This window comes from Sphingobium herbicidovorans, assembly GCF_002080435.1.
Taxonomy (GTDB): Bacteria; Pseudomonadota; Alphaproteobacteria; order Sphingomonadales; family Sphingomonadaceae; genus Sphingobium; species Sphingobium herbicidovorans.
Window position 1 is genome coordinate 1027205 of record NZ_CP020538.1, and the last position, 57159, is coordinate 1084363.

Sequence of the window (57159 nt, forward strand, 5' to 3'; positions counted from 1 at the left end):
CGGGGCGGCACATGCGCCGCACCACCCCGCCCTTGCGGTCAGGCGTCCCGCCGGCCCAGCAGCCGCAACCGCAGCGCGTTCAGCTTGATGAACCCGGCCGCATCGCGCTGGTCATAGGCGCCCGCATCATCCTCGAACGTCACGACCTTTTCGCTGTAGAGCGAATAAGGCGACTTGCGGCCAACGACATAAACGCCGCCCTTGTACAGCTTCAGCCGGACAGTGCCCGTCACCTTTTCCTGGCTATGGTCGATCGCCGCCTGCAACATCTCGCGCTCAGGGCTGAACCAGAAGCCGTTATAGATCAGCTCGGCATATTTGGGGGCAAGTTCATCCTTCAGATGCGCCGCGCCGCGATCCAGCGTCAGTTGCTCAATCCCGCGATGCGCCAGATGATAGATGGCGCCGCCCGGCGTTTCATACATGCCGCGCGACTTCATGCCGACGAAGCGGTTTTCGACCAGGTCGAGGCGGCCGATGCCATGCTTGCGGCCATATTCGTTCAGCGTTTCCAGCAGCGTCGCCGGGCTCATGCCCACGCCGTTGATCGCGACGCCGTCGCCACGCTCGAAATCGACCGTGATATATTCGGGCGCGTCCGGCGCATCCTCCGGGTTGACGGTGCGCGAATAGACATAGTCGGGCACTTCTTCCCACGGATCTTCCAGCACCTTGCCCTCGGAAGAGGTGTGCAGCATGTTCGCGTCGGTCGAAAACGGGCTTTCGCCGCGCTTGTCCCGCGGGATCGGGATCTGGTGCTGCTCGGCAAATTCGATCAGGCGGGTGCGGCTGGTCAAGTCCCACTCACGCCACGGCGCGATCACCTTGATGTCGGGCGACAGGGCGTAATAGCCCAGTTCGAAACGCACCTGGTCATTGCCCTTGCCCGTCGCGCCATGGCTGACGGCGTCCGCGCCCACCTGCCGCGCGATTTCGATCTGCCGCTTGGCGATCAACGGCCGCGCAATCGACGTGCCCAGCAGATACAGCCCCTCATACAGCGCATTGCTGCGCATCATCGGGAACACATAATCCTTGACGAATTCCTCGCGCAGATCGTCGATGAAGATATGCTCGTCGCGCACGCCCATCAGCTTGGCCTTCTGCCGCGCCGGCTCCAGCTCTTCGCCCTGCCCCAGATCGGCAGTAAAGGTCACCACCTCGCAATTATAGGTCTGCTGCAACCATTTCAGGATCACGCTGGTGTCCAGCCCTCCCGAGAAGGCAAGGACAATGCGATTGATCTTATCGGACATGGATGGAGCGACCTTCCTTAAACTGGCCTTCAAACTGGCGCAAAAATCACCCGCGCGCCGGTATCAGGCGTGGCGCTCAAGTGCAACCGAGTCGGCACGATGGGCATGCAAAAGGGGAGTGACGGCAACTGCCGCCACTCCCTCTATGCGGGTAGCTGAAAAACTCCCGGCCAAAGGCCCGCCTCTTTTAGGCGATGGGCTTACCGCGTCTGCGGTTTGAATCCCATGTTCCGGCCACGATCCGCGCCCAGCCGATAGACCGTCTGCATCTCCGGTTCGGCGCGGGTCATCTGCGGCGGAACGGGGGCAGAAACCGGCGCATGCACCGGGGCATTCTGCCTCTCGCGCTGGGCCAGCAGGTAACGCGCCCGACGCAACCGCTTGCTATGCGTGCGGAACGGATTTTCCGCGCTGGGCGGAGCGGCGACCATTGCCGCCAGACTGCCATGCACGGGCGCGGTGGCATCGACCGGCGACGCTGCGCTGCGGGTCGGGGCCGCAACAGACGCCACCGGCACGGGCTTGGTCGCCATCGGTTCATCGCGAACAGGCGTTTGGGCATAGGGCGCCACCGCGACCTCATCTACCCTGCGACGACGCAAGGCCGCAGCTCCGCCCAGACCCAGCAACAGCAAAGCGCCGCCACCCAGCGCCCAGTAAAGCGATTCGTCAGGGACGCTGCCCGCCGCTGCTGGCTGCTCCTGCACCACTGGATCGGCAGCCGTCGTTTCAGGCGCACTCATATTCGGGGCCACCGGGGCTACTGGCGCGGACGCGGCCTCCTGCGGCTGCGCGGTATCTGCCACCGGCTCGCGCGGCGCTGGCGTCGCAGTGGGCGGTGTCGCAGTGGCGGCACGCGACGGCTGTGGCCGTTGGGCGGCAACCCTGCGTTCTGTGCTTTCTGCTGGAGCGGCGGTCGGCGCGGCTGTGGCTGCCTGATCGGCTTCCGACGCCGCGACCGCAGCGGCAATGCGCTCATCGACCGACTGGGTCGGCTGCACCATGGGCGTCGAAGGGGCCATGACCGGCGCTGGCGCCGCCGGCGGGACAACCTCCGTGGGCACCGGGGCAGATACCGGTGGAGCGACCTCTTCCTGCGCAAAAGCATAGGTGGGACCAAAGGCCAGAACAGCGGCAATCGCGGCGCCGGCCGAACGAACGAACAGGCTATATCCTCTCATAGTCCCAACTCAACGGACAGGGCGACGAAATGACGGCAACCACGTCACAAGATTCAGGACGAATCGATGCAGATCATCGACGGACGGATACAGATAACAGGAATATTAATGGATGTTCATCCAGACTTATAGCCTGTGGCGGATTTTCTTTGCTTCAATGCCTCACGATTATTGAGGATCATCTTCCGGCAGTTCACGACGATTGCCCTCTATCCGCTGGGTCTGCCGCACCTCTTCCTGAAGGCTGGCCTGCCGCTCCGCCTTCGTGCGCCCGAACTTGGCGCGATTGGCCGCAGCCACCCGCTCCTTCTCGCCCCGCGCCTTGGCCTTGCGCGCCTGTCTCAGATTGATGATGTCGCCCATGGCTGCTCCCCTGGCAGCGGTCCGATGAAAGGACGGTGAAGCCGGTAGCGGCGATTGAACCCGCATCACGAGCTTTCGTCAACATCCCAACGTCATCGACACGAAGATGGCGCTTAACCCGGCGCGACAATTGCACTATCACCGCTGCATGGCCACGCCTTCCCTGCGCCAACTGGACATTTTCGCGCAGATGGTGGCCGCCGGCGGCATCACCCGATGCGCCCGCGACACCGGCCTTTCAGCCGACGATATCGCGCGCGACATCGCATCGCTGGAAATGCGCCTCGGCTACAAGCTGTTCGAGGATCTTCCCGATCGCCAGCGGCTGACCCCCGCCGGGCGCAAGACGGCCGAAGCCATGACGCTGCTGTCGCACGACCGCTCTGCCAACTGGACCATGGATGAACCCGAAGCAGCGCCGCCAGTAATCGACGCCGCGCCGCCCGCTTCGGAACCGGTCCGGCAATCCATCATCCTCGCCGCGCCCGCGCCGGTGTTCGGCCATTTCCAGGACGCGCTGGCTGCGTTCGAAGCGGCGAATGAAGATGTCGCGATCACGCTCGACCTGTCCATCCATCTGGCTGACGAAGCGCGCCGCGCGCTGGAACAGGGCCGCGTCGACATCGCCTATTTCTACGCCCTGGGCGAATCGGCGGGCCTTCCTTCCCGCTATGGCTGGTCGGAACAGATCAACATCTATGCGGGCGCCGATCATCCCCTCGCCCGCCGCGACAGCGTGTCGCCCGAGGAACTGCGGATCAGCCCGACGCTGGCCATGGAACCGCACAACGCGCTCCGTCGCATCATCGACGAAGCGCTGGATCGGGACGGGATCATCCTGGGAGATCCCGTGCTGGAAACCGACAATATGTTCGACATCATGACCATATTGCGGGAAGGGGCGGGCTGCTTCGCCGCCTTCGGCCCGCTGGCCCGCGACCTTGGCCGGATGACCGGCATCCGTCGCCTCGCGCTCGAAAGACCGCTGCCCGCCATCGAAGTGCGACAGGCCCTGCGCGCCCAACCGGAAACGAACCCGGCGGCGGTTGCACTCGCGGAATTTCTATTCCTCTGACGCCAATCGGCTGCGCCCCACAAAGCTGCCAACGCCCCACGCCATGGGCGGCGGAGCTTCTCGCAGCGTACCCGTCACACTGCTTTACCCGGTCAATGCGAGCCGCTGCCACGCCGCACATTCTCAAGGCGGACCTTATCAAGGGCTGACCTGATCTAAGGCTGACCTGATCTAAGGCTGACCTGATCGAAGGCGGACCTTAATCCGAGGCTTAGGCTTCTCACGGCACGCCCATGAAATAGCTGATAATGGCAGTTGATATGTTATATCGTTTTAGCTAGACCGCGCGCCAAGATCATTTCGATTAAGGGTTTAACTCATGCATTTGCCGCTGCTCCGCGCCGGTTCCGCCATTTCCGCCCTTTGCCTCGCGTTCCCCGCAGCATCGCAGACCGATACTACACCCACCCCGCCAAACGCCTATCATGACGATCGGGCCGACATCATCGTCACCGCCCTCATCCCACGCAGGCAGGGCGACATCCTTTCAGGCACATCGGTCATCTCGGGCGCGGAACTGACCCGCTCCCTGCGCCCCACCATCGGCGAAACGCTGGCGCATCTGCCGGGCGTCTCGGCCACTTCCTTTGGCCCCAATGCCTCGCGCCCGGTGCTGCGCGGCTTTCAGGGTGAACGAGTGCGCATCCTGACCGACGGCATCGGCAGCTTCGACGTATCCAACACCTCGGTCGATCACGCCGTCGCCATCAACCCGCTGACCGCCGACCGCATCGAAATACTGCGCGGACCGTCGGCGCTTCTATACGGCTCCTCCGCGATCGGCGGCGTCGTCAATGTCATCGACAGCCGCATTCCGCGACGGATCCCGGACGAGCCAATCCATGTGGACGGCATCGCCACCTATGGCAGCGCGGCGGATGAACGGACTGTCGCTGGAGAGATTGAGGTGCCGCTGGGCGGCGGGCTGGTCGCTCATGCCGACGGCAGCTACACCAGGACCGGCAACCTGCGGACCGGCGGCTATATCCTGGCAGCGCCGCTTCGCGCCATAGCGGCCAATTCCGACGAAGAGGAAATTCGCGAAGACGGGCGCCTGCGCGGCAAGCTGCCCAATACCGCGGCCGAAACATGGGAAGTGGCGGGCGGCCTGGCCTATGTCGGCGATCGCGGGAACCTGGGCTTTTCCGTTTCGCACAGCGAAAACCGTTACGGCGTACCATCGCGCATCGATGTGACGGAGGCCGACCATGACCATGACGACGATCACGATCACGATCACGAAGAAGAACATGGTCATTCACACGAAGACGTGACCCTGGCCATGCGGCAGACGCGCGCGGACCTGCGCGGCGAAGTTGCGGTGAATGGCGGATTTATCGACAGTATCCGGCTGCGCGCCGGTTGGGCGAGCTACCGGCATGACGAAATCGAGCCTGACGGCGAAATCGGCACCACATTCCGCAATCAGTCGATGGAAAGTCGGCTGGAGCTGATCCAGTCCCGCCGTGGCAATTGGGATGGCGCATCCGGCGTGCAATATTTCACCCGCCGCTTTTCCGCCAATGGCGAAGAGAAATTCCTGCCCAAGAATGACACGGAGCAGTTGGGCTTCTTCACCCTGCAATCGGTCGATCTGGGCGATACGCGGCTGGAAGCAGGCGCGCGCTATGAAAAGACCAAGCTGCGTTCGGCCCCCGATGCCGACCTGTTCATCGCGGCCCAGCGGCGCAACTTTGACGCTTTTTCAGCATCGGTCGGGGCGAGCCAGCAGATCGTTCCGGGCTGGCGGCTGGGGCTGAACCTTGCCCGCACGGAACGCGCGCCATCCGCCGAAGAATTGTTCGCGCGCGGTAATCACGCGGGCACCCAGGCGTTTGAACTGGGCGATCCGAGCTTTGGCCTGGAAAAAAGCTGGGGGGTGGAAGGCACGCTGCGCGGTCGGGGTGACGGCTACAACCTGTCGCTGTCCGCCTATCACAACTGGTTCAATGGTTATATCTACGACGCCATCGTGGACGACAGCGTGTGCATGGCCGCCAATGGGGGCGCGGAACTGGAATTTCCATGCTTCCAATATGCGCAGGCGGATGCCCGCTATTGGGGCTTTGAGGCGGAGGCTTCGGTCAAGCTGGGGCAGATCGGCCGTTACGCCGTCAATCTGGATGGCGTAGCCGACTATGTGCGCGCCACCATCACCGGGTCCGGCCCGGCTCCCCGCATCCCGCCGCTTCGCTTGCTGGGCGGGCTGGAGTTGCAGGACGATCGGCTGACGCTGCGCGGCGAAGTGGAGCACAGCTTCGCGCAAGACCGGATCGCAGCGACCGAAACGCGCACCGGCGGCTTTACGCTGGTCAACGCGTCGCTGTCCTTCAAACCGTTCAGCGGCAACGACCGTACCAGCATCACCGTCAGCGCCAATAATATCTTCGACGTGGAGACGCGGCGTCATGCCAGCGTGCTGAAGGATTATGCGCCGCTCGCCGGACGGGACATTCGCGTGACGGCGCGGCTGTCGATCTAATCTAGTTGATTGCGCTATGTGACGTTTTCGTTACATGGCGCTTCCATGGATGAAGGGCGACCAGACATTGGCGCGGCCAGCCGCGCTGCGCTGGAGCTATGGTGATGCGCCAGATCGCCGCGTTGCCCTATGCCACGGACGCAGACGGGTCGATGCGCATATTGCTGATAACGTCGCGCGAGACGCGGCGTTGGGTGATACCCAAGGGCAATCGTATCAAGGGCATGGCCGGTCACCGCGCCGCCGAGGTCGAAGCCTATGAGGAAGCGGGCATCCACGGCATCGCCTGCCCGTCGCCCCTGGGCCGCTATTGCTATGACAAGCGCCGCCGCAAGGGCGGCTCCCGCGAAGCCACGGTCGAAGTGTTTCCCCTCGCAGTAACCGGCCAGCTATCGCACTGGCCCGAGCGTGGGCAAAGGGAACTGCGCTGGTTTCCGGTATCGGAGGCCGCAAAAGCAGTCGATGAACCCGATCTTCAAACCATCATCGCGGCCTTTCGCGAACCGCCGCGAGATCCGGGCTGGTTCATCCGAATGCTGCTTCGGGTCAAGGAATGGCAAAGCGAAAGGACTGGAATGCTGCGGTGGTTTCACGCGCTGATGCCCAAACAGGGGCGTTTCTTCGAACAGTTTGAGGATCATGCCGCAATGCTGGTCGCGGGTGCGGATGCGCTCGCCAAGCTGCTGAAGGGCGGCCCGGACATGGACGCGCATATCCAGGAGATTTCCGCGCGCGAGCATGAGGCGGACGACATCATCCGCGAGGTGCTGCAGGATGTGCGGCGGATCTTCGTGACGCCATTCGACCGCAGCGCCATCACCGGCCTGATCGGGGTCATGGACGACGCCATCGACCAGATGAACCAGACGGCCAAGGCAATCGCGCTGTTCGAGGTCAAGGACTTCGCGCCGCAGATGCAGGACATGAGCGCGCTCATCGTCGAATGCGCGCGCATCACTGCCGAAGCGATGCCGCTGCTGCGCTCGCTCAATCTCCATTCCGTCCGCCTCCACGACCTGACCGAGCGATTGGTCAAGCTGGAGGGCCATGCCGACATCCTGCATGAAGCGGGCCTGAAGGCGCTCTACAACCAGGCGCGGCAGGGCAATCCCATGGACTTCGTCGTCGGCAACGAGATTTACGCGCATCTGGAAAAGGTGACCGACCGTTTCGAGGACGTCGCCAATGAAATTTCCGGGCTGGTCATCGACCACGCCTGACGCCCAATCCCACCCCCGTTTGGACTGATGCTGTCGAAGCCCGCGCGTCTTCGACAATGTCAGGGCGGGCGGATGAATGAACCCCGGACACAAGCCAGGTCACCATGGAAGCCCAACTCGCCTTCCCGCTGCTCGTCGCCCTGATCGGCGTCGCGCTCGCCTTCGACTTTCTGAACGGCCTGCACGACGCTGCGAACTCGATCGCCACGATCGTTTCGACCCGCGTTTTGAAGCCGCAATATGCGGTTGCCTGGGCCGCGTTCTTCAATTTCATCGCCTTCCTCTTCTTCGGCCTGCATGTCGCCGAAACCGTCGGGAAAGGCATTGTCGATGCCAATATCATCGACCCGCCGGTGATCTTCGGCGCGCTGATGGGGGCCATCGCCTGGAACCTCATCACCTGGGGCCTCGGCATCCCGTCCTCCTCCAGCCATGCTCTGATCGGCGGCCTGCTCGGCGCGGGCACGGCCAAGGCGGGGCTGGGCGCAGTCGTCTGGAGCGGCGTGTTCAAGACCAGCGCGGCCATCGTCATGTCGCCGGCGATCGGCCTCATTCTGGCGCTTTTCCTCGTGCTGCTCATCAGCTGGATTTTCCGCCGATTTACGCCCCAGAGCGCGGACCGGGTTTTCCGCAAGCTCCAGCTTGTCTCAGCCTCGCTCTACTCGCTGGGCCATGGCGGCAATGACGCGCAGAAGACGATGGGCATCATCGCGGTGCTGCTTTATTCGCAGGGCATGCTGACGGGCGGCTTTCATGTCCCCTTCTGGGTGGTGATTTCCTGCCAGGCGGCGATGGGCCTTGGCACGTTGCTGGGCGGCTGGAAGATCGTCCACACCATGGGGTCGAAAATCACGCGGCTCACCCCGTCACAGGGTTTCTGCGCCGAAACGGGGGGAGCGATAACCCTGTTCATGGCCACGCATCTGGGCGTGCCGGTTTCCACCACGCACACGATCACCGGCGCCATCGTCGGCGTGGGCGCGTCGCGGCGGCTGTCGGCCGTCCGCTGGAACGTGGCGTCCAGCATCGTCGTCGCCTGGGTCGTGACCCTGCCAGCCGCTGGTTTGATAGGCGCAGGCTTCTATCACCTGACGCGCCTGTTCTGACCAGACGGAAGAATGGACTGCCCGCCCCCTTCACAAAGCGATGTGGCGGCTCTATATGCAGTCTTGGAAATCCGGCCCCTGTCATGCTTCGGTTTGATGAGGGCCGGCCCCCGGATCGCCCGGGGATCGGTTTTGGTTAGCGCGCGAAACCGGCGGGATTGGGCGGAAAACGGCGGGTCAAAAAGTGCTGACAGTGCGGATCGGACAGTCCCGGCCCGCACTTTTTTGCGTGGCAGGCAAAGGGCGAATCACCCCCTTTTCCGCCGCGTCAGGCTGAAAATTTCGCTGTGATGCGAAAAAACGCGACGACTTACAGGCAGGAAACGCAATGGCGACCAAAGCTCTCCCCACGATCAGCAATACCGGCGCTAAGAAGCGCATAAGGAAGGTATTCGGCGACATCCACGAAGTCGTCCAGATGCCGAACCTGATCGAGGTTCAGCGGGAGAGCTACGAACAGTTCCTCCGCTCGGACCCGTCGATCGGCTATGTCTCGGGCCTCGAAAAGACCTTGCGCTCGGTCTTCCCGATCCGCGACTTTGCTGGCACCGCCGAAATGGACTTCGTCCATTACGAGCTGGAAGAGCCCAAGTATGACGTCGAGGAATGCCGTCAGCGCGGCATCACCTACGCCGCGCCGATGCGCGTCACGCTGCGCCTGATCGTGTTCGAAGTCGATCAGGACACCGAAACCCGTTCCGTGCTCGATATCAAGGAGCAGGACGTCTACATGGGCGACATGCCGCTCATGACCGGCAACGGCACCTTCATCGTCAACGGAACCGAGCGCGTCATCGTGTCGCAGATGCACCGCTCGCCGGGCGTGCTGTTCGACCACGACCGTGGCAAGACCCACTCGTCGGGCAAATATCTCTTCGCCGCCCGCGTAATTCCTTACCGTGGCTCATGGCTCGATTTCGAATTCGACGCCAAGGACATCGTCAACGTCCGCATCGACCGCAAGCGCAAGCTGCCGGTCACCGCGCTGCTCTATGCGCTGGGCCTGACGCCCGAGGACATGCTCGGCTATTTCTACAACAAGGTCACCTTCGTCCGTGGCGAAGGCGGCTGGCAGATCCCCTACACCGCCGAAGCATGGCGCGGTCAGAAGCCCGCCTTCGACATCGTCGATGCCAAGTCGGGTGAAGTCGTGTTCGCCGCGGGCCAGAAGATTTCGCCCCGCGCCGCCAACAAGGCGGAGAAGGACGGGCTTGAAACCCTGCTGATCCCGACCGAGGAAGTCTATGGCCGCTACAGCGCCTATGACCTCATCAACGAGAGCACCGGCGAAATCTACATCGAAGCCGGTGACGAAGTGTCGCCCGAAAACCTTGAAAAGCTGGACAAGGCGGGCATCGACCGCCTTGAACTGCTCGACATCGATCATGTCACCACCGGTCCCTGGATCCGCAACACGCTGAAGGCCGACAAGGCCGAGGAACGCGACCAGGCGCTGGCCGACATCTATCGTGTGATGCGCCCCGGCGAACCGCCGACGAAGGAAACCGCCGAAGCGCTGTTCGCCGGCCTGTTCTTCGATCCCGAGCGCTATGACCTCTCGGCCGTGGGCCGCGTGAAGCTCAACATGCGCCTCGACCTTGATGCCGAGGACACCGTCACCACCCTGCGCACCGAGGACATCCTCGCGGTCGTCAAGGAACTGGTGAACCTGAAGGACGGCAAGGGCGAGATCGACGACATCGACAATCTCGGCAACCGCCGCGTCCGCTCGGTGGGCGAGCTGCTGGAAAACCAGTATCGCGTCGGCCTGCTGCGCATGGAACGTGCGGTCAAGGAGCGCATGTCGTCCGTCGATGTGTCGACCGTGATGCCCAACGACCTCATCAACGCCAAGCCCGCCGTGGCTGCAGTTCGTGAGTTCTTCGGCTCCTCGCAGCTGTCGCAGTTCATGGATCAGACCAACCCGCTGTCGGAAGTCACCCACAAGCGTCGCGTGTCGGCGCTTGGGCCGGGCGGTCTGACCCGCGAGCGCGCGGGCTTTGAAGTCCGCGACGTTCACCCGACCCATTATGGCCGTATCTGCCCGATCGAAACGCCCGAAGGCCCGAACATCGGTCTGATCAACAGCCTCGCCACCTTCAGCCGCGTCAACAAATATGGCTTCATCGAAACGCCTTATCGCAAGGTGATCGACGGCAAGGTGACCAACGAGGTCGTCTATCTGTCGGCCATGGAAGAAGCCAAGCACACGATCGCGCAGGCGAACGCCGAACTGACCGCGGAAGGGACGCTCGCCGAAGACCTGATCTCGGCGCGTGAAGCGGGCGAATTCCTGATGGCGCCCAAGGACCACATCACCCTGATGGACGTCAGCCCCAAGCAGCTGGTGTCGGTCGCGGCCTCGCTCATTCCGTTCCTGGAAAACGATGACGCCAACCGCGCGCTCATGGGATCGAACATGCAGCGTCAGGCCGTGCCGCTCGTCCGTGCGGAGGCGCCCTTCGTCGGCACCGGCATGGAAGGCACGGTTGCCCGCGACTCCGGCGCTGCGATCACTTCGCGCCGTGCTGGCATCATCGACCAGGTGGACGCGACCCGTATCGTTATCCGCGCCACCGGCGATATCGAACCGGGTCAATCGGGCGTCGATATCTACACGCTCCAGAAGTTCCAGCGTTCCAACCAGGACACCTGCATCAACCAGCGTCCGCTGGTGAAGGTGGGTGACCTGATCGAAGCTGGCGACGTCATCGCCGACGGTCCTTCGACCGAGTTCGGCGAGCTGGCGCTGGGCCGCAACACGCTCGTCGCGTTCATGCCGTGGAATGGCTACAACTACGAAGACTCCATCCTGATCTCCGAACGGATCGTGAAGGATGACGTCTTCACCTCGATCCATATCGAGGAGTTCGAGGTCATGGCCCGCGACACCAAGCTGGGGCCGGAAGACATCACCCGCGACATCCCCAACGTCGGCGAGGAAGCGCTGCGCAACCTTGACGAAGCGGGCATCGTCTATATCGGCGCCGAAGTGGAGCCAGGCGACATTCTGGTCGGCAAGATCACCCCCAAGGGTGAATCGCCGATGACCCCGGAAGAAAAGCTGCTCCGCGCGATCTTCGGTGAAAAGGCATCCGATGTGCGCGACACCTCGCTGCGTCTGCCGCCGGGCGTTGCCGGGACGGTCGTGGAAGTCCGCGTGTTCAACCGCCACGGCATCGACAAGGACGAACGCGCCATGGCGATCGAGCGGGAGGAAATCGACCGCCTCGCCAAGGACCGTGAGGACGAACGCGGCATCCTCAACCGCGCGACCTTCAACCGCCTCCAGGAAATGCTGCTCGGCCAGACCGCCACGGCTGCTCCCAAGGGCGTCAAGAAGGGTGTCGAGATCGACGAGGCCCTGCTGGCCGAAGTTGAGCGGCATGAATGGTGGAAGTTCGCGGTTGCCGACGACGCCCGTCAGGCTGGCATCGAAGCCGTCAAGGCGCAGTATGACGAAGCGGTGAAACTGATCGTCGAGAAGTTCGAGGATCGCGTCGACAAGCTGCAGCGCGGCGACGAGCTGCCCCCGGGCGTGCTCAAGATGGTCAAGGTGTTCGTCGCGGTGAAGCGCAAGCTGCAGCCGGGCGACAAGATGGCCGGTCGTCACGGGAACAAGGGTGTGATTTCGCGCATCCTGCCGATCGAGGACATGCCGTTCCTGGAAGACGGCACCCATGTCGACATCGTGCTGAACCCGCTGGGCGTGCCGTCGCGCATGAACGTCGGTCAGATCTTCGAAACGCATCTTGGCTGGGCCGCGCGCGGTCTGGGCCAGCAGCTCAAGCATGCGCTGGAGGAATGGCGTGAGGCCAATCCGAACGCGCAGGGCGGCGAGATGCCGGACGCGGTGAAGACCCGTCTGCTCGAAACCTATGGCCCGCAATATGCCGACCAGATCGAAGGCCGCACGGCCGAACAGATCATCGACCTTGCAGAGCATCTTGAACGCGGCGTGCCCATGGCTACCCCGGTGTTCGACGGCGCCCGCGAAGCCGACGTGTCGGAAATGCTGTCGCTTGCCGGACTGCACACTTCGGGTCAGTCGGATCTCTATGACGGCCGCACCGGCGACCGTTTCGACCGCAAGGTGACTGTCGGCATCATCTACATGCTGAAACTGCACCACTTGGTCGATGACAAGATCCACGCGCGTTCCATCGGCCCCTACAGCCTCGTTACCCAGCAGCCGCTGGGTGGTAAGGCGCAGTTCGGTGGCCAGCGCTTCGGTGAAATGGAGGTGTGGGCGCTCCAGGCCTATGGCGCCGCCTACACGCTGCAGGAAATGCTGACGGTGAAGTCGGACGACGTTGTCGGCCGTACCAAGGTCTACGAAGCGATCGTCAAGGGCGACGACACCTTCGAAGCCGGCATCCCCGAAAGCTTCAACGTGCTGGTCAAGGAAATGCGCTCGCTGGGCCTCAACGTCGAACTCGCCGCGATGGACGAGATCGCCGAGGATGACGACGGCTTCGCGCAGGCGGCGGAATAAGGGAAACTGCGGGCACTGCCTTACAACGGCAGTGCTCCTCCCCTCCTTCGCTCCAAAGATTTGCCCTCATGAGGGAATGAAAAAATGAACGAACTGACCAACTTCGCCAATCCGGTCCAGAAGCCGGAAACCTTCGACCAGATCCAGATCGGCCTTGCCTCGCCAGAGCGCATCCGCAGCTGGTCCTTCGGTGAGATCAAGAAGCCGGAAACCATCAACTATCGCACGTTCAAGCCCGAGCGTGACGGCCTGTTCTGCGCGCGCATCTTCGGTCCGATCAAGGACTATGAGTGCCTATGCGGCAAGTACAAGCGCATGAAGTATAAGGGCATCGTCTGCGAAAAGTGCGGTGTCGAAGTCACGGTGTCGAAGGTCCGCCGCGAGCGGATGGGCCATATCGAACTGGCCGCTCCTGTCGCGCACATCTGGTTCCTGAAGTCGCTGCCCTCGCGCATCGGCCTGCTGCTCGACATGCAGTTGAAGCAGCTTGAGCGCGTCCTTTACTTCGAATCCTACATCGTCACCGAGCCGGGCCTGACCCCGCTCGAAAAGTTCCAGCTTCTCAACGAAGACGAACTGCTCGACGCGCAGGACGAATATGGCGAAGACGCCTTCTCCGCCGGGATCGGCGCGGAAGCGGTCAAGCAGATGCTGATGGACCTCGACCTTGAAGGCGAGAAGCAGGCGCTGCTGGACGAACTGGCCGTCACCAAGTCGGAACTGAAGCCCAAGAAGATCATCAAGCGCCTGAAGGTCGTTGAGAGCTTCCTGGAATCGGGCAACCGCCCCGAATGGATGATCCTGGACGTCGTGCCGGTCATCCCGCCCGAACTGCGCCCGCTGGTGCCGCTGGACGGCGGCCGTTTCGCGACCTCGGACCTCAACGACCTCTACCGCCGCGTCATCAACCGCAACAACCGTTTGAAGCGCCTGATGGAACTGCGCGCGCCGGACATCATCGTCCGCAACGAAAAGCGCATGTTGCAGGAAGCCGTTGACGCCCTGTTCGACAATGGCCGTCGCGGTCGTGTCATCACCGGGGCTAACAAGCGTCCGCTGAAGTCCTTGTCCGACATGCTCAAGGGCAAGCAGGGCCGCTTCCGTCAGAACCTGCTCGGCAAGCGCGTCGACTATTCGGGTCGTTCGGTCATCGTGACCGGCCCGGAACTCAAGCTGCACCAGTGCGGCCTGCCCAAGAAGATGGCGCTCGAACTGTTCAAGCCCTTCATCTACGCCCGCCTCGACGCCAAGGGTCTGTCCATGACCCTGAAGCAGGCGAAGAAGTGGGTCGAAAAGGAGCGCAAGGAAGTCTGGGACATCCTGGACGAAGTGATCCGCGAGCATCCGGTCATGCTGAACCGCGCGCCGACGCTTCACCGCCTCGGCATCCAGGCGTTCGAACCCGTGCTGATCGAAGGTAAGGCGATCCAGCTGCATCCGCTGGTCTGCTCGGCCTTCAACGCCGACTTCGACGGTGACCAGATGGCCGTCCACGTTCCGCTGAGCCTTGAGGCCCAGCTGGAAGCGCGCGTGCTGATGATGTCGACCAACAACATCCTCAGCCCCGCGAACGGCAAGCCGATCATCGTTCCGTCGCAGGACATGGTTCTGGGTATCTATTACCTGTCCATGGAACGCGAAGGCGAGCCGGGCGAAGGCATGCTGCTTTCGGACATGCAGGAGGTCCACCAGGCCCTTTATGCCAAGGCCGTCACGCTGCACTCGAAGATCATCAGCCGCGTGCCGCAGACCGACGAAGCCGGCAATCAGTATATGAAGCGCTTCGAAACGACGCCGGGCCGCATGCTGCTGGGCGAATGTCTGCCCAAGTCGCACAAGGTGCCCTTCGACGTCGTCAACCGCCTTCTCACCAAGAAGGAAATCGGTGACGTCATCGATCAGGTCTATCGTCACACGGGTCAGAAGGACACGGTGCTGTTCGCCGACGCCATCATGGCGCTGGGCTTCCGCCACGCGTTCCAGGCCGGCATTTCGTTCGGCAAGGACGACATGGTGATCCCGGACTCGAAGGAAGGGACCGTCGCCGAAACCAAGGCGCTGGTCGCCGACTATGAGCAGCAGTATCAGGACGGCCTGATTACCCAGCAGGAAAAGTACAATAAGGTCATCGACGCCTGGAGCCGTTGCGGCGACGTGGTGGCGAACGCCATGATGGACGAAATCCGCGCCCAGCCCAAGGATCCGCAGACCGGCCGCCTCGCGCAGATCAACTCGATCTACATGATGGCGCACTCCGGCGCCCGTGGTAGCCAGGCCCAGATGAAGCAGCTTGCCGGTATGCGCGGCCTGATGGCCAAGCCGAGCGGCGAGATCATCGAAACGCCGATCATCTCGAACTTCAAGGAAGGCCTGACCGTCCTTGAATATTTCAACTCCACCCACGGCGCTCGTAAGGGTCTGGCCGATACCGCGCTCAAGACGGCGAACTCGGGTTACCTGACCCGCCGTCTGGTCGATGTCAGCCAGGACTGCACCATCGTCGAGGAAGATTGCGGCACCGACAAGGCGCTGGAGATGAAGGCCATCGTCCAGGGTGGTTCCGTCATCGCCTCGCTCGGCGAGCGTATCCTGGGCCGCACCACGGCGCAGGACATCGTCGACAGCAAGGATGGCGCCATCATCGTGCCGATCGGCACGCTGCTGGATGAAGCGCTGGTGGCGCAGATCGAAGCCATCGGCACGCAGTCCGTGAAAATCCGCTCGCCTCTCATCTGCGAAAGCAGGATGGGCGTCTGCGGCAAGTGCTACGGCCGCGACCTCGCTCGTGGTACGCCGGTCAATATCGGCGAAGCGGTCGGCGTCATTGCGGCGCAGTCCATCGGTGAACCGGGAACGCAGCTTACCATGCGTACCTTCCACATCGGCGGCGCGGCGAACTTCAACGAAACGTCGAACCTGGAAGCCCTGTCGGACGGCACGATCGAACTGCGGGACATGCCGACCATCATGGACAAGAATGGCCGTCGCCTGTCGCTCGCCCGCAACGGCGAGATCGCGATCATCGACAATGAGGGCCGCGAACGCGAAACGCACCGCCTGCCTTACGGCGCCACCATCCTGTTCGCAGATGGCGACGCGGTGAAGAAGGGTGAGCGCTTCGCCGAGTGGGATCCCTTCACCATGCCGGTGATTACCGAAAAGCCGGGCATCGTGAAGTATCAGGACCTGATCGACGGCAAGACGCTGACCGAACAGACCGACGAAGCGACGGGTATCGCCCAGCGCGTCGTCACCGAACATCGCGGTTCCGCCCGTACCAAGGAGGATCTACGTCCCCGCCTCACCCTGCTCGACGACGAGTCGGGCGAAGCTGCCCGCTACATGCTGGCGGTGGGTGCGACCCTGTCGGTCGATGATGGTGCGCAGGTTCAGGCTGGCGACGTGCTGGCGCGTGTCAGCCGTGAAGCGGCCAAGACCCGCGACATCACCGGTGGTCTGCCGCGCGTCGCTGAACTGTTCGAAGCCCGCAAGCCCAAGGACAATGCGATCATTGCCAAGGTGTCGGGCCGCGTCCAGTTCCTCAAGGATTACAAGGCGAAGCGCAAGATCGCCATCAATCCCGAGGATGGCGGCGAGCCGGTCGAATATCTGATCCCCAAGAGCAAGGTGATCGACGTTCAGGAAGGCGACTATGTGAAGCGCGGCGACAACCTGATCGGTGGTTCGCCCGACCCGCATGACATTCTGGAAGTTCTCGGCATCGAGCCGCTGGCCGAATATCTGGTCGCGGAAATCCAGGAAGTCTATCGCTTGCAGGGCGTGAAGATCAACGACAAGCACATCGAAACGATCGTTCGTCAGATGCTGCAAAAGGTCGAGATCATCGAGTCCGGCGACACCACGCTGCTGGTGGGCGAACAGGTCGATCGCGAGGAAATGGACGAAATCAACGCGAAACTTCCGGCGGGTTACCAGCCCGCCGCAGGCAAGCCGGTGCTGCTCGGCATCACCAAGGCTTCGCTGCAGACGCGCTCGTTCATCTCGGCCGCATCCTTCCAGGAAACGACCCGCGTTCTCACGGAAGCGGCCGTTCAGGGCAAGAAGGACACGCTTGTTGGCTTGAAGGAAAACGTCATCGTCGGCCGTCTCATCCCGGCAGGCACCGGCGCTGGCATGAACCGCATGCGCGTTGCCGCCTCGTCGCGTGATGCGGCGATGCGGGCCGCGCTGCGGGCCTCCAGCCAGGTTGACCTGATCGCGCCCAAGACCGCTGCCGCCGAGCATGCCGCCGAACTGGCGCAGGGCCCGGAAGCAGCGATCGGTGACGATCCGCTGGCCGCGGTCCAGGGTGAGGACTTCACCACCCAGGACCTCGACTGAGACCTTTGAAATAAGGGACGCCGCTTCCTACATCAGGAACGGCTCCCAAGCCCATCGATCCCGCAAGGGAAGATGAAAAGAGCCCGCCGGACGCGTCATCGTGTTCGGCGGGTTTTTCAATGAATGGACATCGCAAGACCCTTGACCAATCCCGGCGAGCGGCCTATCTGCGGCCTCCCGAGCGGGGCATGCCCCGCTTCGATGCCCGATCGTCTAAAGGTAAGACTACGGACTCTGACTCCGTCAATTGAGGTTCGAATCCTCATCGGGCATCCAAATCTTCTTCAATAAAATCAGCAGCTTACGCGAGCAAAGATGTCGGAACTGCCGCAGTTTCATGTTGCATGTGATTTCCGCCGATTTCCGCCATTTTCCTAGGATTTCTGAGCGTTCCCGGCGGCTCCATGCAACATGGATGCAACATGAGAATGAGCTCGAAACCGCCCTCTTCACGACGTTCGACGGTCGGCTGCTGCTCTCAGCAGTCATTCATTGTCCCACTCGTTTGGTAAGCTGAGCAGGCTGTCCCAAGGGTTGGGGGCCGGTCTGGTTGCCACATCCTCGCCAATTATGATCTCGATGGTGCGCGCATTCAGGTCCATCACAATACGGACGTTTGAAATGCCGGCTGCCTTAACAGCCTTCAGCGCGCGGTCCATGTCGGCTTGGGTAATTCGTGCGGGATGAGTCACCGGCGAGCGTCGATCATTGTTGGGATTGGCTTCTCATGGCTAGCAGATATGCATGCTTCCTGCGGTGAGCCCGCAGATAGGACGCGAGGGAAGGATTGTATCATCATGCACCACGGCGATGTCGGCTTTCAAGATCGACCAATCGAGCGTCAGAATGATGACGCCTTGGATAGGGGCGCACTCGTTGAAAGCTTGATCCGCTCACTCGTCCGCGATGAAGTTGATCCCAATGGCCGCGTAACGGCTAGGCGAGCGCGCGGCTACGTGGTCGGCCTTACCGGTAGCTGGGGACTTGGCAAATCCAGCATTCTGAACCTTCTGAAGCTCAAACTCAGCTCTATGGATCGCGTTATCGTCTGCCTCTTCAATCCATGGCTCTTCAACGGTCGGGACGAACTGCTCCGCGGCTTCTTCAGCGAGCTCCGTGACGCAATGGGTAGGAGCAGCACCGAGAGCGCTCGAGGCATGGTTGCAGCGCTCGACCAGTACTGGGGCGCAATCGACCTCGCTGCGCATGCCAGCGCAGCATTCATCGATCTGCATGGCGGTGGTGGCGCCGCGACAACCGGATGGACCAAATGGAAGGACAGACTGCGGGCGGCAATCAAAAAGCCTGCGGACCGCTCACCCCAGCAGGAGAGGCGGTCTCTTGAGAAGAAGCTCAAGGAGAGTAACTCAGCGATCGTAGTGTTAGTTGATGAGCTCGACCGGGTCGAAGACGAAGAAGTTCGTGCCGTTGCTCAGCTGATCAAAGCGATCGGGGATATCAAGGGAGTGTCATACCTCGTCGCGTACGATCCAAAGAGAGTCACAGAGGCTCTTGGGCGCGGCGACCACAAGCGCGGAGAAGCCTACTTGGAGAAAATCGTTCAGTATCCAATTCCTTTGCGGCCGCTGTTTGCGAACGATGTCCAGCTGTTGGTCGATTCTGCCCTCCGGAGCCACGGGTTACAGTTGAGTAAGGCTGAGGAAAAGCACGAGCAGGATATCCTGGCGATGCTAATCAAGCTTATAGAGACCCCGCGAGACGTGAAGCGGCTCATCGGCGCCTATGCCATTTTAGAAGCCGCTGTTCGAGGCGAAGTATGCCCTTTCGATGTTTTGGGTTACTCGTGGATTGCCACCAAAGCGCCAGGCCTCCGGGCGAGGATAGCTGCGGACATTAACGCCGTCGTCGACGATCCAAGTGAAGCTGAAATGGTAGACCGGGTCGTGAGACGAATGAACAAAGAGGCTTCGCAAACGGTATCTGAGGTACTCGGGCCCGAAGCGACAAGCTTAGAGCCATTGCTGAGACTTCTGTTTCCTCGATTTTCAGAGTCACATGCGGAGCAGCCAAACAGAATTGGGCATCGAAGGAACCTTGTCCGCCTGCTTTACCTCGGAAATCCACCAGACATGTTACCTCGCACCGAGGTTGAACGAGTCTGGAACCTCACTGATCCCGCATCACTCGAGCGGGCCTTAACTGAGCTATTAAAGGAAGGGCGCCTTCGAGCCTTCCTCGATCGAGCCGACGACCTTTATCGCTCACTTGACCCAACGCGAGACAGCCTGTTTTGGCCGACGCTAGCATCTTTACTCCGCCGGCCTTCGGATTGGGCAACTGGAGCAGACGAGCGGCGCGCTATCGCGGAGGACGCAACCAGCAGTGTTATACAGTTAGCTATGCGGGATGATTCGCAGGGGCACAGAGTGGAAACCATCATGGAAGCTCTGATGGATTCGGGAGACCTGGTTTTAGGGCCAGCAATCCTGCGGAAGCAGATGTTTGCTCACGGCCTCACCAAACATTCCAGGGGCGAACGGTACAAGGCTGCTTTAGGCCGGAAAGAGACTGAATCTTTCATTTCTCGCGAAATACCGCGCTATAGGGATGCGGTGATGGAAGGCACGGCTCTTCGGCGGCTACCAAATTCAGAGGCGATATTTGCGATCTCAAACCTTGATCTCTGGGATGATGAGCTCAAAGCCAATTTCTTAGCTCAGCTGGATGGCGCCGAAGCATTGTCGACCTTTGCCTCATTGATGGTGCCCCCAGGCTATACTGTAGACGTATCGACCCTGAACGAACTGGCTGACGCGGAGGTGATATCCCGCCGCATCGCGAACATAGCGCCGGATGACTGGCCCAAAGATCCATATCTGCTGTCGTGCCTCCGCCGTCTCGAGGCTGCTGCAAAAGGCAGCGAGCTGATGTTTGAAGGCCTCGACCGAACTGAGGACCGAAAGGAGTGATGGCCGTTAAGCATTCTCGCGAGCGCCGAGTTGGGCACAGAGTCGAAGTTCTATCAATGCCCGTGCTGCCATCCACACACAGGTGCCTCAAATGCGGTCCACCACCGCTTTAAGTTCGCGGATCCGCTGGGTAGGACCCGCGATTTTCAGCCCGCCACCGCCGGTTCGACTGACTCGGTCCGGCAGCGACAGGAAGGCTGGCTCCGCTCCTTTGACACATGGCTGCCGTCTCCTTCGCTGTCCTCAATGACCTTTCGCAGCCGACCGTCGTAAGGTGCTTGTCGATGCTGAACGACATAGTTGCGCCATTTCCCCTTGCCGTGCCCTTGGTCAAACAGGGCGAGTTCGATCTCTTCGCCGTCTTCCGCATTCGACCGCGTGACGAGATCCTCGATCACAGCGTTGAAGGCGCGGTAGTTATCTGCGCTGTTCTGGTCGCTAACGGTGTAGCCCTCGACCAGCCGCCCGCTTCGGTTCCAACTCTTGTGGACGTCCGTCAGCACTACGTCCTGCCCGCACAGCAGGTTAACCGAGCATGCCGTCCACTGGTCCATGATGTAGCCAGGTTGGTTGTCCCGACAGAGGAAGAAGATCAGCTTGGTGAAGTAGGCTGGACCCATGCCTGGTAGCCCCTTGCGTGCACCAACGGGCGCCCTGCGAAGGCTGCTGAACTCGGCATAGGCGGCGGTCGCATCTAGGTCTCCGTTCCACATACGATCGATCAAGGTGAGCCATTGGCTCGACCGATCGTTGAGCAGCAGCCCGGCATTGCGGGTGCGCATTCCTCCCCAAGACAAGACGAGCATCGCGCGCGCCAAGGGGGAGGTCTCCGCCTCCAGCGCAGATCGCAGGCAGCCACGGCACATCGCCTCTGACCAGCGCTCCAGTCCTCCGCCAATAGCCGTCGCTGCCCAAGCCGATGGGACAGCGCCCACCCAACCTTTTGCCTCATGCACCTTGCGCTTTGCGAGGAGTGAGAGGAAATGATTTAGGCGCTCCTCGTCATACTGGATTGTCATCGTGGATGTAGGCCCTTCGATGTTGGGCGGATGGGCATAGCCGAGGAAGCCTAAGAGATTGTTCCCTCACCCGATTGCCGTGGTGGCAACGCGCCAGGGTGGCCATGGCTTCGGTCTGTTCGCAGTGGCGCTGGACAATCACGTCAGCAACCGTCACTTTCTCAGCTCGAGTTGACACACATTCCAATGGTCGCCATTGGCCCGCGCAAGAGGGTGTGCATGGACGAGATCGACATCAAGGTGGAAGCGCTATCGTGGGTGCGCCGTGCCTGCCGGGGTCGCCCCCTCCCCGTTGTCACCAGCGAGTTTTCGCTAAACGGCACGGGCATCCGGGCCGACTTGGCGATCCTTGGCGAAACGTTCTGCGGGATTGAAATTAAGAGTGCCGCAGATACGCTAAAGCGCCTACCCAGCCAAATGGAAGGGTACGCACGGTACTTCGATCAGACGATGCTGATCATTGCTCCTAAGCATGAGAGGGGCCTGAGCAAACTCGACCTCAAGCAGACAGAGGTATGGGTGCAGGAAGCGCGCGGCACTCATCGTCAGATACGCTCTGGAGCGATGACTAGAGCACCAGGCCACACCTTACTCGGACTGCTGACCATTCAGGAAGAGCGCCGTGCCTATCGTGCTGCGCAGGGGCGGAAGGAGACGAGTGCCGAATATGACCCCTATCGCAGCGAGTTTGAAGCCGCATTCCGGTGCCGCTACCAAGGCACAAGCGAAGCGTTTTGGAATGCAGTCAAAGGGCGGATCATACGCAGAGAAGATCTCAGGCTGCTGAGCCGCTTCTACCCCGAGCGGCAACGCGCACAAGAAGCCTCAGCGGCCGAGGGTAAAAAGTGGCTTCAATGGACGCAGCAAATGAACGCTCTCGCTCCAGCACTTTAGCCCGCCCAATCGTCTTCAGTATCGTAAAGGCCGATCGGGTCGTTGAAGAAAGTTTGTCGCTGCAAATGTAGGTTGATGCGCACAGCAGTGGAGCGTGCTGGCGTTTTAATGGCCGCACTATCGCCGCTCGCAGTCCGCTCTATCATTTGAGTTCCCCAAACGCGGAGCAGCGTGTCAAAAATTGGGGGGTTGAGCTTCAGCAGCGCTTGGGCCTGCTCCTGATAACCAGCAAAACCTTCTTCTTCGCTCCGGAAAAAGCGCCATTCGCCCGGCTGCGGGTAGTCGATGCGCGGCGCAGGGATGCCACCACCTCCCCGCTGCCGCTCTGCCCTAGCACTTCCCCGATCACTGTAGATCATTCGATCTCGGCCGACTTGCGCTATCAGCAGATCGAATATCGTTCTCTCAAAGATCTCTTGTCTGGTGATCGTGGTAAATGTGTCCGGGAACGATGATGCGGATACGGAAATGCAAGCGTGAGGGCACGCGCTCTTGATAGCATTGACATGTTCAACGAGAAAAACAGCGCGCTGAAGCGGCTCTTTTGAAGAGATGCCCTCATCAAGGACGAAGCAGGTATCGACCCCGCCTTCTGTTCGAGCCGATATGCTTGCTGCCAGTGCGGGGAGCGCCAAATAGCCTTGCTTGGGGACTATTACGACCAGGCCGCGCCCTAATTCATAGAAGCACTCTACCTGCTCCCCGATTTCAGCCGCATCATCGATTTGAACGGCAGGAATGAAGTGACCGTTATCCACGGATTTGATGAAATCGCACCAATTGGAGTAGCCATTGGCTGGAAGTCGCAGGGCCGCGAGTTCACCGTGCACCGGGCGCGCCTTTGATGTTGGCTCTTCTGCTCCTACCGCCAGGATAGTTGGCCGATCCCCGTAAGCCTCATTCAACCGATCCAGAGCATTCTGAAGCTGGTAAGAGGTTGTCCAAGGCCGCAACGGCACGATCGGAAGCAACCGATCCTTCGTCTTGTTCGGCAGTTCTTGGAGCGCCCGCATCTCAGCCGGTCGCATGGAGAGAAACGGAAGATATGGCACCTCCGCAAACCGCCTAAGCGCCATCTTCTACTAACCCCCTATCTTAATCTTCATCGCAGCAGGTGAGACTTGAAAGCTTTCAGCCAGTTGCGCGTTGAGGTCCTGCACCCCTACCCTCTGCGCAACTTGCGCTGCGTTCGCTACTAATGCTGACGGCATAACAATATCTGATGCCAGCCGGTTTGCCTCGGCTTCAACGGCGCTCGATTGGTTCGAGCGGTATAGGGCATCGTCAGAGATGCCAGTCCCAATCAGATCCCCGTGGAGAAGATAATGCGCGATTTCGTGTGCAACCGTGAACCGTTGCCTCCCGATGCTGTCATGGCGATTTACTCGGATGACAAAGCCCCCGGCCCCATCCGGCCTGATCTCGCCAGACTTTCCCGGAGGCAGAGTAGCCGCTTTGACCGCCAACCCGAGTGCGCGAGCAATGCCTTGGAGGTCGACAGGCGCGCTCCGCTGAAAGCCTTCAATCAACGCCCGAACACTCGGGCTAAGCTGACGCCACTGCGGGCTTTCTGGAATGACCTGTATCATTGAATCTCAGGGCCTTCCTTACGTTCATCTTCCTCCGCCGCATCTCGATCGAGCTGTTCGAGTTCGTCATCCTCGCGTCCGGCCGCGTCGAGCGCGGCTGCGGCGTCGAATTTCTCATCTCGCAAACTGCCAAGGGCCACGACGCCAATCTGCTCTATAATGCGCTCCCGAAGGTATTCAGGAGTGATAACCCTCGTGGCAATCGTTTGAGCCCGCCGCGTCAAATCCCTATCGAGATGCAGATTTAAGTATGCTTCATGACCTGCCCCCCGCTGGTCCCGCGGTCATAACGAGAGTCCACCGGTTTGATATTCGTGCTGTCCCACCGGCACAAGCGCGCCGGGTGGGACGCTTCCATTTTGCAGGAACGCCCGGCGCGCTTGTGCCGGTGTTCGGTTCCCCAGGGATGAGTGCGGTCTGACGTTGTTATAGTCATAGCGCCAGACAGCCAGCTTGCGGCGGGCGTCGGCAAGGCTGTCGAACAGTTCCTCATTCAAGAGCTCGTCGCGCAGCGACCCATTGAACGATTCAATGAACGCATTCTGCTGCGGCTTGCCGGGATCGATGTAGTGCCACTCGACCCGGTTCTCGCTCGCCCATTTCAGGATCGCCCGGCTGGTGAACTCGGTCCCGTTGTCGCTGACGATGCAAGTCGGTTTGCCATATAGCCGCACCAGCGTGTCCAGCTCGCGCGCCACCCGCACGCCGGAGATGCTGGTGTCACCTACGAGGCAGAGGTTTTCGCGACAGAAGTCATCGTTGATCGCCAAGATGCGCAGCCGGCGGGAGGCGCCGAACGTATCGGCCACGAAGTCCATCGACCAGCGGGCGTTCGGCCGCAGCGGGACCGGCATCGGCGTTCGACTGCCGCGAGCCCGCTTGCGCCCGCGCCGGCGGCGGACCGACAGACCCTCCTCCCGGTACAGCCGGTAGAGCTTCTTGTGGTTCATGATGTGCCCCTTGCGTTCGAGCATCACGCCGACGCGCCGGTAACCGAACCGGCGACGCGCAGCGGCGATCTCGCGCATCTCCTCGCGGATCTCGGCGTGGTCGGGCGGACGTTCTCGCCGGACCGTCTTGGGATCGACGCCAACCAGCCCGCAAGCCCGGCGCTGCGAGACCTCGTAGTCCCGCATCACGCCGAGCGCTGCGTCCCGTCGCTGGCCTGGCGTCGTCAGACTTTTCCCAACAGGTCCTTCAGGATCGCGTTGTCCAGCACGCTCTCGGCGAGCAACCGCTTGAGCTTCGCGTTCTCGTCCTCCAGCTGGCGCAGCCGCCGTGCATCGGACACCTCCAGGCCGCCGTACTTGGCCTTCAGCTTGTAGAATGTCGCCGGGCTCAGCCCATGCTTGCGGCAAACCTCCGCCGTGGGGAGCCCGGCCTCCTGCTCCTTGATCATGCCGATGATCTGCTCCTCGGTGAAACGGCTCTTCCTCATTCGTCTGCTCCTTCGTTGGGGCAGACTCTACATCAAATCGAGGGAGCCAGCGGGGGCAGGTCATTCAACAGTAGCTTCAACAGCCTCCTCCGTCTTCTTTTCCGCGACAGATGCAGCGACTGCAGCTGACCGCTTCATGAATTCACGGTAGCCGTAGAGCGCCGCAAAGGCGCAGGCCAAAGCAAACACCGCAAGCAGCACAGTTACTGCCGTGAGCGCAATCGCGGCTAGATCCCCGTAGGATACGCCAAGAGGCACGACGTGGAGCTCTCTGCCGCCAATCATCCAAACCATGAAGCCACCTATTATGGCTCCCAAGAAGGCAAAGAGTGTGCGGTAGAGAGGAGGTTCGTTGTCCCAGTTCACGTGCCTCTCCTATCCTACATTTACGTCGAAAGACAATATGATGGGAATAGAGAAGCAGAGCCCGAAACTCGAAATGTAGATCGTAATAATGCAACTCGGGACGCCTCTTTTCCCGTTTCCGTTTTCCCAGCATTTTGGCCATTGTTCTTGCTTTCCGTCCCCACATAGCGCATCCATCATCCCGTCATGGCGCCGCATTTTTGCGGAGCGATTGCCATGTTCAAGCCGACGATCACCGGCCCTTCACAGTCTCAGTTCCGCGAACTTGAGCGCCGGATTCGCGTAAAAGCGGAAGCCGCCCTGTTGCAGGCTAGTCATCGCGCAGGCCGGATCGCGACGTCGAGGATCCGCCAAGCTATGTCAGGCGCTGGCCTCGGCCGGCTGGGCAACGCCGTCGACGCCACGTCCGACCTCGACAAAGGCGGACGGCTTCACCGCTCGCCCGGCAACGTCTCCGCCTCCAGCGCCGTTCACTTGAAGAGCCGCAGCCCGCGAACGGTTGGCGCGATCGAAGCGTACACCGAAGGGGCAACCATCCGGCCGCGAAACGGCGGATGGCTTTGGATCCCCTCCGCCGAACTTCAGCGGCGGGTAAAGGGCGGGCGCAGGGTCACACCTGGCAACTGGAAATCATCCGGGCTGGAGCAGCGCATAGGCCCGCTCGTAAAGATCCCGGGCAAGCACGCAGGGGAAGTACTCCTGATCGTGCCTGCTGTGACGGTCAGGCAGGAAGGTCGCCCCTCCCCTCGCCGCCTGCCGAAGCGAGGCGGTGTCCGCACCGGGCGCGTGCTCCGCGAAAACTTCATCGCTTTCACCGGCATTCGCTCGACGACGCGCCAGGCGCGTGTCGATCCTCACCAAATCATTGATGGCGTGAGGGCTGAACTGCCCGCGCTCATCGCAGCAGAACTGGAGAAATAATATGGCTGGAGAAGCCGTCTTTCCTGCGTTTATCCGGGCTACCTATCAGGAAACCTCTGACGGGGTGCCCGCCTTCGAGCGCGCTATGCAAACATCCGTCAACCAGGCTCGCAAACAAGCCGAGGTGTCATTCCGTGAACTCGAGAATGTCCTAAACGGTGCAATGCGTGGCGGCAAAGCCGATCTTGGCCTTGGTGACATGCGCGCTGCAGCTGCTGCGGCCGACCTTCGCGCCCAGTCCGCGCGGAAACTGGCAGCCGCCATGGCAGCAGCCTCGGCCGCTGAGGCCGACTACAGCATGGCGACGCAGGTCTCGATCGCCGCAGCCCGGAAACTGGCAGACGAGGAAGAGAATGGCGCCCGTGCCGCTCATCTCAATGTCGCCGCGCTGGAGCGGATGGCTCAGGCGGCGCAACGCAATAACATCGCCTTCGATGCACTGGCAGCGGGCAACATCGGCGCTACTCGGTCGGTCAGTGCCCATCGCAACGCTCAGATGATGCTGGGCCAGCAGCTGCAGGACACAGCCATCCAGATGCAATTGGGCATCAACCCGCTCATGATCCTTACGCAGCAGGGCAGCCAGGCGGCATTCTCGCTTTCTCAGATGGGCGGCAAGGCTGCCGTTGTCGGCCGCTTCCTCTCTAGCCCTTGGGTGGCTGCATTGGCGATTGCCGGGACGGCCCTATCAACACTCATGACGGAAGCCGATGATGCTGCAAGCTCGCTGGAGAAGATCAAATTCTCCAGTGATGCTGTGGGCGATGCGCAAGGCATCATGGGCACCGCCATGGACATCGCTACCGGAAAGATCAGCACGCAGCGGAAGGAACTGATCGCGCTAGCCATAGCCCAAACAAAAGTCGCTGCCATTCAAGCCCAGGCACGCGCCACCACATTGCGAGGCGAGGTGCAAGCGTTGCAGGAGCCTGGAGACTTCAAGTTCTCTGGCGGGATCGGCGGTGGCTTGAAGGTCACCTACCGCGATGCCGGGGCGCGCGGCGTGATTTCCCAGCAGGTGCTCTCGGGCCAACTTGACAGCAAAACAGCCATTCAACGTCTGGATAACCTACGCAAGGCTGGCGACCTGACAGACGAAGCATTTGCCTCAGCTGCTAAATCCATCGCCAGTTTGGGCGTGGAGTTGGCGAATGTGAAAACTTTCGAGGCGGCCGAACGCCTGATCAACGGAGCAGGATCAGTTAGAGATCGCGGCCTCTTGCTGAAGCCCGCGAAGCCGACGAAAGCCAGAGCGTCCAACGACAACGGCGAAAAGCGGCTCTATGAGGACCTGCTGGGCGCGCGGATGGGAGCCCAAGGCAACGTCGGCAAGCTGGCGGCTGAGATGATGGAGCGCCAGCTGAAATGGGGTGAGGATCAGGTCACCGTTGGCGATCAGATGATCCAGCAGGCGAAAGACCTCGAGGCGCTAGAAGATGCCCGCGCGCAAGGTGCGCAGGAGATGTTGGACCTCTATCTACGCCAGCTCGACGCTCTGCAGCAGATGGGCGGCTTGGCAGGTGACGCCGCTGCAATGGTGAGCGGGATCGTCAACGGCGGTAATTTCGCCGGTGTGAATGGCAAGCTCGGCAGCATGCTGCGCGCCGTCTCACCCATGGTGGGTGAACAGGGCTGGAAGGATGTCACCTCCAAACTGGACGAGATTTTCGGCGGCGATGGCGAATTCAAGAAGGACATGACGAAGCTGCTTCAAGGCGCTGGCGTGGGTCAGATGGGTGCGGGCCTTATCCTCGGCGCTGCCAACAACCAGCTGGGAAGCTCCATTGGCGGCGCGATCGGCAACAAGATCGGCGAGAAGGTGCTGGGCAAGGGCCTCGAAAGCATTGCCAAGGGCTTGGGTGACTTTGCTGGTCCGCTTGGGTCGATCGTCGGTGGTCTTCTCGGCGGCGCGCTTGGCGGCCTGTTCAAGACGCCCAAATGGGGCACGGCGGTGGTTACCGGCCAGAGCAAGGAAGACATCAGCGTCGGCGGTAACAAGTCGGCGTACCGGAGCAATGCGAACCTTGCGGGCACGTCGATCCAGAGCGGGCTGGGCGCGATCGCTGAACAGCTGGGCGCGGACATCGGCGACTATGCGGTCAGCATCGGCCAGTACAAGGGCAAATGGCGCGTCTCCACCACCGGCTATAACGGGAAACTGAACTTCAAGGGCGACACCAGCGAGTCCGGCAAGGGGCTGAAGGATTTCGGCAAGAACGGCGCGGAAGACGCCATCAAATATGCCATCGCCGATGCCGTGAAGGATGGCGCGCTTCTCGGCCTGCGCGCCTCGACCCAGAAGCTGCTTCAGAACAGCGACGACATCGAATCCCAGCTGCAAAAGGCTCTGGATTTCGAAGGCGTCTTCACGCGGCTGAAGGAATATCGCGACCCTGTTGGCGCGGCCCTGGACACGCTGGATAAGGAATTTGAGCGCCTGAAGAAGATCTTCGGCGAAGCGGGCGCGTCGGCGGAGGAATATGCCCAGTTGGAAGAACTGTACGGCATCGAGCGCGCCGAGGCAGTCAAGGAAGCTGGGGAGCGGATCACCGCATCGCTGAAGTCCCTGTTCGAAGAACTGACCGTGGGCAACGACGCGCGGTCCTTGCGGGAGCGGCTGGTGGAAGCGCAGGCAGCGTACAATCCGCTGGCCCAGCGCGTCGCGGCGGGGGACACGTCCGCCTACGATGATTATTCGGACGCCGCCCGCACGCTGCTGGACCTCCAGCGCCAGATCTACGGGTCGAGCGAGGATTATTTCAACCTGCTCGACCAGGTCACGGCGCTGACCAAGACGCGGATCGATTCTGAAACCAATGTCGCGTCAATTGCCGCTGCGCGCGACAGCATCTTTTCGGAAAGCCAGGCGTCGGTCACCCCGATTGTGTCAGCCACAGAGCAACAGACAGCCGTCTTGGCGAAGGCGCTGAGCGAAGGGTTCAACGGCTGGGGTATCAAACTCGATGTGCTGAACCAGAACCTCGTCCGGGCATTCCAGAGCAGCCCGACGGCCGGGAATACGGCCCTTGCCCGAGCGCGGGCAAACTTCTGATGCCATTCACCGGTGCTGCACTGTTGCTCCTGCCTTCAGCGACCGGCAGCGGCGGGCCTCGGAACATACTGCCCACGATGGACGATTCTTGCCCGGATAGGAGGACGACATGTACAACGATCGACAAGATGGAGCCCCGCACCTGAACAAGGTTGAAGCGCGCGCGGGCTCGCGATCCAAACTCAATCGCAACGTTTTGGTAGTGAGCCTGCTGCTCGTGATTTTGGGCTTCATCGCAGTTGTCGGATTTGGCTTCTTCGATACCGACAGGACAGGCGCCGATCAGGTGAACACGGAGAATGCAGCGGTGGGGACAGATGGCCGGATGTGAAGAACGACTAAAAGGGAGCCCGGCGCGCGTTGTCATGGCGCCAGCGCCGGGCCCTAGGTTCGATGGGCAGAAGGATGAACACCCCATCAGTCGTTATCGGCTCCCGCGCGGACACCGCTCCGCGCGAGAACCAGTTACGCTACGCCGCAGCCGCCGAAAGCTCGCAGCCTAGCGAAAGTTGATCAGTATCGGCGCATGTCAACGGTCGTGGGCCGTCTAACTGATTGCGCAAGCCGGAGCTTTGTATCTTCAAGCCCAGGCACCTGATTGAGGGTCAGCAAAGCAGGCTCGACAGGAATCTCTCCCTTTAATGCGAAGGTACGAGGAAGTTCGTGACCTTCGGACAAGAGAGTGCCGCTCAATCTCCAGATCTGATCGACCTTGCCAGACGAAACGAGTCGGCGAAGGGCCGCCGACGCCGCATAAAGTGCTTCCAGCTCTTCAAGTAGACCCTGTGCCCTACCCGCAAGATCATCAATCACCGGCTCGAGGGCTTCTTCAATTTCCTTCTTCAGGTCGTCCCAAGGCCCACGCAGCGGAATATATCCATCGTTGATCTGCCGAACCAGCACCTTTGTGCCTGCTAGAATCTGTTCCTTTTCTCGCTCGAGCTCATCGGTGGCAGGAGGCAGAGCACCATCGCTCAACAAAGCGTGGGCTACAGCCTCCCCGTCGGGCTCACGCTGCTCACGGATCAGCGTGCGCAGTTCGTCGAGCCTGGCATTCGCGCGATTGAGAGCAGCCTCTTTGGATGCGATCCCCAGTTTTAGACTGTCCCGCCGATCGATGTGCTTGCCAAAATCGATGGCCTCCAGCGCTTCTCGCGCTTGATCCACCGGGCTCGGCATGGTCGCCTCTCCAAACGAAGCTTTTTCGAAGATGCCCATTACTTCCCCCCTTCATGATCAAGATGCGCCACGAGGGCATCCCGCTTTGCATTTACTCGGTCCCAAACCGCATCAGCAGCCGCTCGGGCATTGCCTCCCGCCTGCGCCTGTCTGGGTCCACCTTCGGCATTTGCAGCGCGATAGGCACGATCCCACACACCATCGACCTTCGCTCGCGCGTCAGTCGTAGAAGTCCTAAACGAGCCGTGGCCCTGCGGCGGTTTTGGTGCTCCAAGGCCATAGGCTTTCGACCAGGCTGCATCCGCCGCCGCCCTTGATCGGTGCTGCTGGTCAGTCAGTTGTTCCGGGAGGCGGGCGAAGATCGCATCATCGTCCAACCCCTGGGTTACAAGGTCCATCACGGCTAAATTCCGATGGCGTGCGGTCGGATGAGCCAAAAGGCGAAGCGCCCTGTTGTTGGCCGCCCGAAAACTGGAGCGATATGCGTCAGTCGGTGCACTGCCGAGAGCGGCTATCTCCGCCGGGACTGGCATTGGCTTTGGCGGCGGTGCGGGGCTGGCTGCTGCTGGCGCTGGCTGCGCTTTGACCGGTTGCGCGATGGGGGCGCAATCGGCCACGGTTGGTGCAAGCGCTCTCGTAGCTTGAGGCAGAGTAGCCACCTGCCCCTTGGCGGGAGCAGCTCCGCCATGCAGAGCCAGCCACGCCTCCTCAAAACCTGCCCCATACCGCTTGGCCTCGGCAGCATCACCGCAGACTGACAGCCGGTGGGCCATCAACCGGGAAGATCGTCCTGTTCCTACACCGCTTCTGGCTGCGACGGCGGCCAGCGGATTCTGACCAGTCATCATGCTACTCCTCCGTGCGACAATGCGCGATCGGCATCAACCCTAGCCCATGCTCTGCCAGCCTTGTCCGCGGCGCTCTCCCGCTCCCCGCCCCGGCTGGCAGCACGGGCCTTCGCCCACACCTGGACACTTGACGGCTTTGAAGCGGACCGGTCAGCGTCAACGCCCTCCCACACCCGGTCGAGGCGATCGACTGCAGCCTGATGACGCTGGGATAGCGAAAGCTGTTCGTTCGCTGCCCGGGCTTTGGCCCAGACTGAAGCCGACGCCTGCCGCTCAGCTCCATTGCGCTGGACGTTCAGGCCCGGCTGTCCCTGCCGTTCGCTCATCGCGCGGTCCCACTTCGCCGCAGCCGCAGCCTGCCGTGCGGCCTGATCGGGATGGGTCACGGACGTCGGAGCAGTCGACTGGCGCCCGTCGCGACCGGCGTGGGATCCGGCTCGTGGCGTGACTGCCAACGTCGCAATTATCTCCTCCGCGCTCATGCTGCTGAGCATCAGCTTATCGCCAACTGCCTCCCTACCGACATACTCATCCGAACCCATGATGGTGACGATGCGGGTCCGCTCAGAAGCTATCGAGGCGGGGTTGGGCTTGGCCGCCGCTGGAGCGCAGGCTGCCGGGCGGTTGGCCTTCGGCTGGGTTGCCACAGGCGCGACCGGTGCTTCTGTCGCCGCCCGCGTGCCGCCGGTGGGCTGCATCAGCGAGGCGAAGCGCGATGTGGTTGGTAGAGCGGCCAGTTGCTTCGCGCGCCTGTCCTCGAAAATCTGATCGGTCATATTCATTGGGATCTCCAAAGTGGTTGTGGCGCCACAGTCAGTTCGGCTTCGAGCCCCGCGTGGTACGATCGGGCCGTTTGGTGATTTTGTCGGCGGGTGTTGGTTCACCCGGGGCAATGCTTGTGGCACCGGGCAGCCCCATCATCTGCCCTCGCAGATGAGCCTCCAGCGCCATGCGCCGCGCCAGACGATTGCTCATGGCGAGGCCAATGACCGCCGCGCCATCGGGCTCAGCAGCGGCTGGCAAGCGGGCCAAGATGATGCCGGTCATATCGACGAGCGCCGTGGCCGCGATTTCGATCGCCTGGTCGCCACCAGCGTCGATATCGACAACCTCGCCGACGGCTGCGCGCAGCTTTGTCATAAGGCGATCGTGATTGAGTTGGGTTTGAGTCATGGCAGTTCCCTCAGGCTGGTCGATGGCTGGGCTCGTCCCAGCTTGGATTGGTGTCGGGAGCATCCGGGTGGTCCTGATCTAAAAGGGAGGGCGCGGAGGCCTCGAGGGCCGCGCCCATTCCCCCCTTTAGGGGGGAGTGTGTGTGCGGGGTCGTCCGGGAGCCGTGCGGGAATGGTTCGGGGAACGTTCGGGAACCCGTCCGGGACACGTCCGGGGACCCGTCCGGGGTGATGCGGGAAGACCGCCGAATTGCTTTTACCGACCGCCCCTTGCCTCGATTTTCATGGTCATAAATTTCGATCTCACCAACAGCCAGCAGCCGCTCCATCGCTTTGCGCAGGCGATCTCTGCCGATGCCCTTGGCTGCTGGCATGGCTTCAAACTGGGAGGGCGCATAATTCGGGGAAACATTGGGAGAAACTACCAGACCATCCCTTGCGCGGGCGTCCAGGCACGCCATGAATATACCATTATCATTGGACGCTGCCGCTGTGGTGGCAAGTTCGGCTCGCTTGTCGTCGGATAGATCCTCATCGAGAACAAGCGAGAATTCGTGCCAGCGGAACCGCAGTTCAGCTCCCTGTCGGGCGTAATTGGCCTTGCCAAGTGTCAGCAGGCGTTCGTCCGGGTCGATGCTATCTTCGGGCCGTTGCAGCACGATTTGGGAACGCACGGCATTCAGCCATGCAGTGGATCCGGAATAACTGTCGCCCGCCTTATTGGAATGGGCGATGAGCAGGATGGTCGCGTCCAGTTCCCGGCACAGCGAGTAAAGCAGATTGACGAATGCCGTGACCTGCCCGCGATCGTTCTCGTTACCGGCGAAGAAATGCGCTGCATTGTCGAGCACGACCAGCCGCGCGTTGGTGGAGATGATAGTGGCCCGAAGCGATGCGAACGATGGCGACGGTTTGAGCTTTCCTTCCATATCGAAGCTCGCCAACTCATTCCCGAGCTGACCGCGAAGGCTGGACAGATGGAGCCGCCCAACCAAATCCGCCATTTTCAAACCCAAGGTGTTGCAGATATGCTGGGCCATCCAATGTAACCGGTCGTCGTCATCTTCGCATGTCAGGTAAAGGGAGGATACTGGCTCGACGTCGATCCCGAGCATGGGGACAGCGGCCGCGCAACATGTTGCCAGCTGTTGGCCGAACGTCGATTTGTTGGCGCCGCCCGCACCGGTGATCAGCGTCATCTCGCGGTCAGGCACAAAGCCTTTCATCACGAACCGCTTGGCCTCTGCCTGGCGTAGGCTCCATTGGTTGAGATCGGCCAAGGGGAAGAGCTTCGGCCCACCTCCCGATGGCTCAACGCTTTGCAAGCGGCTGGCGCGATCAAGCGACATGGCGACGGCGCTCCCGGTTGACTATGTTCGGCACCGGCTGCGGTCGGCTGAACTCGAGGCGGATCAACCGCGCAGTTACGCGATCGGTGACGATCGTCTCGCAGAGCTTGAGCTGCTCTACGACTTCACGATTATCATAATCGAGAATCACCACACCCTCTCCCCCGGCTCTGAGCCAGTCGAGCGGAGTTGCCCAGACTTCCACTGTGCCTGCATCCCATCGTGGCGCGGCGATATCGTCCGCGTTCAGCAGCACGGCGTTGCCTGTGCGACGTAGCCAGCGGTCCGGCCATCGCGGGTCAAACGCGACCATATCGATGATGTCGCCGCCTTCATGTACAGGGAGGATCAGGTGCGGCTCGCCGTCGTCGTTCGGCTGATACATGAGGTTGGAAAGCCGCTCGACTTTGGCCAGCCCGATCGGCGCATAGGCGCCAAGGCTGGCAATGGTCTCCTTTGCGATACCCCAAGCCATCAGCCGGTCGAGATGCTTGCCCGCGCTCGCTGCGGCGTGCATCATCTCCTCGCCTAGATCGATCTGGCGATCACGCATCAGCCAAGCCCGTCCTATCGCGGATGCGCCATCCATGGTTGATGCGGAGGCCAGTCGCCCACCTGCGAGCCTTGCGGTAATCCTTGAATTCCGCGTCCAGGTTTTCGCCCGATACGGGTGGAAGAACCCGCACGTCGAAGCCGGCACCGAACGGCTCAAGGACGATTTCGATCATACGATCTGAATTCGAATGGCTCATTGTGCTCTTCCCAGTGCTTGAAGCGATAGGATGGACTCTCAGATTTGGCCGTCCAGTCGCCACGCGGCCAATCTCGGCCAAGACGAGCAAGCTATTGATAAATATAGAAAGATCGTCGTTTTTGGGCCGTTTTGCGCTTGGCGGCGGCCAAACCATTGCAATCGGCAGAAATCAGCCATTTTGGGCGATCTTCGCTTCAGCCCACGCTGCTCTGAAGGCCTCCCTGGCCACGTCATCGAAGCGTGGATCGGCCGCGAACTGAGCATATGCAGACGCGCTGTTTCGTCCACGACCACTTGTCAGCCAATCAGCGCACCATCGGACAACATCAGCCTGGCTCACTGGTGAACGATCGGTGTTTTGGCTGCAGTGAAACTGTTCCAGGAGACGGTCATAGTCAGACTTTGCGATTGACACTCCAGATGCCCGTTTGCACATCCGTAGGCCACGCTCTGGCGTTCCCCAGGTCATCACGATGGCGAACGATGAAGCTGCCCAGTCAGCAGTGATGCTGGTTCGTTCAGGATGAGGGTTTCGCCCCTGCAACTTGCTTTCGGTTTTCTCGCCTTCGTGACTCCAGTCGTACCGCCAGAAGGCGAGAGGCACGGGCTCGTCGGCAAGGATCGCAGCTGGATTGGGGCCGAGAAAGATGTGCTCCAGGTACAGCGTTGCGGCAGTAGCCAAGATCGCGCCCGATATGAATTCCCGGAGCACGTAAAGCCGCGCACCCGTCTCACCTAAGTACTGCGACAGCGATTGAACAACTGCGGCGACTGGAACCCGCCGCCGCCCGCGGATAGCGACCACGCCCTCCAAACCACAGGGCGCGACCGCCAAGCGAGGCTTAGCCATTTGCTCCTCCCCCCTCGGCAAAAAGATGATGAGCTATCGCGGCGACGGCACCGGGATTGCCCGCAAGAAGCCGCTGGAGCATCTTCCGCGCCCCCATCAGCTCACCATGGTTCTGAATTCGCAGATGGGGCTGGTAGGCGTCGTCCGCGGCCAGTTGCTCCCAAGTGTCTGCGCGGAAGTAGAGCGCTTGGCCAAGCGATACCCCTCCTGCCGTCAGTTCGACGTTGCCAATGCAGGCGCGCCATTCCCTCACCCACGCGTCGACAAGCAGGGCGAGCTGGCCCCCGAATTCTGGCAGAGGGAATTTACCGGGCACGATGACGCCTTCGATCTTGCCGTTCATGGGCGCTCTCCGATTGCTTGCATCGCGCGGCCGAGTTCATCCTGCTGCAGGTTGATCAGCACCATGGCTCGTTCGAAGTCCGGCTTCTGCCCAGGCGGGCGCTGCCTTGTTGGATCAATTAACTCGGCCACAGTTTCAGCGAGGCGCTCGGCATGGAGAACGTGGGCGGCCGCTTGATCAATGGCAACCAGGTGCCGAGGGTCGTCGGCAGCCGCTTCCATATTTTCGCCCCCCAGCCGCTCGCCATCTTCCACGAGGATTTCCATCGGTGCGCGCGGCATGTCTTTGTCCAAGTCCAACTCGAACTCGCGAATGAGTTGAAGTTTGATCTTCAGCGCCTCGACGTCAGGAGCCGGAGTAAGAACGACCAGCCGAGCCGCCGATTGGACGGGTTCGGAAAAGCAGGTCCAGTACCGGTCCTCCGCATGCCGGAATTCCCGGTTGGCATCCTGCGCGGCTCGCCCCGATATGGTTTCGATGGACGAGCCAGCTTCATTCTCAAGGGCCGCAAGTGTCGCGGTACGCACCTCGTCGGCCTGCGCTAAGTCACCAAACGCGGCATCAGCATCGCGCAGGATACGTTTGATGGAAAAGGCGGCATACCGCTGAGCCCACTCCGCAGCGATGGGCATTGCTGATCCTCCGATCATGCTACGCCTCCCAAGCGGAGGTGCAGTGTTCCACGGCGTCGCTGACCGGCGATGAAGGGCCGCGACTGGTCCACCAAGAGGGAAGCGTCGTCATCCTCTGCATCGATCGGGTCGCCGACCTGTCCGTCACCTGGGTTGACCCACACCATTCCGGTGCCGCCATCATCCCCGGCCGGGCACATGTCGAAATCGTCGGGCTCCCGGTCCGTATCACCGTCGACCTCGTCGAGACGATCAATGGCCGCTTGGGCGACAGCTTCCAGTGCTGGCCGATCAAGGCGAGCGAGGAAGCGGGCGAGATTTGGCGTGACGCAGGGCGTCGCACCCGGTAATAGGGCGTTGTTCATTTGGTTGGTTCCTCATGATCAAGCTGACGGGGCGTTCCCGCGCCTCGTCAGCGCTCAAGCCGCGATCTAGGCGGCGTTCGATTTTGGCCTGAAGGTCGCATCGATATCCGACTTCCTGAAATACAATGCGCTTCCTACTTTCGTGTAAGGCAGCAGCCCTTGATCGGTCATGTGGTAGATTTGGCGTTCGGTGAGGCCGCTGTACTCAGCTGCACCCTTCGCGCCTCGAAGGAGCTCGTCCTTTAACATTTCTTAACCTCCAATACCTTAAAAGACGAATTGTTGTTCTCGTCTTCCTAGACTTCCCTTGCACTCCGTGCAAGAGAAAGTTGCAAACTTCGTCTTCGGATCGGCTAAATGAATTACGGACAGATTGAAGCCCTCTACGCTAGCCTTCACAGGATACGCCCAGAGAAGCGCGTGGCATTCAAGGCACGGCTCAAGCACTTGCAGAGGCTGGGCTTTCCACCTGGTGTCAACACAGGGACCGGGCGAGCGGCGGTTTACGGTCCTGGGCAAATCTTCTTGCTAGGCCTAGCGCTGGAATTCACGCAGATGGGGATCAATCCTGATCGTACAGTGAAGATCATCCAAGACGAACATTGGTTGATCGTTAAATCTGGCGAAGTAGCTGCTCGCGACCTTTCGAGCGCAGCTGAACCTTTCAAGCCGATAATGATCTTCTTCGATCCAGCTGCTCTGAGTGATCTCATGGAGGCCTTTGGCGATGGGATAGACACCGCGCTAGCAACCCTCGATTTTGGGAAATTCGATAGCGCTCAAGAGGCGTTTGCCAGTTGGTTCAGCGAAGGAGCATCACGGGCAGCGTTTATCAGCATTTCATCGCTCCTGCGTCGGATCGAAGAATGGTTGCTGTCTCAGAGTAGCTCGGTGCCGGGATCCTTTTATGCGGATCTGATCACATGGGCAGAGCATCAATTGAAGCAAGCCGCGCCATGACCTCCATCCGCCGCCGCACCTGGCCTACCCCATCCGGCGAAGAGAAGACCGCCTGGCAAGTCGATTATCGCGACGCTGCCGGCAAACGGCGGAGCAAGCAGTTCGCGCGCAAGAAGGATGCCGAAGCGTGGCTCACCACCGCCGCCTATCAGGTCCAGCAAGGCACCCACACGCCTGACAGCCAGTCGATCACCATCGCCAAAGCGGCCGAGCTCTGGATCAAGCGGGGCGAGCGAGAGAATCTGGAGGCGTCCACCCTTGCCGCATATGGCCAGCATGTTCGCCTGCACATCGTACCCATGTGCGGCGATAAGAAGCTCAGCCAGATCAATCGCCCCATGGCGGAAGGTTGGCGCGACCAGTTGATGGAGAAGCTTTCCCGCCCAATGGCGATGCGCGTCCTGCGCTCCCTCAGCGCTATCATCAGCGAGGCGCAGAGCCGCGGCTATGTCGCACAGAACGTGGTCGCAGGCGTGAAGGTGCGCCGGGCGAAGCGTGAAAAGACTAAGGTTGTTATCCCGACGAAGGCCGAACTGAAGGCCGTGATCGAAACGGCGAAGGCGTCGGCCGAGCCAATGGCTCACCCGCTCGCCCTCATTCTGATCTTCGCCGGTTTGCGCGCGTCCGAACTGCGCGGCCTGCCTTGGCGGTGCATCGACCTGAAGGCTGCAACGGTGACGGTCGATCAGCGCGCCGATCTGAAGAACGTCATTGGTCCACCGAAGTCAGAAGCAGGCTACCGGACCATTCCCCTGCCGTCTTCTGCCATCGCGGCGCTGAAGGTGTGGAAGCTGGCCTGCCCCGCATCTGAAGCGGGGCTCGTGTTCCCTTCACTGGCGAAGAAAGCGATGAGCCATCAGTACATGAACATCAATGTCATGGGCGCCGTGCAACTTGCAGCCGGCTTAGCAGAACCCGTCCTCGGTGACGACGCCAAGCCCAAGCTGGACAAGGAACAACGGCCGGTCATCGCTCAGCGGTATACCTTGCACGACTTCCGTCATGCGGCCGCATCGCTTTGGATCGAACAGCGGGTCAACCCAAAGAAGGTTCAGCGCTGGATGGGGCATAGCTCAATTCAGGTGACATTTGACACATACGGCCACCTGTTCGACCAAGCCGATCAGGATGCAGCCGTAGCAGCGGCGATCGAGCGGGAGTTGAACGAAACAACGGCGTCGGCGCCGGGCACAGCAGGAGCTGGTCAGTAGAAGCCACGAGGCCGAAAATCGAAGTCATCATCGTCGCCGAAGAGCTTCGCGTCGGTCAGCCGCCTTTCGAGAACCTCTGATCCGAGTGCCGCCTCTCGCGCGGCAAGCTGCGACTCAGCGAATGCTACGAACTCGCCGACGCGTCCGACCTTTGCCAGGCCTTGTTCCCCTTTCAGAGCTGCTACAAGCCGCCGCAGTCGATCGAGCGACCCTACTTCCTCCAGCAACTGCTCAAGGCCTTCACTGCGACGTTTCTCGATGTGTTTAGCCCGCTGCAGTGCTTCGCGCCGTTGCCGCTCTTCCTCTTCGCGGCGCGCCGCCTCCTCACGCCTCAGCCGATCGTCCTTTATCGCCGCGGCCAGCACCAAAATGCCAACCGCGATGTCAGCCGCCATATTCTCCAATCTCTGCGTCTTTCCGTCGCGAAAAGAGCGGCGGGGACTGCCATTTCGAACATATCGCTGTTCAAGTTCGAAGGAGAGCTGCCCGGTTGGGAAGTAATCGAATTCTGGAAATCGAGGGCGGGAGAAGCTCGCCAGCGTTTCGCGCTCCCAAGGGTCTTTGCTCGCCCACCTTTTCGCCTGCTTTTTCTCCCAGGCAGCGAGATCGGCCTCCTCCTTTGCCGTCATTACGTGCTTTTCACGGCTCATACCTTCGGTCACGGAGAAGCTGATAATCTCGCCGTCGCACTCGAACGCTGCAGCCTCATCAGTGCTGGTGATCCGCACCCCCATGTGCACGCAAACGGCAGCGATTCGATTGAGGGCTAGCGCCAGGCGCTCAGCAGATTCCGGCGCTACTTCGAGCTTGATCAGCCCGGACTTCTCAACCTTGGCGAGTTTGGTCATCTCGTTCGGTTTCGCGCGGATGAGTTGAGCAATGGTGCGCTCCACAATCCGATCTGGCGCTGGGTCATCTTTCATCGCGGCAGAGGCAAGAATGCGGGCCTTTTCGCGAGCACCGGCAATCAACTCTGGCTCAGCGCGCAGTTCTCCTGCGGCAATCGTGATTTGCGCCAGCAGTTTATCTGTGAGGGGTGGCAGCGGCGTCTGCGTGACAGCCTTCCCGGCTGCCTTCTTGGCCCACCAGCCCAGCGGCGGATGAGGGATATCGTGCTTCTTGCAAATCTTGTGCAGCGCCACATCTGACAGCGCGAATTCCTTCGCGAGATGCGTCAGCGGCTTGGACCAAACCAGCAGATAGAATTCCTCGCGGGTAAAGGTGCGCGCCATAATGTTCCCGAATCGACTCGATCTCGCCTTTTACCTCATATGATGGCGGCGAACTGAAGCGCCTCAAGTCAGCGGCCGGATTTCGGCCGGTTCAACCCGCAGTTGAAATTTAACGTGCCACGCGTATATGCATACATGCAAAGTCGCTCTTCCGCGCCGAACTGTCACCGGACGGTGCGCGTTCCAGCCAATCGGTTGGATAGGCCGGAAGAGCGCACCCTCACTCAAATTCCCAGACATCATCCAGCTTATTTCGGATCATTTTCCGCCAGCGGCCGTGATCCGGCCGGTCGGTGCGGTACGATCGGGCCACAGCACCGACGCACATGTCTGCGAGTTGGACCAAGCTATCCCCGCGAGAATCTTTCAGCCTTATGTCCTTGATGGCACCGGCCGCGGCGTGCTTCCTCAGATGGGATTGAAGGTCTCGCCGGAAGGCACGTTCACCCGAACCATCGATAATGACCCGTGCCGCCTGCAATCGCCCATTATCGAACTTCATCATGGTTTTCACGAAAAACTGATAGAAAGCGTCCTTGTCGCTCCGCAGGCGGCCTGAGTAGATTTGCTCTTTACGGACCACCAGCACCCGGACGCGGAAATTAAAAGGCGCGATGGCCTGGAAGAAAGCGTCTCTTGCATCGCGGCTCGCCTTGCTGAATTTGAACTCAGCCAATCCCGGCCAGGCAGCGCGCGCTTGATCGATGGCGTCCGACGTTTGGCGCGCGATTTCATGATCATCAAACATGACCATCGCAACGGCAAAAACATTCGAAGAGCCACGATCCAAGCGGAAGCCCGCATCCCCGCTTTCATCTATAAACACCAACATCGCAGACGGCATAGCGTGCACCACGTACACGGCAAACTATTTCGCCATTTGCGTTGAGGAGCCAAGCCACCGTGCCAAGGGTTCTCGATTTAGATGCAACACGCATGCAACATGGCTCCAGAAACCCTTAGAAAACCGTAGGGTGTCGCCGCACTCTGACTCCGTCAATTGAGGTTCGAATCCTCATCGGGCATCCAGATATTACATCGATAAATCAGCAATATAATGGAACAGCGGGCCACGGCGCCGAGCGGGTTTCGCGAAACCCCCTATTCCCCCAACAATACCCGCAAAATATCCGCCCGGCTGATCAGCCCCACCAGCTTGCCCTTCGCCATGACCGGCAATCGCTTCATCCCATGCCGCTCCATCAGTCCGATGGCCTCCTCGATCGGGGCATCGCCATCGACGCTGATGAGCGCGGTCGTCATGATCTCGGCCACGCGCCGTTCCTCCAGTTCCCGCGTCGCGCTGCCCACGCCGGACCGGGCGAGTTCCTCAAGCCGGAACCCCTGCCCATCCTTTCGGAAAAAGTCGCCTTCGGACACGATGCCGCGCAGATTTCCGTCCGCATCGACCACCGGCAACGCGCTGATGCGATGGTCGCCCATGCAGCGAATCGCATCCGCGAGCGAACTATCCGGCGTCGTCGTCGCCGCGCCCAGCGTCATGATGTCACTAGCCTTCATGGGCCTGCTCCTTCTCGATAAGTTGAGGACCGCTCAACTTGGGCGCCAGCTTCAGCATCCGCTCGACGTCCTCGCGGTGGCACAAGTCGGTGCCCGGCGTCAGCACCGCCGCCGCGCCCGCGGCAACGCCCAGGCGGAAGGCTTCGATGATGTCCTGCTCGCACCCCAGGGCGAACACCATCGCCGCCAGGAAACTGTCGCCCGCGCCAACCGCGCTCTTCGCCTCGACCGGCAGCGCAGGCAGCCGCCATGTTCCCGACCGGCTCGCCAGCAGCGCGCCGTCGTGGCCCATCGTCACGGCGACATGCTCTGCCTTGCCGCTGTCCACGATTTCCCGCGCCGCCGCCGCGATCTCGCTTTCGTCGGCCAGCGCCTTGCCGGTAAGCTTGCGCAATTCCCCGATGCTAGGCTTGATGAGATACAGCCCGCCGCCCCTCACCGCCGCGCCCAGCGCCTCGCCCGAACTGTCGAGCACGATGCGCATCCCATGCCGCTGTCCAAGTTCGCAGACCCGGCAATAGAAATCCTCCGGCACGCCGGGCGGCAAGGAACCGCTGGCGACCAGATATTCCGCCTGCGGTCCGTCCAGATGATGGAGAGCGGCCTCCCACTCCTCCGCCGTCACCTCCGGCCCTCGGGGCACAACGCGATATTCCTTGCCCGTATCCTTCTCATAAAGCGACGTGCTGATGCGCGTATCGCCTTCGATTGGGATACGGAAACGGACCAGCGCATGCTTGTCCAGCAACCCGTCGAGCGCGCAGCCCGTCGCTCCGCCCGACAGATAATAGGCCCGCGCCGTCCCGCCCAACCTGGCGATCACCCGCGCGACATTGATGCCGCCGCCGCCCGGATCATAATGTTCCTGCTGCGTCCGCATCTTGCGCGTGTGGAAAACCCGGTCCGTCTCATAGGCGACGTCGATGGCCGGGTTCATCGTCAGGGTGATGATCCTCTTCATGGGCAAGAAGCTATCCGCCCCTCCCCTCCGCCGGTATAAGTATATGTCCCCATTGGTCCCCCGCGACCGCCATGGGAAAAGGGGTGACGCCAAACGGACAAGGAAGGACGAGGTGCGATGCGAACACTGGCTGTACTGACAACGGCGCTGCTGGCGGTCGCATGCAAGCCCGCCCAGCAAGCGGAGGCTCCCGCCCCCGACACCACCAACACATCGGCGATGAACTACGCCACGGAGGTCGCCGCGCTGCCCAGGCAGGCGCGCGACGCCGTCTTCTTCCGCGCCATCCGCGACGCGGGCCTGCCGTGCCAGACTATCGTGAGCAGCGACCCCATGCCCGACGCGCCGCCGCCCTCCGTCATCTGGCGCGCCCAGTGCGAGGACAAGGCCTATCACCTGATCCAGATCCAGCCCAACGGATCGGCGGTCGTCACCAGCCGCACCACCCCCTGATGCGGCGCGCGCCATGCGCTACCGGCTCCGCAATGTCCGCGCTTCGCTGAACAGGCTCACCACTTCCGCGTCACTCGTCTGGTCGAACGCGGCATAATGCGCCCCCACCGCGTAAAAGGGATAGGGCTCGTAAAGGCATATGACCTCGTCGCAATCCTCCCGCAGCCCCGCGATCACATTGGCCGGAGCGACCGGCACCGCCAGGATCAGCCGCGCGGGATGCGCCTTGCTGAGGCCTTTCAGCGCCGCCTTCACCGTGCCGCCCGTGGCGATCCCGTCATCAACGATGATCACCGTTCGCCCTGCCACCGCAATCGGCTCCCGGTCGCCCAGATAGGCCCGCCGCCGCCGGTCGATCTCGGCCAGCTGGCGGCGCATTTCGGCCCGGATATATTCGGGCGTCGGCCCCAATTGGCGCACGACATCCTCGTTGAGCACAAGCTGCGGATCGGCCCCGTCGACCACAGCGCCGATGCCCAGTTCCTCATATCCCGGCGCGCCCAGCTTGCGCACGAACAGCAGGTCGAGGTCCGCCTTGAGCGCCTTCGCCACCTCGAAAGCGACCGGCACGCCGCCCCGCGGCAGCGCCAGCACCAAAGGATGACTCGCGGCAAGATGCGACAGCACTTTCGCCAGACGCTCGCCGGCGTCGCGCCGATCCTGGAACAGCATCGATTGCAGCTTCATCGCGCTGCTCCTTTCAGGTGAGAGGTGGCCTCAACATGGCGGCCTGTCGCCATGACCGGCTTGCGACTGGCCGTGAAGAACATAAAGGGCGACGAGCTGGGCCACTGACTGCACATCCAGCTTCCGCATCAACCGGGCGCGATGGACCTCCACCGTCCTGTGGCTGATGCCCAGCAGCTCACCTGTCTGGCGGTTGGTTAGGCCCTTTGCCACTGCGGCCAATACTTCGCGCTCACGCGGCGACAACAGGTCCATCGCGGCGAAAGGCCGACCGGCTCCCTGTCTTTTCACCGCGTTCGTCATGGCGAAGCCTGTTCCCCGCCGGCGTCGCGCATCGTCGCGCCCATGACGGCGTGCATCAAGGCGGAATCCTTGCACGGCTTGTCCAGAACCGCATCGAAACCGTGCGCCATCGCCCTTTGCAACAGTTCGGGCGAATAAAAAGCGGTGACCAGGATCGCCCGGCCGGTCCATCCCGCCGCGCGCAACCGGTGCAACACTTCCAGTCCGTCGCATTCCGCCATCCGGTAATCCGTCACCAAACAGGCGGGATTGTTCGTCTTGGCATCGGCGATCAGCGCTTCGGGACTTGCAAAGGAACGCACCTGGAATCCCCGCCCCTGCAACAGCAGCTGCATCGACCGCCTCGCCCCGGCATCATCATCCAATATGGATACGGGAATGGGGAAGCCGGCCATTCTTCTCGCGCCTTGAGCCGCAGATGTGAGCACCATGCAAGAAAGATGACATCGGGCGCGCCCTTACGTCTTTACGTATTGATCACAGTTTCGTCCTTGCGTCCCATTCCGGCTGCAAAGGCTATGCGCAGTGCATCGGACAGGCTGTGCACATGCAGCTTCGCCATCAGGTTGGCGCGATGCACTTCGACCGTCCGGGATGAAATGCCCAGGTCATAGGCGATCGTCTTGTTGGGCAATCCTTGCGCCAGCCCCTCCAGCACTTCCCGCTCCCGCCCCGTCAGCGCCCCGATGATCAGGTTCGCGCGCGCCCCATCCGCCGCCGCGCCCTGAGCAGAACGCACCCGGTCGAACGCCCGCTCGATCGCGTCGATCAGGACCGTCTTCTCGAACGGCTTTTCCAGGAAATCGACCGCGCCCGCCTTCATCGCCTGCACCGCTATCGATATGTCTCCATGGCCGGTCATGATGATGACCGGCATGGCGATCCCGCGCTCCGTCAGGATGCGCTGGACTTCCAGCCCGTCAATGTCGGGCATTCGCACATCCAGCAGGATACAGCCCTCTTCGGCCGACTTCGCATCCTTCAGGAAAGCGGCTCCCGACGTCCATGCCTCCACCGAATAACCGGATGTCTTGAGCATATATGCCGACGATCGCCGGATGGCGTCCTCGTCGTCAATTATGTGAACAAGCTTCTTGTTCGTCATATGCCTCTGCCTGCGCTCGAATGAGGGTGAAGTGGAAATCGGTGCCTTTTCCCTTGCGGCTTTCCATCCAGATCTTGCCGCCATTCACCTCGACGATGGTGCGGCATATGGAAAGGCCAAGGCCCATGCCGTGGGGTTTGGTGCTGACGAATGCGGTGAACAGCTGCCGCGCGACGCCCGGCGCCATGCCGCACCCGGTGTCGGACACGATGACTTCGACCAGATCATCCCTGACCGCGCGCGTCGCGATTGTCAGCTGCTTGACCGCGCTGTCCGCCATCGCCTCGCACGCGTTGCGGATCAGGTTGATCAGCACTTGCTGGATCTGGACCCGGTCGACCAGTACGGGCGACGCGAGCGGATCGATGTCAAAATGCACATCGATCCCCAATTCGCGCGCCCCGGCCAGCCCCAGCACGGACGCCTCCTGCACCAGTTCGGGCAGGCTCTCGATCGTCTTTTCCACCTCGCCCCGCGACACGAACTCGCGCAGCCTGCGGACGATCTGCCCGGCCCTCAAGGCTTCGCTCGCGGCCTCTGCCAAGGCTTCGCGCATCATCGGCCACTCGGCCTCCTGCGGGCGCAACATCTGGTCGCGCACCGCCGCGACATAATTGGCGACGGCCGCGATCGGCTGGTTCAGTTCATGCGCCAGCGTCGACGCCATCGTCCCCATGGCGCTCACCCGCGTCACATGGATCAGCTCGGCCTGCAACGTCGCCATATGATCTTCGACCGCCCGCCTCTCGGTCAGGTCGCGGATGAAGCCGGTGAAGATGCGCTCATTCCCCCGCATCGCCTCGCCGATATACAGTTCCATGGGGAACAATGATCCGTCGGCCCGCCGGCCCGACACGACCCTGCCCTTGCCGATGATGCGCTTTTCCCCGGTTTCCAGATAGCGCTGGATGTAGCTGTCATGCCGTTCGCGGTCAGGAGACGGCATCAACATGCGCACGTTCCGTCCCAGCACCTCGTCCTCAGCATAGCCGAACAGCGCTTCCGCCGCTGCGCTGAACGACAGCATCGTGCCCGCCTCGTCGATCACCACCATCGCGTCGGGCACGGTCGACAGGATCGCGCGCAGCTGGCTTTCATGGGCGCGCAGCTGGTCTTCGGCCGACCGTTTTTCGGTGATGTCGGACACGATCTTCGCAAAACCGCGCAGCGCGCCATCTTTATCTTGAAGCGCGGTCCAGCTGACCCCCGCCAGGAACTCCGACCCATCCTTGCGGACGCGCCAATCCTCTTCCTCGAACCGTCCTTCTGCGCGGGCGCGCTCGATATCGGCCTCGGGCTTGCCCACCGCAACGGCTTCGCCGGGATAGAATAGGGAAGACGGCTTGCCCAGCACCTCCTGCTCGGTCCAGCCCTTCAGCCGCTCGGCGCCCCGGTTCCAGATCGTCACCCGGCCAGCCGGGTCCAGCATGTAGATCGCCAGCCCCTGCGCGCCATCGATCAACAGGTTGAGTTCCACCGCCAGCTGCTCGCTCGCCACGCCGCGATGTCGGGCCGCGGCTTCCACCACCTGCAGCCGTTGGTTCGACCGGCGGACAAGGCGGCTCATCAGGATGATGCTGGCAGCGGTCACGACGAACAGCGCGATCTCGATCAGGTCGCGCTTCTGCAGCGTCGACCGATGGGTGATCGCCACCTCTGCCGCAACGCTCATCAGGGCAGCGAGGATCGCCGGTCCCTCGCCCAGCCAGAGCGCGATGCCCACGATCGCGATGACATAGGGCAGATAAGCCGACCGATCGTCCAGCCATGGATCAAGAAGCAGCCGGACCGCCGCTACTAAAGCAACCCCCACAATGGCGAGGGCGTAATATTGTAGACGCGCTGTTTTCCATGACGGCATGGCCTCACCCTATGCGGGATTTTGACGTCAGCCTGGCAAGGCCCTGCGCACCCTAACATCATTGGCCATATTGCAACACACGACTTACCGATGCACTCGTAAGTCTTTGATATAGCGCAGATGATATTTAAACCATGTCCGTGTAATCCCGGATGGTCATTACACTACCCAAACGACTCCATGATCTACGCCTTCAGGTTGGACAGCCTCCCCGCCTTCCACCCAAAAGCATTTCAATTGATGCTTTCATTATGGATTTCAGTGCGCCAGGAACAACGGAACATTCGCTTCCCCCAGCATTATCCGGGTAATTCCGCCGAACAGGCTCTCACGCAACCGCGAATGTCCATATGCTCCCATGATGCAGAAAGCGGGCCGCCGCCTGTCCATCTCGGCCAGCAGTCCCGCCGCGACACCCGCTTCCGGCTCGTCCAGATGCTCCACACGCGGCCTGACGCCATGTCGGGACAGATAGGCCGCCGCATCTTCGGCAAGCTCGCCGCTCACTTCGCCCATCTCGATGATCGTCACGCCCTGCGCGCTTGCCAGCAGCGGCGCCGCGGCCCGGAGCGCTTGGGCAGCGGGCCTCGATCCGTCCCAGGCGGCAAGGACATGGCCGCCAAAATCGATGCCCCGGCTGTCATCGGGAACCGCCAATATGGGCTTGCCGGATTTCAGCACCGTATCCGACACGATCTGCGCCATGTCGGGGGTCATCCGATCGGCGATTGACGTATTGAGGACGATGATGTCCGCCAATGCCGCGCTCTCCTGCAGCAGCGACGCGATGAAGCCGGTTCGATCAACCCAGCTCCAGGCCACGTCTTCCGCCTGAAGCCGCGCCCGTATCCGTCCGGCATTGACCTCTTCCCGCTTCTGCGCATTCTGAAGCAGCATCAGTTCGGCGTCCGGATAATATTCGCTGCCCGCCAACACCGGGACCTGCACGACGTCAAGGCAGGTCAGGTGGCCGGACAGGCATCTGGTCAGGTCCAGCGCAGCCTGCAGCCGCGCTTCCTGACCGGCATCATCATGGACGAGCAAGAGCACGTTCTTCATGTCGATTTCCTCATGATAAGATGTTCGCTATCCAAAGGGCGTCATCCTTGCATCGGGGCCAGGATCATCGCCGCGACGGCAATCATCAGCCCGATGGTCATGGCTGCCTGAAACAGGGCGTCTGCGGATTGTCTCACGCGATCTATGACGGGCATATGCTCCTCCAATGAAATAGCGTCAGGAACCGACCCGCAATGGAGAACCCCGGCAAGCGTCACGCCTGCCGGGGGCACCGGGGTCAGAATGTCGATACGACGATATTGTCCTCGACCTTGGTCACGCCGGGCGCTGCCCATGCCGCCCGCTCCGCTACGCCGCGTTCGTGCCAGGCCTTCACCCGTCCACCCAGACGCACGGTGTTCCCATCCGTGGCGATCGTGACGCCTGCAGCGTCCAGATCCGCCTGACGCTTGAAAGCGGCGGCGATCCGATCCCGGATGTCGGCGCTGACGGGCAGCTTCTTCACCTCGATAAGGCTGCTGACGCCGGTCACGCCCGAAATCCGGGCGGCCGCCCTCCTCGCCTCGTCGCTCTGATAATAGGCGTCGACCACGCCGGACAGCGTGACCCAGCCCTTCTCGACCTTCACATTGATCTTGTCGTGCGGGATGGAAACGTTCCACGAAAACATGTCGAGGATGCGCTTGGCTATCTCATGATCCGCCGTCTTGGGTTCCGACTTGAAGCGCACATGGATCTCCTCGGCGATCGCCTTGACCCCGCTCACGCGCCGCGCCGCCTTTTCCGCCGCCATCTTCTCCAGATAGTTGGAAACATAGCCGGACAGGGTCACCACCCCATCATTCACCGCCACGCCAATGTCCGCATGATCGACGCTGGGGTCCCACTCAAGCTCGTCCATGACGTCATGCTGCAACTGTCCATCGGTCTTCATCGCAACTCTCCTTGTTGGTGGGTGACGCGCTCCAATGTCGGACGCGTGATTTGCTGGCGGCTGGGAACGCCACCGGCAAAAGCATGGCGACCACTGTGCCAGCAGCTGCGCCGACACCGCCGCGAATGAATAACCTGCCCTTCATGCCGCAGATCGCCCTGCGGACCCGCTGCAAGCCGTTCCCACGGCCTCCGTTTCCCGTATTGAGTTGCGGTCGCGCGGCCCCGTTCGCCGACAAGCCCGGACCATCGTCCGCGATCACCAGCCAGATCCAATCGCCGATCCTGCGGCAGCGGAGCCGGACGTGCCGTGCCCCAGCCCTGACCGCGTTGGTCACCAGTTCCAGCATCACCGCTTCCAGTTCGGCCGGGTCGGCGCTCACCCGCGTCGCGGGCAAAGCCATCTGCGCGTCGATCTCCAATGACGCCGGGTGCTTCACCATAGCTTGCAGCAAAGGCGCGGCGTGTGCGACCTGCGCGCCCACATCCACCAGCACCCGTTCCCCGCACGCTTGCCTTGCAAGCAGCCGGGACGTCAGCTCGCTGCCCCGCACCGCCGCCGCCTCCAGCCCGCGCAGCATGGTTTCCCGCACTGGCGCGTCTTGATGCTTGTCCAGCAGATGCCTGATCGAAGCGATGACAGCGAACAGGTTGCGCAGGTCGTGAACAGTTTCCCGGACAGGATCGTGCCGTGCAGCACCGCCTTCCGTGTCGCCTGAACGCTGCATGTTCGCCTCCTCGCTGATGGAGGCCATTTTAGAAACTGCGCGTCGCCGCCCTATTCGCAACTTCCCGTAAGTAGCCCCTCATGAACCGCGCCCGCCCCCCTGCGGCATTTACGAATATCGCCGTGGACACCGCCCTTCCTAGGATCGCTCCGCATTCGCGCGATCCCAGCCAAGGACAAGAAAAGCCATGACCATCCGCAACCTGTCGCCCCTTCTTCACGCCAGAACTATCGCCCTGATCGGAGGGTCGCAGGAGCAAGGCGCCGTCGGCACGCTCGTCCTCGACAATCTGCTAGCGGGCGGGTTCGAAGGCAGCATCCATGTCGTCAATCCGCACCCGGTATCGCGACCAGGCACGACATGGGTCGCCAGCGTCGCCGACCTGCCCGCCGCGCCCGAACTTGCCATCATCATGACGCCTGAGCCGACAGTGGCAGGGATCATCGACGCGCTGGGAAGGCTCGGCACGCGCTGCGCCGTCATCCTGTCGGCGGGCCTTCACGACGCCAGCGCATTCCACCAGGCGGTCAGAGCTGCGGCCCGGCGGCACGACATGCGGATCGTCGGACCCAATTGCCTTGGCATCATGGCCCCCCACGCGCGCATCAACGCCACCTTCGCCTCCACCCCTGCGCTGCCGGGCAATCTTGGCCTGATATCGCAGAGCGGCGCGCTTATCACCGCCGTGCTCGACTGGGCGCAAAGCCGCCGGATAGGCTTTTCCGGCATCATTTCCGCAGGCGACATGGCCGATGCGAATCTTGGCGACCTGATCGACTTGCTGGCCGCCGATCCACACACCCACGCCATCCTGCTCTATGTGGAGGGCGTGACCGAGGCCGCCGAGTTCATGGCCGCTGCCCGCGCCGCCGCACTTCACAAGCCGATCATCGCGATCAAGGCGGGCAAGAGCCAGCTCGCCGCGCAAGCGACCCTTTCCCACACAGGGGCCATGATCGGCTCTTATGACGCGTATGAAGCCGCCTTTGAACGGGCCGGGATCTTGCTGGTGGACAGCCTCACGGCGTTATTGGACGCCGCCGAGATGCTCTGCGCCTGCGAGCCAGTCCCCGGCAACCGGCTGGCGATCCTGACCAATGGCGGCGGCGCTGGTATATTGGCGGTCGATGCCTTGGCGCAGGCGAATGGGCAGCTCGCCACATTGACGACTGACACGATCGCCGCCCTTGCCGAGATGACGCCCGCAGGTCCGCCGCGCGCCAATCCCGTCGATATACTGGGCGATGCGGACGCAGACCGCTATGCCGGTACTGTAAGAGCCATCCTGCGCGACAGCGGGAGCGACGCGGTGCTGGTCATGAACTGCCCGACCGCGCGCAGCGAAGCAAAGGAAACGGCGCTGGCGATCTGCCGCGAAGTAGCGGCGGCAGCGCAGGAGCGCATCCGCAAGCCGGTCCTTGCCTGCTGGTTGGGTGACGCCAACTGCGAAACGGTAAGGCCTGTGTTCGCGGCGGCGGGCATCCCGGTCTTTTCGACCCCAAACGACGCCGTGCGCGCCTTTGGCTATCTGGCGCAGGCTCGCCGCCTTCGCGAGAGCTTGACAGAAGCGCCCGCCCAGTCGCGCGAGGTGCAGGCCGACCGAACCACCGCCCGCGCCATCATCGCCAGTGCGCAGGCGGACGGATGCACGACGCTTTCCGAAATCAAGGTGAAGAAGCTGCTGGAGGCCTATCGCATCCCCGTCGCGCCCACGCGCTTTGCCGCTTCGGCGGACGCGGTGGAAGAAGCCTGTTGTTGGCTGAGCGCGCCCTACGCGGTGAAGATCGTCTCGCGCGACCTGCCGCACAAATCGGATGTGGGCGGGGTCGCGCTCGACCTGCCCGACGCCCAGGCTGCTGTTGCCGCCGCGCGGGAGATGGAACGGCGCATCCGCCGCGACTTTCCGCAAGCGCGCATCCAGGGGTTCGCCGTCGAGGACATGATAAGGGTGAAAGACGGCAGGGAGGTGATCGTGGGCCTCAGCACCGATCCGGCTTTCGGTCCCATCATCATGGCTGGCGCTGGCGGCACCGCGACAGAACTTCTCGATGACAAGGCCATCAACCTCCTGCCCATCGACCATGCGCAGGCTCGCGCCCTGATTGCGCGGACGCATATGTCCCGGATGCTCGCCGGATATCGGAACGTCCCGGCAGCCGATGTGGAAGGCGTTGCTGATGTGCTGGACGCCGTGTCGGCCATGGCGGTCGACCTTCCCGACCTGCTGGAACTCGACATCAACCCCTTGGTGGTGAGCGCGGCAGGCGTCATCGCGCTTGATGCGCGGGCGCGGATCACCGCCGAGGCGGCAACGGCATCCCGCCTAGTCCTGCGCGCACCGCCGGAAGGATGGGCGTCCGACCTCGTGACAGAACAGGGCGTTCGTTTTCATGTCCGGCCGGTGCGTCCTGACGACGAGCCGGCGGTCGCAGCCTTCTTCGACAATGTCTCGCCCGAAGACCTGCGCTTTCGCTTCATGTCGGGTGTCTGCAAGGTCAGCCACGACCAGATAGTGATGATGACGCGCGTGGACTATGTCCGCACTATCAGCTTCCTTGCCTTTGGAGAGGAAGGCGACCTTCTCGCCATCGCCATGCTGGCGACCGATCCAGATCGCACCCGCGCGGAAATTGCGCTCAGCACCCGCACCGACATGAAGGGCAAAGGCGTCAGCTGGACCTTGCTTGAACATGTGCTGCGCTATGCGAAGGCGGAAGGGATCGAAACGGTCGAGTCGATCGAATCCGCCGATCATGACGCGGCGCTGCGCATGGAACGGGAACTTGGCTTCGTCACCATCGCGGACCCCGACGATCCCACCGTCCGGATCGCCAGGAAGAGCTTGGCGGCGCATGCCAGCTGACAACATGTGCGGCGCTATCACTGCGCCGACCAACGCCGCGGATCAGGGCGTGATCAGCACCTTGAGCGCCTGCGTTTCCGCCGCACGGCCAAAGACATCATAGGCATCCATGATGCCGTCCAGCGTGAAACGGTGCGTAACAAGCTGCTTCGCGTCCACCTTCCCGCTCACGACGGTCTTCAGCAGCATCGAAGTGGTGGACGTATCCACCAGTCGGGTGGTGATCGTGATATTGTGTGACCAGAGCCGCTCCAGATGCAGGTCGGCCTTAACCCCATGCACACCGATATTGGCGATGACTCCACCCGGCGCGACCAGATCTTCGCACAGTTCGAAGGTCGCAGGCACGCCGACAGCTTCGATGGCCGTGTCCACGCCCCTGCCGTCGGTCAACGACTTGACCACTGCCACGACGTCCTCCGACCGGCTGTCGATTGTCCGCGTCGCCCCGAACCGCTCAGCCACGGCCAGCCGGTTGGCGTCGATGTCGATCATGATGATCTGGCTGGGCGAATAGAATTGCGCCGTCAGCAAAGTCGCCAGCCCGATCGGACCCGCGCCCACGATGGCGACACTGCTCCCCGGCGCAACCTTGCCATTCAGCACGCCGCATTCGAACCCGGTCGGCAATATGTCGCTCAGCATCACCAGCGCTTCCTCATCCGTTCCTGCCGGGACCGGATAAAGGCTGGTGTCGGCATGAGGGATGCGCACATATTCCGCCTGCGTGCCGTCGATGGCATTGCCCAACAGCCATCCGCCGTTCACGCAATGGGAATAGATGCCCCGGCGGCAATAGTCGCACCGCCCGCATGAGGTGATGCAGGAAATCAGCACATGATCGCCGGATTTGAAATTCGACACCGCCGATCCGACCGCCTCCACAACACCCACGCCCTCATGCCCCAATGTCCGTCCCGGCTCGCAACTGGGCACATCGCCCTTCAATATGTGGAGGTCGGTGCCGCATATCGTCGTGTGTGTGACGCGGACGATGGCGTCGCCGAGATCCTTGATCTTCGGCTTTTCCCGCTCGCCCAGATGCTTCTGCCCCGGCCCGTCATAGATCAACGCTTTCATGGCAACGCTCCTTGAAGGATTATCACCGGGATGATCGCGCTGTGATGCAAGCCATCCTATTCGTAGATTTACCAACATCATCACTTCGCCTCCAGCGCTAGACTCCCGGTCTCGCATCTTGAGAAGGGCGATCATGAACTTCAAAATGACCCTGCGTTCGGCGGCCCGCGCATCGTGAACCACATGGTCGCGATGCAGATCCCCGCGCCCGGCGCTGCCCTCGTGCAGGTCGAGCGTCCCATGCCCAATCCGGGACCCGGCGAACTCCTGATCGAAGTCGCCGCTTGCGGCGTCTGCCGGACCGACCTGCATGTCCTCGACGGGGAAATCCCCGCCCGCTATCCCATCATACCAGGCCATGAGATAGTGGGTCGGGTCGCGGCATTGGGCAGCGGCGTTGAAGGTTTCGCCATTGGCCAGCGTGTCGGCGTTCCCTGGCTAGGACATACATGCGGCGTCTGCCCCTATTGCCGCGCCGGGCGGGAAAATCTGTGCGACGCCCCGCTCTTCACCGGAGCCACGCGGGACGGCGGCTATGCGACCCATGCTATCGCCGACGCGCGATATTGCTTCGACCTGCCAGATCGCTTTTCGGATGTGGAAGCCGCCCCCCTCCTCTGCGCGGGCCTGATCGGATGGAGAGCTTTGCGGCTGGCCGGTCCGGGCAGCGTCATCGGCCTCTACGGCTTTGGCGCCGCCGCGCACATATTGGCGCAGGTCGCCCGGCACCAGAAGCGCACGGTTTATGCCTTCACGCGGGACGGCGACACGGCGGGGCAGGACTTCGCCCGTTCGCTCGGCTGCGCCTGGGCGGGCGGTCCTGCTGAAAGCCCGCCTGCGCTTCTCGACGCTGCCCTGATCTTCGCACCGGCAGGGGAACTCGTACCTCAAGCTCTACGGGCAGTCAGAAAGGGTGGCCGCGTCATATGCGCGGGCATCCACATGAGCGACATACCCTCCTTTCCCTATGCCGACCTGTGGCAGGAAAGGCAGATCCTCTCGGTCGCCAACCTGACGCGCGAAGACGGCATCTCCTTTTTCGAGCTGGTGGGCGGCATGGAACTGCACACCGTCACCCAAAGCTTCCCGCTCGACCAGGCCAACCAGACGCTGCAAAGCCTGCGCGAAAGCAGGGTTCAGGGCGCAGCGGTTCTGGTGCCGCCATCCGCGACTGCGTGACTCTACTTATGGCGCGACAGCCTGCGCCGGGCGACAATTCGGCATGGAGTCTGGACCGGGAAAGCGTCCATGCACAGGGCGCCGTCCCGCCGAACCGCCAACTTCACAAAAGCAGGAGAAGGACCAATGACCGATTTCCGTTCACTCATGCCCTTTGGACGCAGCAATCTCTTCCGCACCGGCTTTGATCCCTTCGCCGATCTGCGCAAGGAAATGGACCGCCTCAGCGACGATCTCGGCCGTGGCTGGCTCACCAGCGGCGATAGCGGCAGTAGGGGCTTCAACCTTCCGCGCGTCGATATTGCGGAAACGGAAAAAGGCCTTGAGCTGACCGCCGAACTGCCGGGCTTCGATGAAAAAGACGTGTCGCTCGACGTGCAGGACGATGTTCTCACCATCAAGGCCGAGCATAAGGAGGACCGCGAGGAAAAGGATGAGAAGAAAAATTATCATCTGATCGAACGCAGCCGGGGAAGCTATCTGCGCCGCGTCGCCCTGCCGTTCGAAGCGGATGCGGACAAGGCCAGCGCCCATTTGGAAAAGGGACTGCTGAAGGTCATCGTCCCTCGCCTGGCCACGGAAGCGAGCAAGCCGCGCCAGATTCCGGTTGGATCGAAATAGAGGCATGCAAATCGATACGGGCAGGCAATGATCTTTGCGTGATGCTATATAGCCATTTATGAAACGCATCGCGCTTTGGCTGTTGCCGCTCGCGCTGGTCGCGGCGGCGGCGGCCTGGTGGCTGCTCGCGGGCCGGGCGCCGGAGGTGGAGCTTGCGCCCGTTCGCGTCGGTCAGGCCGTCGAGCTGGTCTATGCCACCGGCTTTGTCGAGGCGCAGCAGCCTGTTTCGGTCTCGGCCCGCCTCACCGCTCCGGTGCGTCAGGTAATGGCGGACGAAGCCCAGCGCATCGCACGCGGCCAGCCGCTGATCCTCCTCGATGACGAGGAACAGCGCCAAGCGCTGCAACAGGCAGCGGCACAGCGCCGCATCGCACAGCAGGATGAGCAACGCGCGCTCACACTCTTCGCCAAAGGATGGGTCACCCGCGCCGCGCGCGATGCGGCCGTCGCCGCCGCCGACGGCGCGAGGGCGGCGGAGGAAAGCGCCCGCGCCCGGCTCGACCAGATGATCGTGCGGTCGGGCATCGACGGCGTCGTCTTGCGTCGGGATGTGGAGCCCGGCGATCTCGCCAGCCCCGGCCGCATCCTCATGATGCTGGGCGACCCTTCCCGCATCTGGGTCACCGCGACCATAGACGAACGCGACGTCGCCCGCGTCCAGCCCGGTCAGGAAGCATTGATGGCGAGCGACGCCTGGCCCGGCCGCGTGCTACGCGGTCATGTGCGCGAGGTGACGCCGGGCGGCGATCCCGAACAGCGCGCCTTCCGCGCCCGCATCGTGACGGACGGCGCGGTGGCGCTGCCGCTGGGCCTGACGCTGGAGGTGAACATCGTCACGCGCAGGGCGCAACGGGCGCTGCTGGCGCCCGCGAGCGCAATCGAAGACGGCAAGGTCTGGATCGTTCGAGGCCACCGCGTTCATGCGAAAACCGTCCGCACCGGCATTGCCGGAACCGACGAGGTGCAAATCCTCTCCGGCCTGTCGCGTGGCGACATGGTCGTGAAAGCGCCGGAGGGGAAGCTAAAGGACGATATGCGCGTGCGGGTGCGGCGATGACCGGTCAGCTGCGGCTGCTGGCCAGCGTCGCCGCCCGGCATCTTGTCGGCCGCCGTCGCCAGACCATCGTCGCGGTCAGCGGCGTGGCCGTCGGCGTCGGCTTCTTCCTCGCCGTGTCGGCCATGATGATCGGCAGCCAGAACGATTTCATCAAGACGCTGATC

At 61.9% G+C, this 57159-nt stretch carries 53 protein-coding genes and 1 tRNA gene (1 of these 54 running past the window's edge); 20 read left to right on the forward strand and 34 right to left on the reverse strand.

Annotated features, from left to right (window positions below):
• Positions 1-38 precede the first annotated feature (38 nt).
• From B6S01_RS04980 to B6S01_RS04990, 3 genes are all read right to left on the reverse strand, one after another.
• Positions 39-1256 (reverse strand): argininosuccinate synthase, encoded by a 1218-nt coding sequence (locus tag B6S01_RS04980; protein WP_037461430.1) that lies wholly within the window; start codon positions 1254-1256, stop codon positions 39-41.
• A gap of 200 nt (positions 1257-1456) precedes the next feature.
• Entirely contained in the window at positions 1457-2437 is a 981-nt protein-coding gene (locus B6S01_RS04985) for a hypothetical protein (RefSeq protein ID WP_051907895.1), read from the reverse strand.
• A 168-nt stretch (positions 2438-2605) separates the two neighbouring features.
• The gene (locus B6S01_RS04990; RefSeq protein ID WP_037461429.1) at positions 2606-2800 is read right to left on the reverse strand and encodes a DUF4169 family protein; all 195 of its coding nucleotides are present in this window, start codon (positions 2798-2800) and stop codon (positions 2606-2608) included.
• A gap of 148 nt (positions 2801-2948) precedes the next feature.
• Here B6S01_RS04990 and B6S01_RS04995 point away from each other — a divergent pair, with 148 nt between their 5' ends.
• The 7 genes from B6S01_RS04995 to B6S01_RS05025 all read left to right on the forward strand — a co-directional run bounded on the left by B6S01_RS04995 (position 2949) and on the right by B6S01_RS05025 (position 17795).
• Positions 2949-3875: a LysR family transcriptional regulator gene (locus B6S01_RS04995; protein WP_037461427.1), complete on the forward strand. Its 927-nt coding sequence runs from the start codon at positions 2949-2951 to the stop codon at positions 3873-3875.
• Between the two features lie 319 nt (positions 3876-4194).
• Entirely contained in the window at positions 4195-6357 is a 2163-nt protein-coding gene (locus tag B6S01_RS05000) for a TonB-dependent receptor (protein WP_037461425.1), read from the forward strand.
• A gap of 104 nt (positions 6358-6461) precedes the next feature.
• Positions 6462-7577 carry a DUF47 family protein gene (locus B6S01_RS05005; protein ID WP_037462197.1) on the forward strand — a complete coding sequence of 372 codons (1116 nt, stop codon included), beginning with the start codon at positions 6462-6464 and terminating at the stop codon, positions 7575-7577.
• 104 nt (positions 7578-7681) lie between these two features.
• A complete protein-coding gene (locus tag B6S01_RS05010; protein ID WP_037461423.1) occupies positions 7682-8683 on the forward strand; it encodes an inorganic phosphate transporter in 1002 nt (333 codons plus the stop codon).
• A 328-nt stretch (positions 8684-9011) separates the two neighbouring features.
• Positions 9012-13178, forward strand: a complete 4167-nt coding sequence (gene rpoB / locus B6S01_RS05015; protein WP_037461420.1) for a DNA-directed RNA polymerase subunit beta — start codon at positions 9012-9014, stop codon at positions 13176-13178.
• 84 nt (positions 13179-13262) lie between these two features.
• Positions 13263-17519, forward strand: a complete 4257-nt coding sequence (rpoC, locus tag B6S01_RS05020; RefSeq protein WP_037461417.1) for a DNA-directed RNA polymerase subunit beta' — start codon at positions 13263-13265, stop codon at positions 17517-17519.
• A gap of 202 nt (positions 17520-17721) precedes the next feature.
• Positions 17722-17795: transfer RNA gene (locus B6S01_RS05025), tRNA-Gln, on the forward strand.
• 209 nt (positions 17796-18004) lie between these two features.
• Here the strand turns inward: B6S01_RS05025 and B6S01_RS20975 are convergent.
• Entirely contained in the window at positions 18005-18178 is a 174-nt protein-coding gene (locus B6S01_RS20975; protein WP_234810786.1) for a hypothetical protein, read from the reverse strand.
• A 138-nt stretch (positions 18179-18316) separates the two neighbouring features.
• Here B6S01_RS20975 and B6S01_RS05030 point away from each other — a divergent pair, with 138 nt between their 5' ends.
• Positions 18317-20449: a KAP family NTPase gene (locus tag B6S01_RS05030; RefSeq protein ID WP_037462194.1), complete on the forward strand. Its 2133-nt coding sequence runs from the start codon at positions 18317-18319 to the stop codon at positions 20447-20449.
• A 146-nt stretch (positions 20450-20595) separates the two neighbouring features.
• Here the strand turns inward: B6S01_RS05030 and B6S01_RS05035 are convergent, their stop codons facing one another.
• Positions 20596-21468 carry an 8-oxoguanine DNA glycosylase OGG fold protein gene (locus B6S01_RS05035; protein WP_037461414.1) on the reverse strand — a complete coding sequence of 291 codons (873 nt, stop codon included), beginning with the start codon at positions 21466-21468 and terminating at the stop codon, positions 20596-20598.
• Between the two features lie 219 nt (positions 21469-21687).
• Here B6S01_RS05035 and B6S01_RS05040 point away from each other — a divergent pair, with 219 nt between their 5' ends.
• Entirely contained in the window at positions 21688-22362 is a 675-nt protein-coding gene (locus tag B6S01_RS05040) for a hypothetical protein (protein ID WP_156103300.1), read from the forward strand.
• On the opposite strand, the gene B6S01_RS05045 is transcribed toward B6S01_RS05040, so the two are convergent.
• The 5 genes from B6S01_RS05045 to B6S01_RS05065 all read right to left on the reverse strand — a co-directional run bounded on the left by B6S01_RS05045 (position 22359) and on the right by B6S01_RS05065 (position 25755).
• A complete protein-coding gene (locus tag B6S01_RS05045; RefSeq protein ID WP_037461405.1) occupies positions 22359-23438 on the reverse strand; it encodes a beta family protein in 1080 nt (359 codons plus the stop codon). The two genes, B6S01_RS05040 and B6S01_RS05045, sit on opposite strands and share 4 nt — an antisense overlap.
• Before the next feature lie 6 nt (positions 23439-23444).
• A complete protein-coding gene (locus B6S01_RS05050) occupies positions 23445-23951 on the reverse strand; it encodes an ImmA/IrrE family metallo-endopeptidase (protein WP_037461403.1) in 507 nt (168 codons plus the stop codon).
• Positions 23948-24175 (reverse strand): hypothetical protein, encoded by a 228-nt coding sequence (locus tag B6S01_RS20980; protein WP_156103299.1) that lies wholly within the window; start codon positions 24173-24175, stop codon positions 23948-23950. The genes B6S01_RS05050 and B6S01_RS20980 overlap by 4 nt, the downstream gene beginning before the upstream one ends.
• Positions 24176-24235: 60 nt before the next feature.
• Positions 24236-25389 (reverse strand): IS3 family transposase gene (locus B6S01_RS05060; RefSeq protein WP_094182604.1). Its coding sequence is split into 2 segments (ribosomal slippage): positions 24236-25131 and positions 25131-25389, totalling 1155 coding nucleotides; the frame shifts between segments, so codons are not numbered across the junction.
• A gap of 60 nt (positions 25390-25449) precedes the next feature.
• Entirely contained in the window at positions 25450-25755 is a 306-nt protein-coding gene (locus tag B6S01_RS05065) for a hypothetical protein (protein ID WP_037465989.1), read from the reverse strand.
• 186 nt (positions 25756-25941) lie between these two features.
• On the opposite strand from B6S01_RS05065, the gene B6S01_RS05070 reads away from it, so the two are divergent.
• The 3 genes from B6S01_RS05070 to B6S01_RS05080 all read left to right on the forward strand — a co-directional run bounded on the left by B6S01_RS05070 (position 25942) and on the right by B6S01_RS05080 (position 30059).
• Positions 25942-26676: a hypothetical protein gene (locus tag B6S01_RS05070; protein ID WP_037465985.1), complete on the forward strand. Its 735-nt coding sequence runs from the start codon at positions 25942-25944 to the stop codon at positions 26674-26676.
• A 1-nt stretch (position 26677) separates the two neighbouring features.
• Entirely contained in the window at positions 26678-29728 is a 3051-nt protein-coding gene (locus tag B6S01_RS05075; protein WP_037465982.1) for a hypothetical protein, read from the forward strand.
• 109 nt (positions 29729-29837) lie between these two features.
• Positions 29838-30059, forward strand: coding sequence for a hypothetical protein (locus B6S01_RS05080; protein WP_037465979.1), 222 nt, complete (start codon positions 29838-29840; stop codon positions 30057-30059).
• A gap of 182 nt (positions 30060-30241) precedes the next feature.
• On the opposite strand, the gene B6S01_RS05085 is transcribed toward B6S01_RS05080, so the two are convergent.
• The 11 genes from B6S01_RS05085 to B6S01_RS05140 all read right to left on the reverse strand — a co-directional run bounded on the left by B6S01_RS05085 (position 30242) and on the right by B6S01_RS05140 (position 37469).
• Positions 30242-30946 (reverse strand): hypothetical protein, encoded by a 705-nt coding sequence (locus tag B6S01_RS05085; RefSeq protein ID WP_037465974.1) that lies wholly within the window; start codon positions 30944-30946, stop codon positions 30242-30244.
• A gap of 805 nt (positions 30947-31751) precedes the next feature.
• Positions 31752-32531, reverse strand: coding sequence for a hypothetical protein (locus B6S01_RS05095; protein WP_156103362.1), 780 nt, complete (start codon positions 32529-32531; stop codon positions 31752-31754).
• 37 nt (positions 32532-32568) lie between these two features.
• On the reverse strand, positions 32569-32928 hold the full coding sequence (locus B6S01_RS05100; RefSeq protein ID WP_174525935.1) for a hypothetical protein: 360 nt from the start codon (positions 32926-32928) through the stop codon (positions 32569-32571).
• Between the two features lie 10 nt (positions 32929-32938).
• A complete protein-coding gene (locus tag B6S01_RS05105; protein WP_081570291.1) occupies positions 32939-34276 on the reverse strand; it encodes an AAA family ATPase in 1338 nt (445 codons plus the stop codon).
• Entirely contained in the window at positions 34266-34829 is a 564-nt protein-coding gene (locus B6S01_RS05110) for a hypothetical protein (protein WP_037465966.1), read from the reverse strand. Before B6S01_RS05110 ends, B6S01_RS05105 begins: the two co-directional genes overlap by 11 nt.
• Positions 34822-35004, reverse strand: coding sequence for a hypothetical protein (locus B6S01_RS05115; protein WP_231568003.1), 183 nt, complete (start codon positions 35002-35004; stop codon positions 34822-34824). Before B6S01_RS05115 ends, B6S01_RS05110 begins: the two co-directional genes overlap by 8 nt.
• Positions 35005-35199: 195 nt before the next feature.
• Positions 35200-35865 (reverse strand): hypothetical protein, encoded by a 666-nt coding sequence (locus tag B6S01_RS05120; protein WP_156103361.1) that lies wholly within the window; start codon positions 35863-35865, stop codon positions 35200-35202.
• Positions 35866-35872: 7 nt separating this feature from the next.
• Positions 35873-36223 (reverse strand): hypothetical protein, encoded by a 351-nt coding sequence (locus B6S01_RS05125; protein ID WP_037465958.1) that lies wholly within the window; start codon positions 36221-36223, stop codon positions 35873-35875.
• Positions 36220-36855: a hypothetical protein gene (locus B6S01_RS05130; protein ID WP_037465955.1), complete on the reverse strand. Its 636-nt coding sequence runs from the start codon at positions 36853-36855 to the stop codon at positions 36220-36222. Before B6S01_RS05130 ends, B6S01_RS05125 begins: the two co-directional genes overlap by 4 nt.
• A gap of 14 nt (positions 36856-36869) precedes the next feature.
• Positions 36870-37220 (reverse strand): hypothetical protein, encoded by a 351-nt coding sequence (locus B6S01_RS20985; RefSeq protein WP_156479362.1) that lies wholly within the window; start codon positions 37218-37220, stop codon positions 36870-36872.
• Positions 37221-37286: 66 nt separating this feature from the next.
• Entirely contained in the window at positions 37287-37469 is a 183-nt protein-coding gene (locus B6S01_RS05140) for a helix-turn-helix domain-containing protein (RefSeq protein WP_037465949.1), read from the reverse strand.
• Between the two features lie 108 nt (positions 37470-37577).
• Here B6S01_RS05140 and B6S01_RS05145 point away from each other — a divergent pair, with 108 nt between their 5' ends.
• Both B6S01_RS05145 and B6S01_RS05150 read left to right on the forward strand, forming a co-directional pair.
• Positions 37578-38180: a nucleoside/nucleotide kinase family protein gene (locus tag B6S01_RS05145; RefSeq protein WP_037465946.1), complete on the forward strand. Its 603-nt coding sequence runs from the start codon at positions 37578-37580 to the stop codon at positions 38178-38180.
• Positions 38177-39391 carry a tyrosine-type recombinase/integrase gene (locus tag B6S01_RS05150; RefSeq protein WP_051908253.1) on the forward strand — a complete coding sequence of 405 codons (1215 nt, stop codon included), beginning with the start codon at positions 38177-38179 and terminating at the stop codon, positions 39389-39391. Before B6S01_RS05145 ends, B6S01_RS05150 begins: the two co-directional genes overlap by 4 nt.
• Here B6S01_RS05150 and B6S01_RS05155 read toward each other — a convergent pair.
• The 4 genes from B6S01_RS05155 to B6S01_RS05170 form a co-directional block, all read right to left on the reverse strand.
• Positions 39385-40623: a hypothetical protein gene (locus tag B6S01_RS05155; protein WP_037465943.1), complete on the reverse strand. Its 1239-nt coding sequence runs from the start codon at positions 40621-40623 to the stop codon at positions 39385-39387. The genes B6S01_RS05150 and B6S01_RS05155 overlap by 7 nt on opposite strands.
• A 220-nt stretch (positions 40624-40843) precedes the next feature.
• Complete coding sequence (locus B6S01_RS05160; RefSeq protein ID WP_051908252.1) at positions 40844-41455, reverse strand: DUF3800 domain-containing protein; 612 nt, start codon at positions 41453-41455, stop codon at positions 40844-40846.
• A gap of 269 nt (positions 41456-41724) precedes the next feature.
• The gene (locus B6S01_RS05165) at positions 41725-42144 is read right to left on the reverse strand and encodes a CBS domain-containing protein (protein ID WP_037465940.1); all 420 of its coding nucleotides are present in this window, start codon (positions 42142-42144) and stop codon (positions 41725-41727) included.
• Complete coding sequence (locus B6S01_RS05170; RefSeq protein WP_037465937.1) at positions 42134-43105, reverse strand: 1-phosphofructokinase family hexose kinase; 972 nt, start codon at positions 43103-43105, stop codon at positions 42134-42136. The genes B6S01_RS05165 and B6S01_RS05170 overlap by 11 nt, the downstream gene beginning before the upstream one ends.
• 117 nt (positions 43106-43222) lie before the next feature.
• Here B6S01_RS05170 and B6S01_RS05175 point away from each other — a divergent pair, with 117 nt between their 5' ends.
• Positions 43223-43558: a hypothetical protein gene (locus B6S01_RS05175; protein WP_051908251.1), complete on the forward strand. Its 336-nt coding sequence runs from the start codon at positions 43223-43225 to the stop codon at positions 43556-43558.
• An 18-nt stretch (positions 43559-43576) separates the two neighbouring features.
• Here B6S01_RS05175 and B6S01_RS05180 read toward each other — a convergent pair whose 3' ends face one another.
• From B6S01_RS05180 to B6S01_RS05215, 8 genes are all read right to left on the reverse strand, one after another.
• Positions 43577-44245, reverse strand: a complete 669-nt coding sequence (locus tag B6S01_RS05180; RefSeq protein ID WP_037465935.1) for a phosphoribosyltransferase — start codon at positions 44243-44245, stop codon at positions 43577-43579.
• 30 nt (positions 44246-44275) lie between these two features.
• Positions 44276-44536 carry a response regulator transcription factor gene (locus tag B6S01_RS05185; RefSeq protein ID WP_234810787.1) on the reverse strand — a complete coding sequence of 87 codons (261 nt, stop codon included), beginning with the start codon at positions 44534-44536 and terminating at the stop codon, positions 44276-44278.
• A gap of 8 nt (positions 44537-44544) precedes the next feature.
• Positions 44545-44943: a response regulator transcription factor gene (locus B6S01_RS05190; protein ID WP_051908250.1), complete on the reverse strand. Its 399-nt coding sequence runs from the start codon at positions 44941-44943 to the stop codon at positions 44545-44547.
• Between the two features lie 71 nt (positions 44944-45014).
• Positions 45015-45653: a response regulator transcription factor gene (locus B6S01_RS05195; protein ID WP_037465926.1), complete on the reverse strand. Its 639-nt coding sequence runs from the start codon at positions 45651-45653 to the stop codon at positions 45015-45017.
• Entirely contained in the window at positions 45622-47514 is a 1893-nt protein-coding gene (locus B6S01_RS05200; RefSeq protein WP_051908249.1) for a PAS domain S-box protein, read from the reverse strand. The genes B6S01_RS05195 and B6S01_RS05200 overlap by 32 nt, the downstream gene beginning before the upstream one ends.
• A gap of 258 nt (positions 47515-47772) precedes the next feature.
• Positions 47773-48573, reverse strand: a complete 801-nt coding sequence (locus B6S01_RS05205) for a universal stress protein (protein WP_037465923.1) — start codon at positions 48571-48573, stop codon at positions 47773-47775.
• 238 nt (positions 48574-48811) lie between these two features.
• Positions 48812-49468: a BON domain-containing protein gene (locus B6S01_RS05210; protein ID WP_037465920.1), complete on the reverse strand. Its 657-nt coding sequence runs from the start codon at positions 49466-49468 to the stop codon at positions 48812-48814.
• The gene (locus B6S01_RS05215; RefSeq protein ID WP_156103360.1) at positions 49440-50195 is read right to left on the reverse strand and encodes an ATP-binding protein; all 756 of its coding nucleotides are present in this window, start codon (positions 50193-50195) and stop codon (positions 49440-49442) included. The genes B6S01_RS05210 and B6S01_RS05215 overlap by 29 nt, the downstream gene beginning before the upstream one ends.
• Before the next feature lie 187 nt (positions 50196-50382).
• Between B6S01_RS05215 and B6S01_RS05220 the strand changes: the two genes are divergently transcribed.
• Entirely contained in the window at positions 50383-53058 is a 2676-nt protein-coding gene (locus B6S01_RS05220) for a bifunctional acetate--CoA ligase family protein/GNAT family N-acetyltransferase (protein WP_037465916.1), read from the forward strand.
• Between the two features lie 42 nt (positions 53059-53100).
• Here B6S01_RS05220 and B6S01_RS05225 read toward each other — a convergent pair whose 3' ends face one another.
• The gene (locus B6S01_RS05225; protein WP_037466006.1) at positions 53101-54138 is read right to left on the reverse strand and encodes a zinc-dependent alcohol dehydrogenase family protein; all 1038 of its coding nucleotides are present in this window, start codon (positions 54136-54138) and stop codon (positions 53101-53103) included.
• A 183-nt stretch (positions 54139-54321) separates the two neighbouring features.
• On the opposite strand from B6S01_RS05225, the gene B6S01_RS05230 reads away from it, so the two are divergent.
• The 4 genes from B6S01_RS05230 to B6S01_RS05245 form a co-directional block, all read left to right on the forward strand.
• The gene (locus B6S01_RS05230; protein WP_037465914.1) at positions 54322-55317 is read left to right on the forward strand and encodes a zinc-dependent alcohol dehydrogenase family protein; all 996 of its coding nucleotides are present in this window, start codon (positions 54322-54324) and stop codon (positions 55315-55317) included.
• Between the two features lie 126 nt (positions 55318-55443).
• On the forward strand, positions 55444-55938 hold the full coding sequence (locus B6S01_RS05235; protein WP_037465912.1) for an Hsp20/alpha crystallin family protein: 495 nt from the start codon (positions 55444-55446) through the stop codon (positions 55936-55938).
• A 58-nt stretch (positions 55939-55996) separates the two neighbouring features.
• Positions 55997-56995, forward strand: a complete 999-nt coding sequence (locus B6S01_RS05240) for an efflux RND transporter periplasmic adaptor subunit (RefSeq protein ID WP_037465909.1) — start codon at positions 55997-55999, stop codon at positions 56993-56995.
• Positions 56992-57159, forward strand: partial view of an ABC transporter permease gene (locus B6S01_RS05245; RefSeq protein WP_037465907.1) — the 5' end (the start) only. Its footprint extends 1083 nt past the window's final position; 168 of the gene's 1251 nt are visible here — the first part of the coding sequence; its start codon is at positions 56992-56994; its stop codon lies off the right edge, out of view. Before B6S01_RS05240 ends, B6S01_RS05245 begins: the two co-directional genes overlap by 4 nt.

Excerpts from the sequence above, each read along its gene's own strand:
- B6S01_RS04980 (WP_037461430.1), bottom strand. The coding sequence starts at position 1,256 with ATGTCCGATAAGATCAATCGCATTGTCCTTGCCTTCTCGGGAGGGCTG.
- B6S01_RS04985 (WP_051907895.1), bottom strand. The coding sequence starts at position 2,437 with ATGAGAGGATATAGCCTGTTCGTTCGTTCGGCCGGCGCCGCGATTGCC.
- B6S01_RS04990 (WP_037461429.1), bottom strand. The coding sequence starts at position 2,800 with ATGGGCGACATCATCAATCTGAGACAGGCGCGCAAGGCCAAGGCGCGG.
- B6S01_RS04995 (WP_037461427.1), top strand. The coding sequence starts at position 2,949 with ATGGCCACGCCTTCCCTGCGCCAACTGGACATTTTCGCGCAGATGGTG.
- B6S01_RS05000 (WP_037461425.1), top strand. The coding sequence starts at position 4,195 with ATGCATTTGCCGCTGCTCCGCGCCGGTTCCGCCATTTCCGCCCTTTGC.
- B6S01_RS05005 (WP_037462197.1), top strand. The coding sequence starts at position 6,462 with ATGCGCCAGATCGCCGCGTTGCCCTATGCCACGGACGCAGACGGGTCG.
- B6S01_RS05010 (WP_037461423.1), top strand. The coding sequence starts at position 7,682 with ATGGAAGCCCAACTCGCCTTCCCGCTGCTCGTCGCCCTGATCGGCGTC.
- rpoB (WP_037461420.1), top strand. The coding sequence starts at position 9,012 with ATGGCGACCAAAGCTCTCCCCACGATCAGCAATACCGGCGCTAAGAAG.
- rpoC (WP_037461417.1), top strand. The coding sequence starts at position 13,263 with ATGAACGAACTGACCAACTTCGCCAATCCGGTCCAGAAGCCGGAAACC.
- B6S01_RS20975 (WP_234810786.1), bottom strand. The coding sequence starts at position 18,178 with ATGGACCGCGCGCTGAAGGCTGTTAAGGCAGCCGGCATTTCAAACGTC.
- B6S01_RS05030 (WP_037462194.1), top strand. The coding sequence starts at position 18,317 with ATGCACCACGGCGATGTCGGCTTTCAAGATCGACCAATCGAGCGTCAG.
- B6S01_RS05035 (WP_037461414.1), bottom strand. The coding sequence starts at position 21,468 with ATGACAATCCAGTATGACGAGGAGCGCCTAAATCATTTCCTCTCACTC.
- B6S01_RS05040 (WP_156103300.1), top strand. The coding sequence starts at position 21,688 with ATGGACGAGATCGACATCAAGGTGGAAGCGCTATCGTGGGTGCGCCGT.
- B6S01_RS05045 (WP_037461405.1), bottom strand. The coding sequence starts at position 23,438 with ATGGCGCTTAGGCGGTTTGCGGAGGTGCCATATCTTCCGTTTCTCTCC.
- B6S01_RS05050 (WP_037461403.1), bottom strand. The coding sequence starts at position 23,951 with ATGATACAGGTCATTCCAGAAAGCCCGCAGTGGCGTCAGCTTAGCCCG.
- B6S01_RS05070 (WP_037465985.1), top strand. The coding sequence starts at position 25,942 with ATGGCGCCGCATTTTTGCGGAGCGATTGCCATGTTCAAGCCGACGATC.
- B6S01_RS05075 (WP_037465982.1), top strand. The coding sequence starts at position 26,678 with ATGGCTGGAGAAGCCGTCTTTCCTGCGTTTATCCGGGCTACCTATCAG.
- B6S01_RS05080 (WP_037465979.1), top strand. The coding sequence starts at position 29,838 with ATGTACAACGATCGACAAGATGGAGCCCCGCACCTGAACAAGGTTGAA.
- B6S01_RS05085 (WP_037465974.1), bottom strand. The coding sequence starts at position 30,946 with ATGGGCATCTTCGAAAAAGCTTCGTTTGGAGAGGCGACCATGCCGAGC.
- B6S01_RS05095 (WP_156103362.1), bottom strand. The coding sequence starts at position 32,531 with ATGACCGATCAGATTTTCGAGGACAGGCGCGCGAAGCAACTGGCCGCT.
- B6S01_RS05100 (WP_174525935.1), bottom strand. The coding sequence starts at position 32,928 with ATGACTCAAACCCAACTCAATCACGATCGCCTTATGACAAAGCTGCGC.
- B6S01_RS05105 (WP_081570291.1), bottom strand. The coding sequence starts at position 34,276 with ATGTCGCTTGATCGCGCCAGCCGCTTGCAAAGCGTTGAGCCATCGGGA.
- B6S01_RS05110 (WP_037465966.1), bottom strand. The coding sequence starts at position 34,829 with ATGCGTGATCGCCAGATCGATCTAGGCGAGGAGATGATGCACGCCGCA.
- B6S01_RS05115 (WP_231568003.1), bottom strand. The coding sequence starts at position 35,004 with ATGATCGAAATCGTCCTTGAGCCGTTCGGTGCCGGCTTCGACGTGCGG.
- B6S01_RS05125 (WP_037465958.1), bottom strand. The coding sequence starts at position 36,223 with ATGAACGGCAAGATCGAAGGCGTCATCGTGCCCGGTAAATTCCCTCTG.
- B6S01_RS05130 (WP_037465955.1), bottom strand. The coding sequence starts at position 36,855 with ATGCCCATCGCTGCGGAGTGGGCTCAGCGGTATGCCGCCTTTTCCATC.
- B6S01_RS20985 (WP_156479362.1), bottom strand. The coding sequence starts at position 37,220 with ATGAACAACGCCCTATTACCGGGTGCGACGCCCTGCGTCACGCCAAAT.
- B6S01_RS05140 (WP_037465949.1), bottom strand. The coding sequence starts at position 37,469 with ATGTTAAAGGACGAGCTCCTTCGAGGCGCGAAGGGTGCAGCTGAGTAC.
- B6S01_RS05145 (WP_037465946.1), top strand. The coding sequence starts at position 37,578 with ATGAATTACGGACAGATTGAAGCCCTCTACGCTAGCCTTCACAGGATA.
- B6S01_RS05150 (WP_051908253.1), top strand. The coding sequence starts at position 38,177 with ATGACCTCCATCCGCCGCCGCACCTGGCCTACCCCATCCGGCGAAGAG.
- B6S01_RS05155 (WP_037465943.1), bottom strand. The coding sequence starts at position 40,623 with ATGGCGCGCACCTTTACCCGCGAGGAATTCTATCTGCTGGTTTGGTCC.
- B6S01_RS05160 (WP_051908252.1), bottom strand. The coding sequence starts at position 41,455 with ATGTTGGTGTTTATAGATGAAAGCGGGGATGCGGGCTTCCGCTTGGAT.
- B6S01_RS05165 (WP_037465940.1), bottom strand. The coding sequence starts at position 42,144 with ATGAAGGCTAGTGACATCATGACGCTGGGCGCGGCGACGACGACGCCG.
- B6S01_RS05170 (WP_037465937.1), bottom strand. The coding sequence starts at position 43,105 with ATGAAGAGGATCATCACCCTGACGATGAACCCGGCCATCGACGTCGCC.
- B6S01_RS05175 (WP_051908251.1), top strand. The coding sequence starts at position 43,223 with ATGCGAACACTGGCTGTACTGACAACGGCGCTGCTGGCGGTCGCATGC.
- B6S01_RS05180 (WP_037465935.1), bottom strand. The coding sequence starts at position 44,245 with ATGAAGCTGCAATCGATGCTGTTCCAGGATCGGCGCGACGCCGGCGAG.
- B6S01_RS05190 (WP_051908250.1), bottom strand. The coding sequence starts at position 44,943 with ATGGCCGGCTTCCCCATTCCCGTATCCATATTGGATGATGATGCCGGG.
- B6S01_RS05195 (WP_037465926.1), bottom strand. The coding sequence starts at position 45,653 with ATGACGAACAAGAAGCTTGTTCACATAATTGACGACGAGGACGCCATC.
- B6S01_RS05200 (WP_051908249.1), bottom strand. The coding sequence starts at position 47,514 with ATGCCGTCATGGAAAACAGCGCGTCTACAATATTACGCCCTCGCCATT.
- B6S01_RS05205 (WP_037465923.1), bottom strand. The coding sequence starts at position 48,573 with ATGAAGAACGTGCTCTTGCTCGTCCATGATGATGCCGGTCAGGAAGCG.
- B6S01_RS05210 (WP_037465920.1), bottom strand. The coding sequence starts at position 49,468 with ATGAAGACCGATGGACAGTTGCAGCATGACGTCATGGACGAGCTTGAG.
- B6S01_RS05215 (WP_156103360.1), bottom strand. The coding sequence starts at position 50,195 with ATGCAGCGTTCAGGCGACACGGAAGGCGGTGCTGCACGGCACGATCCT.
- B6S01_RS05220 (WP_037465916.1), top strand. The coding sequence starts at position 50,383 with ATGACCATCCGCAACCTGTCGCCCCTTCTTCACGCCAGAACTATCGCC.
- B6S01_RS05225 (WP_037466006.1), bottom strand. The coding sequence starts at position 54,138 with ATGAAAGCGTTGATCTATGACGGGCCGGGGCAGAAGCATCTGGGCGAG.
- B6S01_RS05230 (WP_037465914.1), top strand. The coding sequence starts at position 54,322 with ATGGTCGCGATGCAGATCCCCGCGCCCGGCGCTGCCCTCGTGCAGGTC.
- B6S01_RS05235 (WP_037465912.1), top strand. The coding sequence starts at position 55,444 with ATGACCGATTTCCGTTCACTCATGCCCTTTGGACGCAGCAATCTCTTC.
- B6S01_RS05240 (WP_037465909.1), top strand. The coding sequence starts at position 55,997 with ATGAAACGCATCGCGCTTTGGCTGTTGCCGCTCGCGCTGGTCGCGGCG.